General features: G+C 71.8%; 40 protein-coding genes (1 of these 40 only partly in view). 22 read left to right on the top strand and 18 right to left on the bottom strand.

Annotation, left to right across the window (positions count from 1 at the left end):
* Positions 1-28, bottom strand: partial view of a methylmalonyl-CoA epimerase gene (gene mce, locus ACFYM0_RS30760; protein WP_274549601.1) — the 5' end (the start) only. The gene continues 401 nt to the left of window position 1, outside the view; the window shows 28 of its 429 coding nt (coding positions 1-28); it begins with the start codon at positions 26-28; its stop codon lies beyond the left edge, outside the window.
* 137 nt (positions 29-165) lie between these two features.
* Between mce and ACFYM0_RS30765 the strand changes: the two genes are divergently transcribed.
* The 3 genes from ACFYM0_RS30765 to ACFYM0_RS30775 all read left to right on the top strand — a co-directional run bounded on the left by ACFYM0_RS30765 (position 166) and on the right by ACFYM0_RS30775 (position 2587).
* Positions 166-1362 carry an acetyl-CoA C-acetyltransferase gene (locus tag ACFYM0_RS30765; RefSeq protein WP_274549602.1) on the top strand — a complete coding sequence of 399 codons (1197 nt, stop codon included), beginning with the start codon at positions 166-168 and terminating at the stop codon, positions 1360-1362.
* Between the two features lie 96 nt (positions 1363-1458).
* Positions 1459-2472, top strand: a complete 1014-nt coding sequence (meaB, locus tag ACFYM0_RS30770) for a methylmalonyl Co-A mutase-associated GTPase MeaB (protein WP_388506980.1) — start codon at positions 1459-1461, stop codon at positions 2470-2472.
* A 40-nt stretch (positions 2473-2512) separates the two neighbouring features.
* On the top strand, positions 2513-2587 hold the full coding sequence (locus ACFYM0_RS30775) for a 50S ribosomal protein bL37 (protein WP_099895366.1): 75 nt from the start codon (positions 2513-2515) through the stop codon (positions 2585-2587).
* 71 nt (positions 2588-2658) lie between these two features.
* On the opposite strand, the gene ACFYM0_RS30780 is transcribed toward ACFYM0_RS30775, so the two are convergent.
* From ACFYM0_RS30780 to ACFYM0_RS30800, 5 genes are all read right to left on the bottom strand, one after another.
* Positions 2659-3228, bottom strand: coding sequence for a PepSY domain-containing protein (locus ACFYM0_RS30780; protein ID WP_388506982.1), 570 nt, complete (start codon positions 3226-3228; stop codon positions 2659-2661).
* Positions 3229-3380: 152 nt separating this feature from the next.
* The gene (locus tag ACFYM0_RS30785; RefSeq protein ID WP_388507122.1) at positions 3381-3857 is read right to left on the bottom strand and encodes a MarR family winged helix-turn-helix transcriptional regulator; all 477 of its coding nucleotides are present in this window, start codon (positions 3855-3857) and stop codon (positions 3381-3383) included.
* 69 nt (positions 3858-3926) lie between these two features.
* On the bottom strand, positions 3927-4724 hold the full coding sequence (locus ACFYM0_RS30790) for an AIM24 family protein (RefSeq protein ID WP_266912696.1): 798 nt from the start codon (positions 4722-4724) through the stop codon (positions 3927-3929).
* 11 nt (positions 4725-4735) lie between these two features.
* Entirely contained in the window at positions 4736-5386 is a 651-nt protein-coding gene (locus ACFYM0_RS30795) for an AIM24 family protein (protein WP_327254986.1), read from the bottom strand.
* A complete protein-coding gene (locus tag ACFYM0_RS30800) occupies positions 5386-6024 on the bottom strand; it encodes an AIM24 family protein (RefSeq protein ID WP_388506985.1) in 639 nt (212 codons plus the stop codon). The genes ACFYM0_RS30795 and ACFYM0_RS30800 overlap by 1 nt, the downstream gene beginning before the upstream one ends.
* A 171-nt stretch (positions 6025-6195) precedes the next feature.
* On the opposite strand from ACFYM0_RS30800, the gene ACFYM0_RS30805 reads away from it, so the two are divergent.
* The 6 genes from ACFYM0_RS30805 (at position 6196) to ACFYM0_RS30830 (ending at position 12072) form a co-directional block, all read left to right on the top strand.
* Entirely contained in the window at positions 6196-6540 is a 345-nt protein-coding gene (locus tag ACFYM0_RS30805) for a DUF3817 domain-containing protein (protein ID WP_388506987.1), read from the top strand.
* Positions 6537-6833, top strand: a complete 297-nt coding sequence (locus tag ACFYM0_RS30810) for an MTH1187 family thiamine-binding protein (protein ID WP_250744763.1) — start codon at positions 6537-6539, stop codon at positions 6831-6833. The genes ACFYM0_RS30805 and ACFYM0_RS30810 overlap by 4 nt, the downstream gene beginning before the upstream one ends.
* Positions 6834-7109: 276 nt before the next feature.
* A complete protein-coding gene (locus ACFYM0_RS30815; protein ID WP_388506989.1) occupies positions 7110-7442 on the top strand; it encodes an excalibur calcium-binding domain-containing protein in 333 nt (110 codons plus the stop codon).
* Positions 7443-7501: 59 nt separating this feature from the next.
* A complete protein-coding gene (locus ACFYM0_RS30820; protein WP_388506991.1) occupies positions 7502-8128 on the top strand; it encodes a C39 family peptidase in 627 nt (208 codons plus the stop codon).
* 170 nt (positions 8129-8298) lie between these two features.
* Complete coding sequence (locus tag ACFYM0_RS30825) at positions 8299-10062, top strand: glycosyltransferase family 2 protein (RefSeq protein WP_388506993.1); 1764 nt, start codon at positions 8299-8301, stop codon at positions 10060-10062.
* Between the two features lie 3 nt (positions 10063-10065).
* The gene (locus ACFYM0_RS30830; RefSeq protein WP_388506995.1) at positions 10066-12072 is read left to right on the top strand and encodes a galactose oxidase-like domain-containing protein; all 2007 of its coding nucleotides are present in this window, start codon (positions 10066-10068) and stop codon (positions 12070-12072) included.
* A gap of 201 nt (positions 12073-12273) precedes the next feature.
* Here ACFYM0_RS30830 and ACFYM0_RS30835 read toward each other — a convergent pair whose 3' ends face one another.
* On the bottom strand, positions 12274-13299 hold the full coding sequence (locus ACFYM0_RS30835) for a glycoside hydrolase family 6 protein (RefSeq protein WP_388506997.1): 1026 nt from the start codon (positions 13297-13299) through the stop codon (positions 12274-12276).
* Positions 13300-13417: 118 nt separating this feature from the next.
* Entirely contained in the window at positions 13418-14407 is a 990-nt protein-coding gene (locus tag ACFYM0_RS30840) for a DUF5937 family protein (protein ID WP_388506999.1), read from the bottom strand.
* 245 nt (positions 14408-14652) lie between these two features.
* On the opposite strand from ACFYM0_RS30840, the gene ACFYM0_RS30845 reads away from it, so the two are divergent.
* The 6 genes from ACFYM0_RS30845 (at position 14653) to ACFYM0_RS30870 (ending at position 20350) form a co-directional block, all read left to right on the top strand.
* Positions 14653-15897 (top strand): MFS transporter, encoded by a 1245-nt coding sequence (locus tag ACFYM0_RS30845; RefSeq protein ID WP_388507124.1) that lies wholly within the window; start codon positions 14653-14655, stop codon positions 15895-15897.
* A 21-nt stretch (positions 15898-15918) separates the two neighbouring features.
* Entirely contained in the window at positions 15919-16428 is a 510-nt protein-coding gene (locus tag ACFYM0_RS30850; RefSeq protein ID WP_388507001.1) for a MarR family winged helix-turn-helix transcriptional regulator, read from the top strand.
* Positions 16429-16533: 105 nt separating this feature from the next.
* Positions 16534-17577 (top strand): MBL fold metallo-hydrolase, encoded by a 1044-nt coding sequence (locus ACFYM0_RS30855; RefSeq protein WP_388507003.1) that lies wholly within the window; start codon positions 16534-16536, stop codon positions 17575-17577.
* A gap of 72 nt (positions 17578-17649) precedes the next feature.
* A complete protein-coding gene (locus ACFYM0_RS30860) occupies positions 17650-17979 on the top strand; it encodes a DUF3817 domain-containing protein (RefSeq protein ID WP_388507005.1) in 330 nt (109 codons plus the stop codon).
* An 84-nt stretch (positions 17980-18063) separates the two neighbouring features.
* Entirely contained in the window at positions 18064-19764 is a 1701-nt protein-coding gene (locus ACFYM0_RS30865) for a methylmalonyl-CoA mutase (RefSeq protein WP_388507007.1), read from the top strand.
* Between the two features lie 34 nt (positions 19765-19798).
* On the top strand, positions 19799-20350 hold the full coding sequence (locus ACFYM0_RS30870) for a hypothetical protein (protein WP_388507009.1): 552 nt from the start codon (positions 19799-19801) through the stop codon (positions 20348-20350).
* Here ACFYM0_RS30870 and ACFYM0_RS30875 read toward each other — a convergent pair.
* Positions 20292-20954, bottom strand: a complete 663-nt coding sequence (locus tag ACFYM0_RS30875) for a TetR/AcrR family transcriptional regulator (RefSeq protein WP_388507011.1) — start codon at positions 20952-20954, stop codon at positions 20292-20294. The genes ACFYM0_RS30870 and ACFYM0_RS30875 overlap by 59 nt on opposite strands.
* A 252-nt stretch (positions 20955-21206) precedes the next feature.
* Between ACFYM0_RS30875 and ACFYM0_RS30880 the strand changes: the two genes are divergently transcribed.
* The 4 genes from ACFYM0_RS30880 to ACFYM0_RS30895 all read left to right on the top strand — a co-directional run bounded on the left by ACFYM0_RS30880 (position 21207) and on the right by ACFYM0_RS30895 (position 25376).
* Positions 21207-22214, top strand: a complete 1008-nt coding sequence (locus ACFYM0_RS30880; RefSeq protein ID WP_388507013.1) for a tetratricopeptide repeat protein — start codon at positions 21207-21209, stop codon at positions 22212-22214.
* A 590-nt stretch (positions 22215-22804) separates the two neighbouring features.
* Positions 22805-23434, top strand: a complete 630-nt coding sequence (locus ACFYM0_RS30885) for a DUF6230 family protein (RefSeq protein WP_388507015.1) — start codon at positions 22805-22807, stop codon at positions 23432-23434.
* A gap of 126 nt (positions 23435-23560) precedes the next feature.
* Positions 23561-24145: a DUF6114 domain-containing protein gene (locus tag ACFYM0_RS30890; RefSeq protein WP_388507017.1), complete on the top strand. Its 585-nt coding sequence runs from the start codon at positions 23561-23563 to the stop codon at positions 24143-24145.
* A complete protein-coding gene (locus ACFYM0_RS30895; RefSeq protein ID WP_388507019.1) occupies positions 24135-25376 on the top strand; it encodes a hypothetical protein in 1242 nt (413 codons plus the stop codon). The genes ACFYM0_RS30890 and ACFYM0_RS30895 overlap by 11 nt, the downstream gene beginning before the upstream one ends.
* A gap of 130 nt (positions 25377-25506) precedes the next feature.
* On the opposite strand, the gene pyk is transcribed toward ACFYM0_RS30895, so the two are convergent.
* From pyk to pta, 3 genes are all read right to left on the bottom strand, one after another.
* The gene (gene pyk / locus ACFYM0_RS30900) at positions 25507-26937 is read right to left on the bottom strand and encodes a pyruvate kinase (RefSeq protein WP_388507021.1); all 1431 of its coding nucleotides are present in this window, start codon (positions 26935-26937) and stop codon (positions 25507-25509) included.
* Positions 26938-27000: 63 nt separating this feature from the next.
* Positions 27001-28215: an acetate/propionate family kinase gene (locus ACFYM0_RS30905; protein ID WP_388507023.1), complete on the bottom strand. Its 1215-nt coding sequence runs from the start codon at positions 28213-28215 to the stop codon at positions 27001-27003.
* 61 nt (positions 28216-28276) lie between these two features.
* Positions 28277-30364 carry a phosphate acetyltransferase gene (gene pta / locus ACFYM0_RS30910; protein WP_388507025.1) on the bottom strand — a complete coding sequence of 696 codons (2088 nt, stop codon included), beginning with the start codon at positions 30362-30364 and terminating at the stop codon, positions 28277-28279.
* A gap of 306 nt (positions 30365-30670) precedes the next feature.
* On the opposite strand from pta, the gene ACFYM0_RS30915 reads away from it, so the two are divergent.
* The gene (locus tag ACFYM0_RS30915; protein WP_243336280.1) at positions 30671-31696 is read left to right on the top strand and encodes an ATP-dependent 6-phosphofructokinase; all 1026 of its coding nucleotides are present in this window, start codon (positions 30671-30673) and stop codon (positions 31694-31696) included.
* 157 nt (positions 31697-31853) lie between these two features.
* Here ACFYM0_RS30915 and ACFYM0_RS30920 read toward each other — a convergent pair whose 3' ends face one another.
* The 5 genes from ACFYM0_RS30920 to ACFYM0_RS30940 all read right to left on the bottom strand — a co-directional run bounded on the left by ACFYM0_RS30920 (position 31854) and on the right by ACFYM0_RS30940 (position 40526).
* Positions 31854-32477, bottom strand: a complete 624-nt coding sequence (locus tag ACFYM0_RS30920) for a helix-turn-helix domain-containing protein (protein ID WP_388507028.1) — start codon at positions 32475-32477, stop codon at positions 31854-31856.
* Positions 32478-32883: 406 nt separating this feature from the next.
* Positions 32884-35232 (bottom strand): 1,4-alpha-glucan branching enzyme, encoded by a 2349-nt coding sequence (gene glgB / locus ACFYM0_RS30925; RefSeq protein ID WP_388507030.1) that lies wholly within the window; start codon positions 35230-35232, stop codon positions 32884-32886.
* Positions 35229-36677, bottom strand: a complete 1449-nt coding sequence (locus ACFYM0_RS30930) for a maltokinase (protein ID WP_388507032.1) — start codon at positions 36675-36677, stop codon at positions 35229-35231. Before ACFYM0_RS30930 ends, glgB begins: the two co-directional genes overlap by 4 nt.
* 163 nt (positions 36678-36840) lie before the next feature.
* Positions 36841-38535 carry a maltose alpha-D-glucosyltransferase gene (treS, locus tag ACFYM0_RS30935; protein ID WP_266904332.1) on the bottom strand — a complete coding sequence of 565 codons (1695 nt, stop codon included), beginning with the start codon at positions 38533-38535 and terminating at the stop codon, positions 36841-36843.
* Positions 38532-40526 carry a maltotransferase domain-containing protein gene (locus ACFYM0_RS30940; protein ID WP_388507035.1) on the bottom strand — a complete coding sequence of 665 codons (1995 nt, stop codon included), beginning with the start codon at positions 40524-40526 and terminating at the stop codon, positions 38532-38534. The genes treS and ACFYM0_RS30940 overlap by 4 nt, the downstream gene beginning before the upstream one ends.
* 679 nt (positions 40527-41205) lie before the next feature.
* On the opposite strand from ACFYM0_RS30940, the gene glgP reads away from it, so the two are divergent.
* Positions 41206-43848: an alpha-glucan family phosphorylase gene (gene glgP / locus ACFYM0_RS30945; RefSeq protein ID WP_388507037.1), complete on the top strand. Its 2643-nt coding sequence runs from the start codon at positions 41206-41208 to the stop codon at positions 43846-43848.
* A gap of 31 nt (positions 43849-43879) precedes the next feature.
* On the opposite strand, the gene ACFYM0_RS30950 is transcribed toward glgP, so the two are convergent.
* Positions 43880-44890, bottom strand: a complete 1011-nt coding sequence (locus tag ACFYM0_RS30950; RefSeq protein WP_388507126.1) for an Lrp/AsnC family transcriptional regulator — start codon at positions 44888-44890, stop codon at positions 43880-43882.
* A gap of 236 nt (positions 44891-45126) precedes the next feature.
* Here ACFYM0_RS30950 and ACFYM0_RS30955 point away from each other — a divergent pair, with 236 nt between their 5' ends.
* Complete coding sequence (locus ACFYM0_RS30955) at positions 45127-46665, top strand: DHA2 family efflux MFS transporter permease subunit (RefSeq protein ID WP_388507039.1); 1539 nt, start codon at positions 45127-45129, stop codon at positions 46663-46665.
* Positions 46666-46790 lie beyond the last annotated feature (125 nt).

A 46790-nucleotide genomic window follows, 5' to 3' on the forward strand; every position in this document is an offset into this window, starting at 1 on the left:
TCCCGATGTGGTCGATTCTTGTCAGCATGGACACAGTGCAGCGCTACCGGAGGCGGTTACGCAACGTGCGCGCGATCACACTGGCGGGCCGGTGACGGCACGGGTACCGCTCAGTACATTCGGGTAAACCCTCGTTCACTCCTCATCTTCAAGGGGCTGTGCTCCATGTCCGGAACGAACAACACCACGTCAGTGATCGTCGCCGGGGCCCGCACGCCCATGGGGCGACTGCTCGGCTCGCTGAAGTCCTTCTCGGGTGCCGACCTCGGCGGCTTCGCCATCAAGTCCGCGCTGGAGCGGGCCGGGATCTCGGGTGACCAGGTCCAGTACGTGATCATGGGCCAGGTTCTGCAGGCCGGTGCGGGCCAGATTCCCGCCCGCCAGGCCGCCGTCAAGGGCGGAATCCCCATGAACGTCCCCGCGCTCACCATCAACAAGGTGTGCCTGTCGGGCCTGGACGCCATCGCCCTGGCCGACCAGCTGATCCGCGCCGGGGAGTTCGACATCGTGGTCGCGGGCGGTCAGGAGTCCATGACCAACGCCCCGCACCTGCTGCCGAAGTCCCGTGAGGGCTTCAAGTACGGCGCCATCGAGATGCTCGACGCGATGGCCTACGACGGCCTCACCGACGCCTTCGAGAACATCGCGATGGGCGAGTCCACCGAGAAGCACAACACCCGCCTCGGCATCGAGCGGGCCCCGCAGGACGCGTTCGCGGCCACCTCCCACCAGCGCGCCGCCGCCGCGCAGAAGAACGGCGTCTTCGAGGCCGAGATCACCCCGGTCGAGATCCCGCAGCGCAAGGGCGAGCCGGTGGTGTTCTCGCAGGACGAGGGCATCCGGGCCGAGACCACGGTCGAGTCCCTCGGCAAGCTGCGCCCGGCCTTCGCGAAGGACGGCACCATCACCGCCGGCACCTCCTCGCAGATCAGCGACGGTGCGGCCGCCGTGGTCGTGATGAGCAAGGCCAAGGCCGAGGAGCTGGGTCTGGAGTGGCTCGCCGAGATCGGCGCCCACGGCAACGTGGCGGGCCCGGACAACTCGCTCCAGTCGCAGCCCTCCAACGCGATCCTGCACGCCCTGAAGAAGGAGGGCCTCGGCGTCGAGGACCTCGACCTCATCGAGATCAACGAGGCCTTCGCGGCGGTCGCCGTGCAGTCGATGAAGGACCTCGGCGTGACCCCTGAAAAGGTGAACGTCAACGGCGGCGCCATCGCCCTGGGTCACCCGATCGGCATGTCCGGCGCCCGCGTGGTGCTGCACCTGGCGCTGGAGCTCAAGCGCCGCGGCGGCGGCGTCGGCGCGGCCGCCCTGTGCGGTGGCGGCGGCCAGGGCGACGCCCTGATCGTCCGCGTCCCGTAGGGGAGGGGCGGCCACCCGGCCGCCCGCACCCGTAGCCGTACCCGTACGAGATCCGCGGGACCCGCGGGCCCCCGAGAAGCAAGGAGCGCAGCAAGAATGACGGCGGTGGACGTCCCCCAGCTGGTGGCCCAGGCCCGTGAGGGCAGGCCTCGAGCGGTCGCCCGGCTGATCTCGCTGGTCGAGGGGGCGTCCCCGCAGCTGCGCGAGGTGATGGCGGCGCTGGCGCCGCTCACGGGCAACGCGTACGTGGTGGGCCTCACCGGCTCCCCGGGCGTCGGCAAGTCCACGACGACCTCGGCGCTGGTCTCCGCGTACCGGCAGGCCGGCAAGCGGGTCGGCGTCCTGGCCGTCGACCCGTCCTCGCCGTTCAGCGGGGGCGCGCTGCTCGGCGACCGGGTGCGGATGTCGGACCACGCCTCCGACCCGGGGGTGTACATCCGCTCCATGGCCACCCGCGGCCACCTGGGCGGACTCGCCTGGGCCGCCCCGCAGGCGATCCGGGTGCTGGACGCGGCCGGCTGCGAGGTGATCCTGGTCGAGACCGTCGGGGTCGGGCAGTCGGAGGTGGAGATCGCGGCGCAGGCGGACACCTCGGTGGTGCTGCTGGCCCCCGGGATGGGCGACGGGATCCAGGCCGCGAAGGCGGGCATCCTGGAGATCGGCGACGTCTACGTGGTGAACAAGGCCGACCGGGACGGTGCGGACGCCACCGCCCGGGAGCTGAACCACATGCTGAGCCTGGGGGAGTCCCGGGGCAAGGGCGACTGGCGGCCGCCGATCGTCAAGACGGTCGCGGCGCGCGGCACGGGCATCGACGAGCTGGTCGAGGCGCTGGAGAAGCACCGGGCGTGGATGGACGAGCGCGGGGTGCTGGCGCAGCGGCGTACGGCCCGGGCCGCGCGCGAGGTGGAAACGATCGCGATCACCGCGCTGCGGGCCCGGCTGGCCGACGTGCACGGCGACACCCACCTGGAGACCCTGGCCGGGCGGGTGGCGGCGGGCGAGCTGGATCCGTACGCGGCCTCGGACGCGCTGCTGGCGACCCTGACGGAAGCGACGGAACCGACGGAACCGACGGAACCGGATGCGGAGCCCGCGGGCCGGTCATAGACTGGCGAACGCCCGGAATGCCCCGACGCAGGGAGGTTTCATGGCGAAGCGCGGCAACAAGAAGCGAGCCCGCAAGAAGAAGAAGGCCAACCACGGAAAGCGTCCCAATGCCTGACCGTGAGCACTGACTGACCACATACGGAAGCCGCACCCCGTCCACGGGGTGCGGCTTCCGTATGCCGGGGCCTAGCCGTTGTCGTTCTCGTCGTTGTCGTTGTCCGAGTGGGAGACGGTGGCCTTGCCGGACGTGGGGTCGACGTGGACGTTCGTCGTGCTGCCGCCGGACTTGACCTCCACGTCCCAGTAGGTCTTGTTGCTGTCGTCATCGTCGTCCCACTGAACCGACCACACCGGGCCGGGATGGGCGGCGACCGCGGCCTTCATCGCCTGCTGGGCGGTGACCTTCGCGGCGACCAGGGCGGCGTCCTCGTCCCCGTCGTCGTCGTTCTCGTCCGAGTTCTCGACGGCGACCGACCCGGTGGCCGCGGTGACGAGCAGCTCCGTGTTGCCGCCGTCCTTGCCGATCACGTTCACGTGCCAGACCGAGCCGTCCTTGTCGAGGGACTCGATGACTCCGGGGTGGCTCTTGAGGGCCGCCGCGGCGGCCCCCTCGGCATCGACCGCGGCGCGCAGGGGCGCGGAGACGCCGCCGGTGGCAGCTTCGGTCGTGGAAGCGGCGGTGGCGGCCGCCACCGGCCCCACGACCAGCAGGGCCGCGGCGGCCGCGGCTGACGATACGTACAGGGTGCGCTTCATGGCGTGACCTCCTCAGGCCGGCCATGGCGCTTACGGTTGCTCGGCGGCGGCCGGCGAGCGAGCGTTACCGCCCATTCTCCGGCCTGAGGAGGAGGATCGCCGCTCGGGCCGAGCCCGCGGCCCGGCCCGGCCCGGGGCCGTCCGGCCCGGCTTCAGGCCTTGCCGCGGCCCGCGCGCAGGTGCTCGGCGACCGGTCCGAGCGCGGCCCGCAGCGCGGCGATGGCGTCCGGGGTGAGCAGGTCGATGAAGTGCCGGCGGACGGACGCCACGTGGTGCGGGGCGACCTTGCGCATCGTCTCCATGCCCTCGGGCGTGAGGACGGCGTAGAGCCCGCGGCGATCGGACTCGCAGTTCACGCGGCGGACGAGGCCCGCCGATTCCATGCGGGTGATCTGGTGGGAGAGCCGGCTCTTGGACTGCAGCGTGGACGTCGCGAGATCGCTCATCCGCATCCGGTGCTCCTCGGATTCGGAGAGGTTCACGAGGATCTCGTAGTCGTTGTTGGTGAGCCCGAACGGCTGGAGGTCCTTTTCCAGCTGGTGCATCAGCAGTCGGCTGACGTCCAGGTGGGTGCGCCAGGCGCACTGCTCGGCGTCGTTCAGCCAGGGGGTGGCCGTCTCGGTCTCGATGGTCTCCATGAAAGAACTCTACCTAAGAAGTTGAATTGCGTACAAAAATGCGGCGGGGTGAGAGATTTCCTACAGCCCGAAGCGCCTCTGGAGATCGCCCAGCTGCCCCGGCATCCGCGGTACGCCCATCTGCCCCAGCGGACCCTGTCCGGGCACGCCCTGGGCGTTGCCCGCGGCCGCGCCGGGGCCTACGGTGCCGACCGCCTGCTCCGCCATCAGCATCTCCGAGGACTGGAGCAGCACCGTACCCGCGCCGACGAACTCGAACTGGTGCTCCTCGCCCGAGGAGCCCCCGATGCCCGTCAGCGAGCGCAGGCCGCCGATCACGCCCGACATGTACTTGTGGTCGTAATGGTGACAGGGGGAGGGGCAGTCCGCCCAGCCCACCAGCGCCTGCGGGTCCACGCGCAGCGGCGGCTCCATGAACACCACCGGCCCGTTGGAGGCCGCCACGAACTTCCCGGTCCCGATCAGGGTGAGGAAGCCCGGCACGATCGACTGCTTGAGGGCGAGCGTGGGCTGGTAGGCGAGCAGGTTGCCCGACCGGATGGTCAGGTTGCCGTTGTCCAGGTCGTACGAGTTCACGTCGAAGGCCCGGTCGGCGAGCAGCATCTTGCCCTGGCCCTCGGCCACCACCCAGTCGCTCGCGTGCAGCGGCGAGTGGAAGCTGGTGCGCAGCAGCCGGTCGAACCGGCCGTGGCCGATGCCGTTGAACTCGATGCGCCCGTAGTAGGCGATCATCTTGCCCTTCTGCAGGAACCACTGGCTCCCCTTGAGCTCCACGCAGAAGGTGTAGGCGTTGACGTTGTCGTCGGACGGCAGGGTGTACGGGTCGAAGACGGTCGGACCTCCCGGTCCACCGGTCACGGGACCAAAGTTCACAACTTCTCCTCTGAGGCCTGTACGTACACCGCGCCCTGCCCGGACAGCTCCAGCTGGAACGCCTCGCCCGAGCCGCGCCCGACCATGTCCCGCCAGCCCAGCGCCGTGGACAGCTTGTTGCGGACCTCGCCGTGGTGGGCGACGTAGGCCTGCGGGTCCACGTGGATCGGGCGGCCCGGGTGGATCGGCAGCTCGATGACCCCGCCGTGGGCCATCACGGCCACCGAGCCGTGGCCCTTGAGGGTCGTGGTGAACAGGCCCTGGCCGGTCACCTGGCCGCGGACCATGCCCATGACCCCGCCCTGCGCGCCCATGAACATCGTGCCCTGCTGGAGGGTGCCGTCGAAGGCGAGCAGCCGGTCGGCCTCCACGTAGAGCGTCTCGCCGGTGAGGCTGATCACTTGGATGTGGTGGCCGCCGTGGCCGAACATCACGGTGCCGCTGCCCTCGACCTCCATCAGCGGGGTCTGCTCGTTCGCCACCCGGCGCCCGATCATGCCCATCACGCCGCCCTGGCCGCCGGTCAGGCTCGGGGTGAAGGAGACCTCGCCGCGGTAGGCGAGCATCGCGCCGCGCTGGCTGTACATCTTCTGCCCCGGTACGACCTGGGCCTCGACCATCTTCGAGTTGATCTCGCGGAACGGCATCAGACGTCGCCCCCGATGGTGTTGCGCTCGCTGGGCTGCACGTACACCAGGCCCTCGCCCTCGAAGCGGATCTGGAAGGACTCGCCGGAGCCCTCGCCGATCAGCGTGCGGAAGTTCACACCGGACTGGAAGGACTGCTGGAGGTTGCCGGTGTGCGCGATGTACGCCCCCGGGTCGACGGAGAGCGGGTACTGGGCGCTGACGCGCAGCACCACCGCGGGGCCGTCGGACATGATCGCCGCCTGCCCGCTGCCCTCGACGGTCGTGGTGAACAGGCCGTTGCCCGTCGTCGCACCGCGCAGGCCGGTGAAGGTGGTGCCGGTGCGCAGGCCTGCGTCGGTGCACAGCAGGTTGCTGGACTCGACGTAGAGCTTCTCGCCGCGCAGATTGACCAGATTGATCTCACTCGCCCGGTCGGCGAAGAAGCAGGTGCCGTGACCCTGCACTTCCATCACGGTCATCTGCTCGCCGGTGAGCCGCCGGGTCACCATTCCGCGGAGGCCTTCGCCGCCGCCGGTCATCTTCTTGAAGGCCACCTGGCCGTCGTACGCGACCATGGAGCCGTTTTTCGCTTTCACGGCGTCCCCGGTCAGGTCGACGGCGAGCACCTTGCTGCCTTGGAGTCGGAACTGAGCCACGGGAAGACGTTATCCGCAGAGGGCGGCACCGAACAGGGCCCGTTGGCCGATATCCGTCACGGTTCGGCACGGTCCGCCCCGGTCCGCCGGGACCGCGGGCCCCGCGCCAAGATCGCCCGGGGCGGCTGAGACACTGGGTCGGACCCCCGGCATCCACCCCGAAGGTTCCACGTGGACATCAAGACCGCTTCCGCCCTGCACCGGCTGCGCCTCATCTCCGTACCGGAGGCGCTCTCGTTCCCGGCGCTGCTGATCTTCGGCTCGGTGCTGAGCCGGATCTCGGACATCGACTACCTGATGATGCCGCTCGGCATCATCCACGGGATCCTGTTCGTCATCTACGGCGTCTTCCTGCTGGACGTCTGGTTCAAGGCGAAGTGGCCCCTGAAGAAGGTCGCGCTGTTCTTCCTGCTGGCGCTGGTCCCCTTCGGCGGGCTCTACGGCGACCGCCTGCTCAAGCGCGACGAGACGGCCGGCGTGCTCGCCGCCCGCGCCCGCGAGGCGGCCCGCGCATGATGATCGCGTTCTCGGTGACCCCGCTGGGCGTCGGCGAAGAGGTCGGCGAGTACGTGGCCGACGCCGTCCGCGTCGTCCGCGCGTCGGGGCTGCCGAACCACACGGATGCCATGTTCACCACCATCGAGGGCGAGTGGGACGAGGTGATGGACGTGGTCAAGCGCGCGGTGGCCGCCGTGGAGGCGCGCGCTCCCCGGGTCTCCTTCGTCCTCAAGGCCGACATCCGCCCCGGCGTCACGGACGGCATGACGTCCAAGATGGAAACGGTGGAACGCCACCTCGCCGGGGGCTGACCGGATCGCGGGACCCGTCGGCTCACACGCCCCGTCGGCTCACACGGCGAAGACGTGCACGTCGGGTGCTTGGAGCACCGACAGGTACGCGGTGGTCTCGCGCATCGGTCGGGGCCGAAGTCCGCGCCTGCGCCACCGCGCAGTCCTTGAGCATCGCGGCCGGCACACGGACCATTGCCGGGTGGGGCCGCCACACCTGCGCCGGCACCGGTTGCAGCTTCGGCCTCTCGCCGCTCCTGTGAGAGCGCGTACGCCGACGGCACCCTGCCCGCGACCGTGGACGACTGGAAGGTCTGCTTCCAGGACCCGGCCGAGGGCAGGGAGGTCCAGGCTCCGAAGACCGTGAGCGCCCGGCTGAAGGTCGTGGCACCCGGCACGGCCTGTCCGGCCGCGGCGGGCGGCAGGCTGCATCCGGACCCCGAACCCACCCCCGAAGCGCCGGACGCCGGGGACGACTCGGGCGGCTCCTCCACCGGTGGTGGGGGCGGCAGCGTGTACTACAAGAACTGCACCGCCGTTCGCGCCGCGGGAGCCGCCCCGATCCGTCGCGGCGACCCCGGTTACGGCCGCCATCTGGACAGGGACGGTGACGGCGTGGCCTGCGAGTAGCGGGCCCGTGCCACGGTCGCCGGAGCCGGGGGACCTGGCGTAGAGCAGACTTCGGAGGCATGGCCGTCTCCACGATCAAGCACGCCGTCCCGTACTACTCCCAGTGGGAGTCCGCCGCGCTGGTGCCCGAGTTCGTCGCGGGCGCCGACGCGGCCCTGGATCCCCTGTGGGCGGGGTCGGGCGCCGACTCACCCGAGGAGTACGCCTTCTGGGCGCCCCGCATGTGCGGAGTGGCCTGCCTGCGGATGGTGCTGGGGAGCCTGGAGCTCCCGGTGCCGCCCTCGGTGGAGCTGGTGAAGGAGCTCAGCGCGGCCGGGGCGTACGTGCGGGACGGGGACGCGGTGAAGGGGCTGATCCACCGGCCGTTCGCCGAGTACGTCACCGCCCGCTGGGGCCTGGACGCCCGATCGGCGCCCGTACTGGACCACCGGACCGTCCGGGACACGCTGGCCGGGGGCGGGGTGGCGATGCTGTCGGTCCACTGGGCGATCCGTACCCTGACCCCCGTGGTGGAGGCCAGGGGCGGTCACCTGGTGCTCGCCGTCGGAGCCACCGAGGACGCCGTCCTGGTGCACAATCCCTCCGGCTTCCCCGACGGTTCCCAGCAGTACGCGCCCGTCCCCTGGGCCGACCTGGACCGCTTCTACGCCGGACGCGGCATCCTCCTCGGCGGCCGGGCCGGCTGAGGGCAGCGGCCGGGGCCCCGGCGTCCGCGCTTCCCGGTCTGGTGACCCGTTCGGCCCTGGCCGCAAGGGCACGGAACGGAACCGCCCGGGTGGGTGCATCCCGTTCGACAGGTGGAGGCATCTCCCCTTTCGTTGGGATACGTACCTCGGTTTCGAGCGCTGGAGGAACCGTGCGGCAGGAAGCCTTCGACTACGAGTCCCACAGCCGGCTGGCCGGCCCCTGTGAGGAGCCGGATCCCGCCGACGCCTACCGGGTGCGCTACCGCTCCCTCCTCGCGCGCGAGGACCTCCGGACCCGAATACGGGCCGTCGCGCTCATGACGCTCGCCCCCGTCGCCGCCACCGGGCTGCTGCTCTACCTCGTCTGGCCCACGCACCGGACCGTCCGGGAGGGCGGCGAGGGATGGCTGGTGCGGCTCGACGCCGTGATGCTCGGATCCGTCGCCCTGATCATGCTCTTCATGGTGGTCAACGTGATCTCGATCGCCCACGCCACGATGGTCGCCCGGGACCCCGTCCCGGTCCCCGCCGAACCCGGAACCCGCGTCGCCTTCCTCACCACCTACGTCCCCGGCAAGGAACCCCTCTCCATGGCGGCCGCCACCCTGCGCGGGGCCGTCGCCGTCCGCCACGACGGGCCGCTCGACGTCTGGCTCCTCGACGAGGGGGACGACCCCGGGGCCAGGGAACTGTGCGCGGCGCTCGGAGTGCGCCACTTCACCCGCAAGGGCGTCGTCGAGTGGAACACGGCCAAGGGCGCCCACCGGGCGAGGACCAAGCACGGCAACTACAACTCCTGGCTCGCCCGGCACGGCGCCGACTACGACTACTTCGCCTCCGTGGACACGGACCACGTGCCGCTCCCGCAGTACCTGGAACGGATGCTCGGCTTCTTCCGCGACCCCGACGTCGCCTTCGTCGTCGGCCCGCAGGTCTACGGCAACTACACCTCCTCGGTCACCAAGGCCGCCGAATCCCAGCAGTACCTCTTCCACGCACTGATCCAGCGCGCGGGAAACCGCTACGGCGCCCCCATGTTCGTCGGCACCAACAACGCCGTCCGGATCAGCGCGCTGCGGCAGGTCGGCGGGCTCTACGACTCCCTCACCGAGGACATGGCCACCGGCTTCGAGCTCCACCGGAGCAGGAACCCCGCGACCGGGCGGTTCTGGCGGTCCGTCTACACCCCCGACGTGCTCGCCGTCGGGGAGGGGCCGAGCACCTGGACCGACTTCTTCACGCAGCAGCTGCGCTGGTCGCGGGGGACGTACGAGACCCTCCTGCGGCAGTACTGGCGGGGCTGCTTCCGGATGCCTCCGGGCCGCTGGCTCAACTACACCCTGATGCTCGTCTACTACCCGATGACGGCCGTCAACTGGCTGCTCGGCGTCCTCAGCTGCGTGCTGTTCCTGTGGTTCGGCGCCTCCGGCACCCAGGTCTCCTCCGAGGTCTGGCTGATGCTCTACACCGACGCCGCCGCCCTCCAGGTGGGCCTCTACCTGTGGAACCGCCGCCACAACGTCTCGCCCCACGAGCCGGCGGGCTCCGGCGGGCTCGCCGGCATGGCGATGTCCGCCGTCTGCGCGCCCGTCTACCTGAAATCGCTCGGCTCCGCGGTCCTGCGCACCCGGGGCCGTTTCGTCGTCACCCCCAAGGGCGGCGTCGCCAGCCCCGACCGACCCGCGACCTTCCGCATCCACCTCTGCTGGGCCGCCGTCCTCCTGGTCTCCCTCGCCGCCTCCGTGCGCTACGAGCACACCCACGCGGCCATGCGCGTCTGGGCGGTGCTCGCCCTGGCCGTCACCCTCGCTCCGCCGGCCGTCTGGGCCGTGACGGAGCTGTGCGCCCGTACGGCCCGGGCCTCACCCGGCGGGGGACCCGAACCGGGCGAGGAGCCGGAGCAGGCCTTCGCGACGACCGCGGGAGGGAACTGAACCATGGCGTACCGCCCTTCGAAGCAGTTCAAGAAGACGGCCCTGGGCGCCGGAGCCGCCGCCCTGCTGCTCGCGCTCAACGCGCCCGCCGCGCTCTCCTTCGCCGGGGACCGCTACCACTCGTACAAGATCGGGCAGTCCAGCTACCGCGTGCAGTACGGCTCGTGGGGGCTGATCGGGCTCCCCGAGGAGCACCGGATCAACGCCATGCACGCGGCGCTGCTGCGCACCGGCAAGGTGCTGCTGATCGCCGGCTCCGGCAACGACCAGCGCAGCTTCGACAAGGGCAGCTTCTCCACCGTCCTGTGGGACCCGAAGGACGACAGCTTCAAGAAGATCCCGACACCGGAGGACTTCTTCTGCTCGGGCCACAGCCAACTCCCGGACGGACAGCTCCTGGTGGCCGGCGGGACCGCGCGCTACGAGGTGCTCGACGGGAAGGTGACCCGGGCCGGCGGCGGCATGCGCGTCAAGAACGAGAGCCCCGACAAGGCGGTCAGGCTGGCGAAGGGCACCGTCTTCCGGTCCCCGTCCGGCGTCGAGTACGTGTCGAAGTTCGCCGTCACCGTCCCCAAGGCCACCCGGCGGTTCGAGATCGCCTACGGGCGCGGCGGGCAGATGATGCCGTGGAAGACCAAGGTGGTCGCGGCCGAGGCACGGGTCTTCGTGGAGGCGGTCCGGGAGGGCGCCGCGGGGCTGACGACCCAGGCCGCCCAGTACACGGTGGCCGGGCTCACCGGCAAGGACGCAGCCGACGTCTACGGGCTCGCGGAGCGGCTCAGCGCCGACAAGCAGGATTTCCAGGGCATCAAGTCCGCCTACGAGTTCGACCCCCTGGCGGAGAAGTACGTACCGGTCGACCCGATGAAGGACGCCCGCTGGTACCCGACCCTGGTGGGGCTCCAGGACGGGCGGGTCCTCGCGGTGTCCGGACTCAACGACGTGGGCGACGTCGTACCCGGCGACAACGAGTACTACGACCCGAAGACCAAGAAGTGGTCCAAGGGCCCCTTCCGCTACTTCCCGACCTACCCCGCGCTCTTCCTCACCCAGGGCGGCAAACTGCTCTACACCGGCTCCAACGCGGGCTACGGGCCCAAGGGCAAGGGGCGCGAGCCGGGCGTGTGGGACCTGGCGACGAACCAGTACCGGAAGGTCGGCGGACTCGCCGACCCCGACCAGCTGGAGACCTCCTCGTCCGTGCTGCTCCCCCCGGCCCAGGACCAGAAGGTGATGGTGCTCGGCGGTGGCGGAGTCGGCGAGTCCCGGCTGTCCACGGACCGGACGGCGGTCGTGGACCTCAAGGCGGAGGTACCGGTCTTCCGGTCGACGGCCCGGCTGCCGCAGGGCGTGCGCTACCTCAGCAGCGTGCTGCTGCCCGACGACTCCCTCTTCACCACGGGCGGCTCCGCCGACTACCGGGGCCGGGGCGCCAGCGACATCCGCAAGGCGCAGTTCTACTACCCGCGCACCGACACCTTCGTGGCCGCCGCGGCCCCCACGGTCGGGCGCAACTACCATTCCGAGGCGCTGCTGCTGCCCGACGGGCGGGTGGCGACCTTCGGGTCCGACCCGCTCTTCGCGGACAAGGACAACACCAGGCTGGGCCGGTTCGAACACCGGCTGGAGGTGTACAGCCCGCCGTACCTCCACCGGGACCCGGCGCTGCGGCCGGTCCTGGGGGCCGGTCCCGAGGACGTCGAACCGGGCGGCTCCGCCACCTTCGGGGCGCCGCGGGCCGAGCGGATCCAGCGGGCCCGGCTGATGCGGCCGAGCGCGGTCACGCACACCACCGACGTGGAGCAGCGCTCGATCGAGCTCGGGCTGGAGAAGACGGCCGGCACGGTGACGGTCACCGTGCCGGCGGACCCGACGCTGGTGCCGCCCGGCTGGTACATGCTGTTCGTGACGGACGCGGACGGCACCCCGTCGGTGGCGAAGTGGATCCGGGTGCGGCAGGCGCCGGAGCCCCCGCCGTCACCGGCGTCGCGGGACGGCTGGCTGAGTTAGGGACGGGACGCGCCGCTCCCTTCCGCGCTAGGGCCTGTCGTCAAACTCCCGTCTGCCTCGCGACGCCTGGCACGCGCTCTCGCCGCACCGGACGGCAGCCAAGTACGTCCAGTACACGGGCTTCCGCCCGGCACGCCGAGAGCACGCACCAGACGCCGCGAGGCCGCCCTTCGGGCGACGACGGGAGTTTGACGACAGGCCCTAGTCCGTGGAGCGGCGGGCCAGGCCCAGGGCGTAGTCCGGCCACCACTTCCCGGCCGGGGGGCCGCCGCGGCAGGTGCCGTCCGATTCGCCCGGCCGCTTGACCCAGAGGTACGCGTCCACGAGCGGGTCACCCGTCCCGTCGGTCGGGGGCGTGCCCAGTGCCCTGCCCGGCGGGTTGCACCAGGCCTGGCCGCGGTCCCCCTCGAGCGGGCCGTCGCCGTTGCGGCTGGTGTCGATCACGAAGTGCTTGCCCTTGGTGGCCTTGGACAGGGCGGCGCCGTACTCCCGCCCGGCCGCGCTGGGCTGGAAGTTGGAGACGTTGAGGGAGAAGCCGTCGGCGCGGTCGAGCCCCGCCTCGTACAGGGGATCGACCAGCTTCTTCGGGTCCGGGATCCACGCCGGGTTGCCGGCGTCCAGGTAGACCTTGGTGTTCTTGTTGCGCTTGAGCCGGTCGACGGCCTCGGAGAGCAGCCGCAGCCGCTCGTCGCGGTGGCCGGCCTGGGTGCAGCCGTCCACCAGGTGCGGGACCGCGTCCGGCTCCAGGACGACCAGGGCCTTGGTGTCGGCGATGTTGTCGGCGAAAGCGCCGATCCAGCTCCGGTACGCGGCTGCGTCCCGGGCGCCGCCCGCCGAGTGCTGCCCGCAGTCCCGGTACGGGATGTTGTACGCGACGAGGACCAGCGTGCGGCCCGCCGCGCGGGCGCTCGCCCTGGCCCGGCGGATCTCGGGGCCGGGGTCGCCGGCCGGGCCCCACAGGGCCATCGGCCGGTCGGCGATGCGGCGCAGCACCTGGGCGTCGCTGTTGCGGCCCTGCGCCTCCCAGGCGGCGACCTGGCGGGCGGCGTCGCTCTGCGGGTCCACCCAGAACGGCGACTCGTCGACGAGGCCGACTCCGGCCGGGTGGTGGGGCGGGGCGGATTCCGGCTGCGCGGTGGGGGCGGGCGTGCAGGCGGCTGCCGCCGCGAGGACGAGGGCTGTGGTGAGGAGGGTGGCGGGGCGGCTGCGGGGGCGGCGGGCTGGCATCCGGCTTCCTCGGGGCGAAGGGGTGAGCGGCTGCGGGCCGGGTCATCGTGACATAACGGGCAGTTGGGGTGGGGTACGACACCGCCGAGTGCGGCCGGGTGGGGGGAGGGCGGGGGATCTACCCCGGCGAAGCCGGATTCGTCAGGGCGATGGCCAGCGGCGTGCGTTCGTAGAGGATCTGGTGGCCGTGGCGTGCGGAGATGAGGAGCCCGGCCTCCTGGAGGGTCTTCAGGTGGGCGGAGACGGTGGAGGGGGCCAGGGACAGGCGGTGGGCCAGGGCGGAGGTGGAGGCCGGCTCGGTCAGGGCGCACAGGACGTCGGCGCGGGCCCGGCCCAGCAGCCGGGCCAGGGCCTGGGGGGCCGGGCCCGCGGGCGCCGTCCACAGGGCGCCGATGCCGCGGGCCGGGTACACCAGGGTCGGCTGCCACGGCGGGTCGTAGCCGCCCACCACCTCCGGCCAGACGAAGGCGCTCGGCATCAGGAGGAGCCCCTGGCCGTCGAGGGAGCGGTCGTGGTGGCCCCGGCGGGCGATGCTGAGGGTGTTCCCCGACCAGCGCAGATCCGGGTGGAGGCCGTCGAAGAGGGCCTCCAGCCCGCCCGCGGCCAGCCGCCGGGAGTGGAACAGGATGTCCGCCTCCAGCAGGGCGCGCAGCCGGGGCCAGTGCGGGGCGACCAGCGCCCGCCAGGCCAGCTCGTAGAGGTCGGCCAGCTCCTGGACCGCCCGTTCGGGGTCGTCCAGCATCCGCCGGCCGGCCGCGCTCTCCAGGGCGCCCGGGGTGCAGACCAGGGAGCGGCGCAAGTCCTCCCGCGCCGATTCGGGATCGGCGGCCCGGACCCGCGCGAGCTCCTCCTCGAAGGTGACCGACGGGCCCGTCGGCGACGGGCTGAGGAAGTCCGGGTTGTGTCCCGTGCGCGGCATCAGCAGCCACAGGGGCCGCAGGTCCAGCCCGGCGGCCGCCGTGCGGATCCCGCGGAGCCAGGGCAGGTGGTACGCGTGGCGCCGCCGGTCCAGCAGGACCCGTACCGCCTCCTGGGTCTCCCAGCGGGGTGAGATCGAGAACCGGCAGCGCATCAGGTCGGCGGGGCCGAAGCGGTAGTGGAAGGGCACGGGTCCCTCCGGGGGTGCGACGGGACGGGCGGGCGGGTGACGCGGTGCGGGCGGGCGGGCGGCGGCCGTGGGCGGGTGCCGATGGGCGGGCCGGGCGGCGGGCCGCCGGGCCGGACTGCCAGACTGCCCGGCTGCCGGGCCGGAAGCGGGTGATTCGGGTGGGAACGAATCTCTGGAACCTCAGCCTAGGCGCCGCCAGGGTGCACCGTATGACCACCGCAGACCCCTCCGCGTCCCCCGCGGCCATGCTCCCCGGCCAGGACTCCCCTCCGGAACCCGCGGGTTACCGGGCCGTCTTCCGGGTCGGGGAGTTCCGGCCGGTCTTCGCCGCGCACCTGCTGTCCGTGCTCGGCGTCGTCGTCGCCGAGATATCCCTCACCGTCCTCGTCTACCGCGCCACCGGCTCCCCCCTGATGAGCGCGCTCACCTTCGCCCTCGGCTTCCTCCCCTACGCCCTCGGCGGCACGCTCCTCGCGCCGCTCGCCGACCGGCTCCCCGCCCGCCGGGTGCTCGTCGGCTGCGACCTCGTCTGCGCGGCCTGCGCTGTGGCCATGGCCGCGCCGGGCACCCCGGTCGCGCTGCTCCTCGTACTGCGCTGCGCGATGGCCTTCGTCGCGCCGCTGTTCCAGGGCACCCGCAGCGCCTCCCTCGCCGACATCCTCGGCACCGGCGACGCGTACGTCCTGGGCCGCTCGCTGCTGCGCATGGTGGCCCAGAGCGCCCAGCTCATCGGCTTCGGGCTCGGCGGACTGCTGCTCACCGTGCTGGCCCCGCGCGGGGCGATCCTCCTCACGGCCGCCGGCTTCCTCGGCTCCGCGGTCCTGCTGCGCCTGGGCACCCGGGCCCGGCCCGCCCGGCCCGCGGGCGCCGGCTCGCGGCTCTCGCCGCTCGCCGGGCTGCGCGCCGTGCTGGGACACCGCCGGCTGCGGGCCCTGACCCTGCTGTCCTGGCTGCCGCCGCTCTTCGTGGTCGTGCCCGAGGCACTGCTGACCCCGTACGCCACCGGCCTCGGCATCTCCACCGCCGGGCTCGGGCTGCTGATGTGCGCGATGCCCGCCGGAGCCATCGCCGGGGAGGTGTGGGCGGGCTCCGCGCTCACCGCCCGAACGCGTTCGCGGATCACGGCTCCGCTCGCGGCGCTCTCGCTGCTGCCGTTGCTCGTGTACGCCGTCCGGCCCGGCCTGCCGCTCCTGCTGGGGGTGCTGGTCCTGGCCGGGCTGGCCCACGCGTACACCCTCGGGCTCGACCAGTGGTACGTCGAGGCCGTGCCCGAGGAGCTGCGCGGCCGGGCGATGACGCTGCTCAGCACCGGGCTGATGACGCTTCAGGGCGTCGGCATGGCGCTCGCCGGGGTCGCGGCGGAGTTCCTGCCCGTCCACGTGGTGGTGGCGTCGGCCGCGGTGCTGGGCACCGGGGTCGTCCTGCTGCTGCTCGCCGAGGTGCGCCGGACGGACGGGCCGAAGCGTGAGACGGATCCCGCGGCCAAATGACCGCCCGGTAGGGTCTGATGCGTGGCCAAACCGCTCAGCCTTCCCTTCGACCCGATCGCCCGCGCCGACGAACTCTGGCAGCAACGCTGGGGTCCCGTCCCCTCGATGGCCGCGATCACCTCGATCATGCGGGCGCACCAGATCCTGCTCGGCGAGGTCGACGCGGTCGTCAAGCCGTACGGTCTGACCTTCGCGCGCTACGAGGCGCTGGTGCTGCTGACCTTCTCCAAGGCCGGGGAGCTGCCGATGTCGAAGATCGGCGAGCGGCTGATGGTGCACCCGACGTCGGTGACGAACACGGTGGACCGGCTGGTGAAGTCCGGCCTCGTCTCCCGGCGCCCGAACCCGAACGACGGGCGCGGCACCCTCGCGTCGATCACGGACAAGGGCCGTGAGGTGGTCGAGGCGGCCACGAAGGCGCTGATGGAGATCGACTTCGGGCTGGGGGCCTACGACGCCGAGGAGTGCGGGGAGATCTTCGCGCTGCTGCGCCCGCTCCGGGTGGCCGCGGCCGACTTCGACGAGAGGTGACCCTCCTCGCCCCGGCCGCCGGCCCCCCGGGCTGACGCGGGCGGCGCCTTCCCCGGTGGCGGCGTAGGCTCGGCAGGGGCGCCCGTACTGGACCGCGGAGGGCCTATGACCGCGCTCGGTGACCTGATCGAGATCGACGACCGGACCCTGCTGGTCCTCGGGCAGGGGCTGGACCTCGCCCACGGGCAGCCGGACGTCGCCAACGCACTCGTGCACCGGGTCGCAGACACCCTCGTGGTCGTCGACACCGGTGTCACCACGGCCTTCCGCACGGCGCTGCTGGAGGCGACCGGCCGCGTCGGCCCCTGGTCCCGGGCCCTGGTGCTCACCACGCACGGCCACCTCGACCACGTCGGCAACAACGACCTGGCCGACGGCCTGGGCGTACCGGCGGAGCACTGGGTCCCCGCCCCCGACCTGCCGCAGATGCGGGATCCGGGCGAGTACTGGGTCCGGGCCTTCGAGCGGGCGGCCGGGGCCGCGGCGCTGCCCGACCCGGGGCGGACCGCGGCCGGGTTGGTCGCGCTCTTCCGGCCGATGCGGCCCTTGGGCGCGAAGACCCGGACCTACGAGGAACGGCCGCTGGAGCGGATCCGGATCGGTCCGCTGCGGTTCACCGGCTGGACCTTCGCCGACGGCGCGGTCCGGGTGCTGCGCAGCCAGGGCCACTGCGCCGGGCACGTGATCGTGCACCTCCGGGACGCCGGCGTCCTGCACCTGTCCGACGAGGGCAACGGGCCCTGCGGTGCGATGGCCGATGCCGACCAGCTCAAGATCCAGACCGTGCTGGCCTCCGCGGCCCTCCTCTTCGAGCGGGGGGAAGCGGAGCTGCTCACCGACGGGCACACCTTCGCCGTGCGCCGTCGTGCCGAAGCGGCGGCCCACCTGGAAGGCGTACTGGAGCAGGCCACCGCGCTGCAGGGGGTGGCGCTGGGGCTGGCCGGTGAGGGCGCGCGGATCCGGCCGGGCGCGTTCGCGGGGGCCGTCGCGGAGCTGGGCATCGGAGGGGCCAACCCGAACGCGCTGTTCACCGGCATGGTGGCGGTCAACCTGCTCCACGAGCTCGGTCTGCGGCCGGAGTCGGGCGCCGTCGACGCACCCTGGTCCCGGCCCCCGCTGCGCAACCAGGCGCCGCCCGGCTCCGGCTGACCCGGGCGGGCGGCGGGGCACCAACCCGGCCCGCGTCAAGATCGTGCAAACCGGACGGCTAGGCTCGACGGCATGAAACGAAGCGTGCTGACCCGCTACCGCGTCATGGCCTACGTGACCGCGGTCATGCTCCTGATCCTCTGTGCCTGCATGGTGGCGAAGTACGGCTTCGACACCGGCGCCGACCTGACCTTCGCGGTCTCGCAGGCGCACGGTGTGCTGTTCATGATCTACCTGGTGTTCGCCTTCGACCTGGGCTCCAAGGCCAAGTGGCCGTTCGGCAAGCTCCTGTGGGTCCTGCTCTCCGGCACCATCCCGCTCGCCGCGTTCTTCGTGGAGCGCAAGATCCGCGCCGAGGTCGAGCCCCTCGTCGTCGGCGCTCCGGCCGCCGCCCGCGCCTGACCTCAGATGATCCACCCGCCCCCGGGGCGACTCCCCGGGGGTTGGCCATCGACATTTACTAGGACGTCCTAGTAAATTCAGAGCATGGACGCTGACGCCATTGAGGAAGGCCGCCGTCGCTGGCAGGCCCGGTACGACAAGGCCCGCAAGCGCGAGGCCGATTTCACCACGCTCTCCGGCGACCCCGTCGATCCCGTCTACGGACCCCGGCCCGGCGACGCGTACGAGGGCTTCGAGCGCATCGGCTGGCCCGGGGAGTACCCGTACACCCGGGGCCTGCACGCCACCGGCTACCGGGGGCGGACCTGGACCATCCGGCAGTTCGCCGGGTTCGGCAACGCCGAGCAGACCAACGAGCGCTACAAGATGATCCTGGCCGCCGGCGGCGGCGGGCTCTCCGTGGCCTTCGACATGCCCACCCTGATGGGGCGCGACTCCGACGACCCCCGCGCGCTCGGCGAGGTCGGCCACTGCGGGGTCGCCATCGACTCCGCCGCCGACATGGAGATCCTCTTCAAGGACATCCCGCTCGGCGACGTGACCACCTCCATGACGATCAGCGGCCCCGCCGTCCCCGCCTTCTGCATGTACCTGGTGGCCGCCGAACGCCAGGGTGTCGACCCGGCCGTCCTGAACGGGACGCTCCAGACCGACATCTTCAAGGAGTACATCGCCCAGAAGGAGTGGCTCTTCGAACCCGAGCCGCACCTGCGCCTCATCGGCGACCTCATGGAGTACTGCGCGAACGGCATCCCCGACTACAAGCCGCTCTCCGTCTCCGGCTACCACATCCGCGAGGCCGGGGCCACGGCCGCGCAGGAGCTCGCGTACACCCTCGCCGACGGTTTCGGGTACGTGGAGCTGGGCCTCTCGCGCGGGCTGGACGTGGACCACTTCGCGTCCGGGCTCTCCTTCTTCTTCGACGCGCACCTCGATTTCTTCGAGGAGATCGCCAAGTTCCGCGCCGCCCGCCGCATCTGGGCCCGCTGGATGAAGGAGGTGTACGGGGCGAAGTCCGACAAGACGATGTGGCTGCGCTTCCACACCCAGACGGCCGGCGTCTCCCTCACCGCCCAGCAGCCCTACAACAACGTCGTGCGCACCGCGGTGGAAGCCCTCGCGGCCGTACTCGGCGGCACCAACTCGCTCCACACCAACGCCCTCGACGAGACCCTCGCGCTGCCGAGCGAGCAGGCCGCCGAGATCGCGCTGCGCACGCAGCAGGTGCTGATGGAGGAGACGGGCGTGGCCAACGTGGCCGACCCGCTGGGCGGCTCCTGGTACGTCGAGCAGCTCACCGACCGCATCGAGGCCGACGCCGAGAAGATCTTCGAGCAGATCAAGGAGCGCGGGCTGCGCGCCCACCCGAACGGGCAGCACCCGGTCGGTCCGATCACCTCGGGCATCCTGCGGGGCATCGAGGACGGCTGGTTCACCGGGGAGATCGCCGAGTCGGCCTTCCAGTACCAGCGCTCGGTGGAGAAGGGCGACAAGCGCGTCGTGGGCGTCAACGTCCACCACGGCTCGGTCACCGGGGACCTGGAGATCCTGCGCGTCAGCCACGAGGTGGAGCGCGTACAGGTCCGCGAGCTCGCGGAGCGCAAGGCCGGCCGGGACGACGCGAAGGTGACGGCGGCTCTGGACGCCATGCTGGCCGCCGCCCGCGACGGGTCGAACATGATCCCGGCCATGCTGGACGCGGTGCGTGCCGAGGCCACGATGGGCGAGATCTGCAACGTGCTGCGGGACGAGTGGGGCACGTACACGGAGCCGCCGGGCTTCTGACGCCCCGTCGCCCGTGACGCCTAAGGTGGCGGCCATGACAGGCCGCCACCTCCCCGTCCCCGTACACGGGGTGACTGCCCGCGTGCTCATGCAGACCAACTGCGGGCCGTACGCGTACATCGCCGCCGACTTCGAGCCGCCGGGCCGGGACGGGCTGACGGAGGTCCTGAACGCCGTCCCGGCGGAGCGCCGGCTGCCCGAGGTGTACCTCTCCTGCGTGCGTGCGGGCATTTTGCGCGGCCTCGACGGGGTGGTGGCCTCGGTGCTGCTCACCGACGCCCGTGTCCACGAGGTGGACTCCTCGGAGTACGGCTACCGGCTCGCCGGGCTCGAAGCGGGCCGGGCGGCCCTGGTGGCCTCCGGCCTGCTGCCGCCGGAGGAGGCCGACAGCCTGCGCTGGGCCGACTGGCCGGGGCGCCCGGGGCCCTGGCCGGGCCACAATCCGCGCTCGGAGGCGCTGATCGCTTCGGCGCCGGCCTGGTGCGAGGACTTCCTGCCCCTGTCGGACGGCGGCCGGCCCGCCGTGGTCACACCGCCGGTGCGGGGCCGGAAGGGGCGGCGGCGGAACCCTGGAGGCCGTACATGAGCAGGGCCGTGAAGGTGGCCACCCACAGCTCGTCCACCGGCTCGGAGCTGACCAGCGCACGGTGGACCACCGTGCCCGCGATCACGTCGAAGATCAGGTCCGTGGTGTGGGCGGCGAGGGACTCGTCCTCCTCGTAGGGGAGTTCGCCCCGGGCCTGCGCCCGTTCGCGCCCCAGTACGACGAGACGTTTCTGCCGGTCCACGATCGCCGACCGGATCCGGTCCCGCAGGGCCTCGTCCCGGGTGGACTCGGCGACGACCGCCATCAGGGCGGTACGGGCCTCCGGGCGCCGCAGCAGCGCCGCGAACTGGAGCACCACGTACTCGATGTCGGCTTCGAGCGAGCCCCGGTCGGGGAGTTCGAGGGAGTCGAACAGCTCCGCGACGGCGTCCACGACCAGCTCGCTCTTGCCCGACCAGCGCCGGTAGAGGGTGGTCTTCGCGACCCCGGCCCGCGCCGAGACGTCCCCCATCGTCAGCTTCGACCAGCCCAGCTCCACGAGCGCGTCCCGGGTCGCGGCGAGGATCGCGGCGTCCGCCGCGGCGCTGCGCGGGCGGCCGGTGCGGCCGGGCGGGCAGGAGGTGTCCGAGCTGGGGTTGCGCATGGCCGAGACCATACCCGCCGGTAGCAGAGGCGACCGGCCCCCCGGGCGTGTGGTTCAGATCACGGGGCGCGGGCGGGCCGGGGGAGTTACGCTACGACTCGTAGCGTAAGAGCGACAACCACGCGAAGAGCTACCGGCGCCAGGTGGGGACCCGGCGCCACAGCACGACGGTCACAGCACGACAGGTACCGCGATCGGTTCGTTTCGGCCGATCTTTTTCGTCGGCGCGCGCACTCGGGGGAGGATGTACGCATGCAGCCCAGAAACATGTCCATGAGCGGCGTCGTCGACCTCGCCGCTGTGAAGGCGGCCGGCGAGGCCAAGGCCAAGGCGGAGCAGGCCCGCGCCGACGCGGCCCGGAAGGCCGCTCAGGGCGGTGCGCCCGCGTCCGCCGGGGCCGTTCCGCCGTCCGCGCTCGTCTTCGACACCGACGAGACCCGCTTCGAGAGCCACGTGGTACCGCTCTCGGGCGAGGTCCCGGTCATCCTCGACTTCCGCGCCGAGGGCTTCGAGCAGGGGCAGGAGCTGAGCCTGCTGCTGGAGCGGCTCACCATCGAGGCGAACGGCCGCCTCGCGCTGGCGGCCCTCGACGTCGCGGCCAACCAGAACCTGATCCGCGAGTTCCGCATCCAGGCCCTCCCGGCGGTCTTCGCCGTGGTCGCGGGCCAGGCGATGCCGCTGTTCCAGGACTTCGCGTCGGAGGGCGAGGTCCGCGGGGTCCTGGCCCAGCTGGTCCAGATCGCCGAGGAGCGCTTCGGGGTCGTCGGCGTCGAGGTGGACCCCGGCGCCGAGGGCGCCGCCGCCCCGGGGCCGGGCGCCGTGGAGGCCGAGGAGCAGGCCGGTCCGTACGACGCGCTGCTCGACGAGGCGATCGAGGCGCTGGACGCGGACGACCTGGACGGCGCGGTGCGCGCGTACAAGAACGTCCTCGCGGCCGATCCCTCCAACACGGACGCCAAGCTGGGCCTGGCCCAGACGGAGCTGTTCGTCCGGGTCAAGGACATGAACCCGCAGGCGGTGCGCGCCGCGGCGGCCGAGAACCCGCGCGATCCGGCGGCGCAGATCGCCGCGGCCGACCTGGATCTGGCCGGCGGTCACGTGGCGGACGCCTTCGGGCGGCTGGTGGACACCGTGAAGGTGACGTTCGGTGACGACCGGGACGCGGTGCGCGTGCGGCTGCTGGAGATGTTCGAAGTGGTCGGTCCGGACAGCCCGCTTGTCACCTCGGCGCGTACGGCGCTCGCGAGGGTGCTGTTCTAGACCGGCACAGGACCGACACAGCACCGGCACATGCCGGTGATTTGTTGACACGGAGATAAACAGCGGCCGCACTTTGCCAAAACTTGGCAATCGCGGCCGCTGTTACTCGCAGTAAATCGAACCCCGTGAACTGTCCGGTGTGTTCACTCTTCCCCCGATCTGTCGTGGCCCTTGGTGACACCCTGTGTTGCTGCCCGACAGGGGCAGGACTCCCTCAGGTTATCTGGCCGTTACCCGCCAGTAACGAACCCCCTTGTGCCCCGGCCGTGAATGGACCACGATCGGCGACGCTCGGTCCTTCCCGCAGAGCCGCTCATCCGGAGCCGCGGTGGAGGGTCCCCACCGGGCCGGCCGGTGGCAGTGGCACCGGCCGTGGGACAGGGGGGTCTCCGTCACACGGCGGGGCCTGTCCTCCAGGTTGCGCGAACGCGTGGCCAAGTGGTTGTCGCTCGGGGGTGAACGCCGGTGTACGGACGCGGCATTGCCGCGGCTCGGCCGCTCGCGCTCCTTCCCGAGGACGTAGCACTTCTCCCATCCCAGGACGGGCACCGCCCGGACCGGAGATGTACGTCCGAGAAGGAGGAACGAACATGATTTCCCAGATTCGTGGCGGGACCAGATGGAAGCGCTTCGCGCTCGTCATGGTGCCGAGCATCGCTGCCACGGCGGCGGTCGGAGTGGGTCTGGCGCAGGGTGCCCTCGCGGCGTCCTTCAGCGTCTCGGGCCAGGACTTCAAGGTTTCTGCCGACAAGCTCGACGGCAAGGACCTGATCCAGTACGGCGGCGTCGCCGAGGGGCACAACCTCGACGGCACGGCGGCTCACCACCCGGTCACCATCTCCGGGTTCAGCCACGCCGAGATCACCAACATGTGCCAGTCGCTGGTCACCCCGACGCCGCTCGGCAACATCACGCTGAAGCTGACGACGGGCACCAAGGCGGGCAAGCCCGCGGTGGCCGACAACATCTACCTGGATGTTGCGGAGCTCGACACCGACGCCGAGTTCACCAACCTGGACATCGGTGTCGCGGTCGGCGACGCGTCCCACAAGACCAAGCCGCAGGCCGGCACGGTCGCCAACAAGTACGCGTTCTCGCAGCGTGCGGACCGCGCGATCCTGTCGAACGTGCGCCAGAAGGCGTGGGCGACGACGGCGGGCACCTTCAAGCTGCCCGACCTCAAGCTGCGCCTCCTCGGTGGCGACCAGCCCTGCTACTAGGACGAGAAGTAGTCGTTCCCGGTGCATAACCGGACGGGCGGGCGGTGACGGCAGTAGTCGCCGTCGCCCGCCCGTCCGGGCTCCACATAGTTCTCAGTACCACCCGTTTCCAGGGAGCTGTTGTCCATGAACCCCCAGGCCCCGGTTTACGTGCGCGCCGAAGACGACGCCTGGCTTACCGCGGTGTACTACCGCTTCCACGCGTGGAGCGGTCACCGCCCCTTCTGGGCGGGTCTGTTCACGCTCCTCAGCGGTGCTCCGATCCTCTACTTCCCCTACGGGGACGTCCGTCTCGGCAATGTCACCCTCGCGATGGCGACGACGACCGGTGCCGGTTCGCTGATCATCGGTGTGCTCCTGGTGACGCTGGGGCTGACGCTCTGGTTCCAGCAGGGTGTACGGATCTTCGCGGGCGTCGCCTCGATCCTGCTGGGACTGGTGTCCATCCCGGTGTCGAACCTCGGCGGTTTCGGTCTGGGCATCATCCTCGCCCTGACCGGCGGAGGCCTCGCGCTGGCGTGGGTGCCGGGCAAGCCGGCGGACGAGACCGGCCCGGGGGACACCAGGGATCCGGCCCACGCCGTGAACCTGGGCAAGGCCGAGGCGATGGCGGCCCCCCACGGGGTCCCGGGACAGCGCGAAACGGAAACGGCCGCATACGCGAGCGAGACGACTGCCCACGCCGATGGCGGGAGGAACAGTGCGGGGTGACGAAACGCAACGGGGCGAGGCTCCGGGTGCTGAGTCCCGTGAGAGGAAGGGCCCGCGCCACGCGGCGCCCAGGAAGTCGCTGCTGACCAAGATCCAGATACCCGTCGGCAAGACGATGGCGCTGGCCGCCATGCCGACCGCGGTCTTCGTCGGCATGAGCATGGCGCCGAAGCTGGCCGTGGCCGACGACAAGGACATCCCCTTCGCGCCCGGTCCGTGCGTGACGCGGTCCGACGAGCCCGCGGAGTCGCCCTCCCCGTCGGCATCGAAGAAGCCTTCCAAGACCCCGTCCAAGACTCCGCGGACGACGCCCTCACCGGGCAAGTCGCCCACGGCGGTGCCTTCGCCGAGCGCGAGCCCGTCGGCCTCGAAGGGCGTCGAGAAGCCCGGCGTCAAGCCGGCGGCGGTGCCCCCGGCCAAGGTGGCGAACCCGCTGGACCCGCTCGGCGTCGGCGAAGCGGTCAAGGGCCTGTTCGACGAGCTCGGCAAGCCCCTCGCGGGTACCGCGGCAGCCCCGACCCCGACCGCCACCGCGACCAAGGCGTCCGCGCCCGCCGCGGACCCGACCGCGGCCGCGATCCGTGACGCCGCGAAGACGGCCGGCGCCACGGTCTCGGAGCTCTCCGAGGAGGTCAAGGGCACCAAGGCCACCCCGAAGGACGAGACGGGCAAGACGAAGCCGAAGCCGAAGCCGAAGCCGGAAACGGCCACGGAGGGCCCGAAGGGCAAGAACGGGAAGGAACCCTTCCCCTGCCCGACCTACGACGCCAAGGCCCTGGCCGACGCCGAAGTGGAGCAGGGCATCCCGCTGCTCCCGGACGAGCCCTGGTACCTGGACAGCTCGCTGCTGACCCTCTATGGCCTCGACTACGAGGGCATCGTCGAGGTGAAGACGGCGGGCGGCAAGACCAAGACCGTCCTGAAGTTCACCGCGGACTCGCTGGACATCAAGGACCTCTACCAGACGGTCGGCAAGGGCAAGAACGTCGCCCACCTGAAGTCCCGTCCGGGGTCCACCTCGAAGATCCGCGGGGCCAAGGTGACGATGTACACCGAGAGCCTCAAGGGCAACCTCTTCGGGATCATCCCGATCGAGTTCAGCCCGAAGAGCCCGCCGCCCCTGAACGTCCCGTTCGCGTTCTTCACGAACGCCAAGGTCGTCCAGGCCGGCCAGTTCGGCGGCACCCTGACCGTCCCGGGCCTCAAGAACTACATCGGCCCGGAGGAGTAGACGCGTACGGCCTCGCGCGGCCGCACGCACCGAGGGCGGCACCCGGATCCTCATCGGATCGGGGTGCCGCCCTCGGTCTCTGTGCGGCAGAGGCTGTACGGGTGGAGCGAGTGGAGCGGTGCGGGCGAGGTCAGTCGCGGGCGCCGCTGCCCAGGTGGTGGACCCGGACCATGTTGGTCGTGCCGGGGACGCCGGGGGGCGAGCCGGCGGTGATGATCATGGTGTCGCCCTTGTTGTACCGCTTGAGCTTGAGCATCTCCACGTCCACCAGGTCGACCATGGAGTCGGTGTTGTCCACGTGCGGGACGACGTAGGACTCGACGCCCCAGCTCAGCGTGAGCTGGTTGCGGGTGCCGGCGTCGGTGGTGAAGGCCAGGATCGGCTGGTTCGCGCGGTAGCGCGACAGGCGGCGTGCGGTGTCACCGGAGTGGGTGAAGGCGACCAGGGCCTTGCCGTCCAGGAAGTCCGCGATCTCGCAGGCCGCGCGGGCGACGGAGCCGCCCTGGGTGCGGGGCTTCTTGCCCGGGACCAGCGGCTGCAGGCCCTTGGACAGGAGCTCCTCCTCGGCCGCCTCGACGATCTTCGACATCGTCTTGACGGTCTCGATCGGGTAGGCGCCGACCGAGGACTCGGCGGACAGCATGACCGCGTCCGCGCCGTCGAGGATGGCGTTGGCGACGTCGGAGGCCTCCGCGCGCGTCGGGCGCGAGTTGGTGATCATCGACTCCATCATCTGGGTCGCGACGATCACCGGCTTGGCATTGCGGCGGCACATCTCCACGAGGCGCTTCTGCACCATCGGGACCTTCTCGAGCGGGTACTCGACGGCGAGGTCGCCACGGGCGACCATGACCGCGTCGAAGGCCGCGACGACGCTCTCCATGTTGGCGACGGCCTGGGGCTTCTCGACCTTGGCGATGACGGGGACCCGGCGGCCCTCCTCGTCCATGACCTTGTGGACGTCCTTGACGTCGTTGGCGTCACGCACGAAGGACAGGGCGACCATGTCGCAGCCCATCCGCAGGGCGAAGCGGAGGTCGTCGACGTCCTTCTCCGACAGGGCGGGGACGTTGACGGCGGCACCCGGCAGGTTGATGCCCTTGTGGTCCGAGATGACACCGCCCTCGATGACGATGGTCTTGACCCGGGGGCCCTCGACCTCGGTCACCCGGAGCTCGACGTTGCCGTCGTTGATCAGGACCTGGTCGCCCTTGGAGACGTCGCCCGGCAGACCCTTGTAGGTCGTGCCGCAGATGGACTTGTCGCCCGGGACGTCCTCGGTGGTGATGGTGAACTCGTCACCGCGGACGAGCTCGACGGGACCCTCGGCGAAGGTCTCCAGGCGGATCTTCGGGCCCTGGAGGTCGGCGAGGACGCCGACGGCACGCCCGGTGTCCTCGGACACCTTCCGGACGCGGTCGTACCGCTCCTGGTGTTCTGCCTGGGAGCCGTGGCTGAAGTTGAATCGGGCCACGTTCATACCGGCCTCTACGAGAGCTTTCAGCTGCTCGTAAGAGTCGACGGCGGGGCCCAGCGTGCAGACGATTTTGGAACGGCGCATGGAGCGGATCCTATCGGTTTGTTTCGTAGCGGAATATTCCGTCTGGCGGAAAGTCCAAAGTGACTACCCGGTAACCAGCGCGTACGTCTGGCTGGCGATCTCCAGTTCCTCGTCCGTCGGGACCACGGCCACGGCCACCCGTGCGTATTCCGCGGACACCAGGCGCGGCTCGGGGGACCGTACCGAGTTCGCCTCCAGGTCGAGCGCCAGGCCCAGTTCGGCCAGACCGGCCAGGGCCATCTCCCGGATATCGGAGGAGTTCTCGCCCACGCCCGCCGTGAAGGCCACCGCGTCCACCCGGCCCAGGACCGCCGAGTAGGCGCCGATGTACTTCTTCAGGCGGTGGATGTACGAGGCCAGCGCCAAGCGGGCGGAGGCGTCGCCCTCCGCCGCCCGCCGCTGCACCTCGCGCATGTCGTTGTCGCCGCACAGACCCAGCAGACCGCTCTTCTTGTTGAGCAGCGAGTCGATCTCGTCGATGGACATGCCCCCGACGCGCGCCAGGTGGAAGACGACGGCCGGGTCCAGATCGCCCGAACGGGTACCCATGACCAGGCCCTCCAGCGGGGTCAGCCCCATGGAGGTCTCCACGCAGACCCCGCCGTGCACGGCCGAGGCCGAGGCGCCGTTGCCCAGGTGGAGGACGATCACGTTCACGTCCTCCTCGGCCTTGCCGAGCAGCTTCGCCGTGGCCCGGGCGACGTAGGCGTGCGAGGTGCCGTGGAACCCGTACCGCCGGATGGAGTACTTGTCGGCCGTCGCGGCGTCGATCGCGTACCGCGCCACGTGCTCCGGCATGGTCGAGTGGAAGGCCGTGTCGAAGACGGCGACCTGCGGCAGGTCGGGGCGCAGCTCCCGCGCCACCTCGATGCCGGTCACGTTCGCCGGGTTGTGCAGCGGGGCGAGCGGGATCAGGGCGCGGATCTCGGCCAGGACCGCGTCGTCGATGAGCGTCGGGTGGGTGAACTTGGTCCCGCCGTGCACCACCCGGTGGCCCACGGCGGCCAGCTCGGGGGAGTCCAGGCCCAGCCCGTCGGCGGCGAGCTCCGCCGCGACGGCCCGCAGCGCCGCCCCGTGGTCGGCGATCGGACCGGTCGTCACGCGCTTGCCGCCCGCGGCGCCCGGACCGGTCAACGGCTCGTGCACGAGCCGGGAGGTCTCCTCGCCGATGCGCTCCACCAGGCCGACCGCGAGGCGGGAGGAGTCCGCCATGTCGAGCAGCTGGTACTTCACCGACGAGGAGCCGGAGTTGAGGACGAGTACGCGCGATGCGGTCACGATGAGGGTCTTTCCTTTGCGGTGGGGTCTCGGGTGGGGGAAGGCTCAGCCGGCCGCGGGCTCAGCCGGCCGCGGGCCGGGGCTGGGACTGCGCCTGGATCGCGGTGATGGCCACGGTGGTGACGATGTCCTGGACCAGGGCCCCGCGCGAGAGGTCGTTGACCGGCTTGCGCAGGCCCTGCAGGACGGGGCCGACCGCCACGGCGCCGGCCGAGCGCTGCACGGCCTTGTACGTGTTGTTGCCGGTGTTGAGGTCCGGGAAGATCAGCACCGTCGCGCGGCCGGCCACCTCGGACTCGGGCAGCTTGGTCGCGGCGACCGAGGGCTCGACGGCGGCGTCGTACTGGATCGGACCCTCGATCAGCAGATCGGGGCGCTGCTCGCGGACGAGCTCGGTGGCCTTGCGGACCTTGTCCACGTCCGCGCCCGAGCCGGACGTGCCGGTGGAGTACGAGAGCATCGCGATCCGCGGCTCCAGGCCGAAGGCGGCGGCGGTGGTGGCCGACTGGACGGCGATGTCGGCGAGCTGCTCGGCGTTGGGGTCCGGGTTCACGGCGCAGTCGCCGTAGGCGAGGACCTTGTCGGCCAGGCACATGAAGAAGACCGAGGAGACGATGGACGCGTCGGGCTTGGTCTTGATGATCTCGAAGGCCGGGCGGATGGTGGCGGCGGTGGAGTGCACCGAGCCGGAGACCATGCCGTCGGCGAGGCCTTCCTGGACCATCAGGGTGCCGAAGTAGTTGACGTCGGTGACCACGTCGTGGGCCAGCTCGACCGTCATGCCCTTGTGGGCGCGGGCCTTGGCGTAGTACTCGGCGAACCGTTCCCGCAGCGGGGAGGTGGCCGGATCGATGAGCTGGGCGGCCGAGATGTCGATGCCCAGGTCGGCGGCCTTCTTCAGGATCGCCTGCTCCTCGCCCAGCAGGGTGAGGTCGCAGACCCCGCGGCGCAGCACCACGTCCGCGGCGCGCAGCACGCGCTCCTCGGTGCCCTCGGGGAGGACCACGCGGCGGCGCTCGGCCCGGGCCTGCTCCAGCAGCTGGTTCTCGAACATCATCGGCGTGACCCGCTCGGAGCGGGCCACCGAGAGCACCTCGCGCAGCTCGGCGGTGTCCACGTGGCGTTCGAACAGGCCGAGCGCGGTCTCCAGCTTGCGCGGGGTCGCGGAGTTCAGCCGGCTCTGCAGCGCGAAGAGTTCGGCGGCCGTCGGGAAGCTGTTGCCCGCCACCGAGACCACCGGGGTGCCCGGAGCCAGCTTGGAGGCCAGCGTCAGGATGTCCTTGCCCGGACGTTCGTTCAGCGTCAGGAGCACGCCGGCGATCGGCGGGGTGCCGGAGGTGTGCGCGGCGAGCGCGCCGATGACCAGGTCGGAGCGGTCCCCGGGGGTGACGACCAGGCAGCCGGGGGTCAGGGCGTTGAGGAAGTTCGGCAGCATGGCCCCGCCGAAGACGAAGTCCAGGGCGTCGCGGGCCAGTCCGGCCTCGTCGCCGAGGAGCACCTCGCCGCCGAGCGCCCGGGTGATCTGGGCGACCGTCGGGGCGGACAGGTGCTTGTCGTCCGGCAGGACGTAGCAGGGCACCGGCAGTCTGGCGGCCAGGCGCTCGGCTATCACCTCGCGGTCCTCGGCGGCCACCCGGTTGACGACCATCGCGCCCACGTGGCAGCCCAGGGCCTCGTACGCGCGGTAGGCGTTGCGGGCCTCGGCGCGCACGGCCTCGGCCGGGTGCTTGGTGCCGCCCACGACGGGGATGACCAGCGCGCCCAGCTCGTTGGCGAGGCGGGCGTTGAGCGCCAGCTCGTCCGGGAGGTTGGTGTCGGCGTAGTCGGTGCCGAGGACCAGCATGACCTCGTAGTCGCGCGCCACCTTCTGGTAGCGGCCGACGAGCTGGGAGACCAGTTCGTCGGTGCCCTTCTCGGCCAGGATGGCCGAGGCCTCGTGGTACTCCATGCCGTAGGCCGTCGAGGCGTCCTGGTCGATCCGGTACCGGGCCTTGAGCAGGTCGAAGAGCCGGTCGGGCCCGTCGTGCAGGAGGGGGCGGTACACGCCCACCCGGCCGGTCTGGCGGGTCAGGAGCTCCATGATGCCCAGCTCGACGACCTGGCGGCCGTCCCCCCGCTCGATACCCGTCACGTACACGCTGCGCGTCACGCGTGCTCTCCGTCCCAATTCGAGTCGGTTGTCCCAGTAAATATGGGCTTGACCTCTTGACAATACCCCTGCGATTCCTTAGGGCGCCCGCCGGGAGAAGGGCCTGCCGGAGGGGGCCGAAAGGCCCTGTGGGCCTCCCGGGGGCGGCACGCCACAGAGCGCGCGTCACCCTGAGCCCGTGGAACAATCGGACAGGCTTCATCAATACCCCCTCACACGGCACCCCATATGGCACCTCATATGTCCCCTGGCCGGGAGCCCGCACGCGAACGGCCAGGTACGACCAGGAGCAGGAGACACAGCACGATGCGTATCGGAGTTCTCACCGCAGGCGGCGACTGCCCGGGCCTGAACGCTGTCATCCGGTCGGTCGTACACCGTGCCGTGGTCGGGCACGGGGACGAGGTCATCGGCTTCGAGGACGGCTTCAAGGGCCTCCTCGACGGCAACTTCCGCCCTCTCGACATCAACGCGGTCAGCGGCATCCTCGCCCGCGGCGGCACGATCCTCGGGTCGGCCCGCATGGAGCGCGCCCGCCTCCACGAGGCGGCCGAGAACGCGGTCGAACTGGCCAAGCGCTACGGCATCGACGCCCTGATCCCGATCGGCGGCGAGGGCACCCTGACGGCCGCCCGGATGCTGTCGGACGCCGGCATGCCGGTCGTCGGCGTGCCGAAGACCATCGACAACGACATCTCCTCCACCGACCGCACCTTCGGCTTCGACACCGCCGTCATGGTCGCCACGGAGGCCATCGACCGCCTCAAGACCACCGCCGAATCGCACCAGCGCGTGATGGTCGTCGAGGTCATGGGCCGGCACGCGGGCTGGATCGCCCTGGAGTCCGGCATGGCCGGCGGCGCCCACGGCATCTGCCTGCCGGAGCGCCCCTTCGAGGTGGACGCCCTGGTCAAGATGGTGGAGGAACGATTCGCCCGCGGTAAGAAGTTCGCCGTCATCTGCGTGGCCGAAGGCGCGCACCCGGGTGAGGGCTCCATGCCCTACGAGAAGGGCGCGATCGACCAGTACGGCCACGAGCGCTTCGCCGGCATCGGCAACCGCCTCGCCGTCGAGCTGGAGCGGCGCCTGGGCAAGGAAGCCCGCCCGGTCATCCTCGGTCACGTCCAGCGCGGCGGCACCCCCACCGCCTACGACCGCGTCCTCGCGACCCGCTTCGGCTGGCACGCGGTCGAGGGCGTCCACCGCGGCGACTTCGGCAACATGACCGCCCTGCGCGGCACCGACATCGTCATGGCCCCGCTGGCCGACGCCGTCACCGAGCTGAAGACCGTCCCCGAGGACCGCATGTACGAGGCCGAGTCCGTCTTCTGACCTTCCCGGCGGGGACTTCCGTCACCGATGCGAGCCGCCGACCGCCCCCCGGGACGGGACCCCCGCCCCCACTTCGAACGCCGAAAGGCCCCGATCGCGTCCTCGTCCGGACGCGGTCGGGGCCTTTCCCGTAGGGACCCCGCGGGCGGAATGTGTCCTACGACGCACCCCCCGCGAGGTACCAGAACCGCTCCACGATCTCGCCCAGGTACTCACGTCCCGAGTTGCCGCTGCCGGCCTCGCCCTGCCCGCCGCCCCAGCTCAGGGTCGCCACCATCCGGGACTGGTACTCGGCGTGCAGCTGCTCGAGCACCCGCTCGAGGTGCACCTTCGGCACCGGAAGCAGCTTGGTCAGCGGCTTCACGTACGCCTGCCAGCGCGTGGTGACCGCGCTGCGCAGCAGCTCGGCCAGCTCCTCGTGCTTGCCGGTCGCCGTCACGAACTGGGCCAGCGTCAGCCCCAGGGCCGTCGCCAGCGCGGCGGACTGGCGCTCGTTGCCCTTCCAGCGGCCGGTGTCCTCCATCTTCTGGTACGCACCCGCCTCCACACCGACCCGGCGGGCCAGGTCGTCGGCGGCCAGGCCCCGGGCGATGCGGTGTTCCCGCAGGGTGACGGGCTCCGCGAGCAGCTCGCCGGGGGAACACCAGAGCACGCCGGCGAGGGCCGTGAGTTCGGGGGAGGTGGGCGAAATCTCGCCACGTTCCCACGCCATCACGGTCTCGGGAGTGACGAGCAGTCCGTACTGGGCGCGCAGGCCATAGGCGACATGACCGGGAGCCATGCCCAGGGCAGCGCGGAGACGACGCGCGGCGGGGGCATTGAAAGGGGGGCTGGAGTGCACATGGCACACCGTAGGAGTGGCCGAGGCGCGGCGACTACAGACCAATCAAACAAGCCCATACCTCGTAGGAACGTCCTATGGAGTAAAGGGCTTTGGGCGGTTTTCCCTGCGACTGTCCGGTAATCGGATCGATTCGGGACGCGCACGTGATCCACTTCTTAGCGTACGTTTCCGGCCGCCCGTGGCGATAGCCCCGTGCGTGATCCCCCTCACATGATCGCAACGACCCGAACCGGCCACCGCGCCACCCCGTGCTCCATGAGGTGGAGGCCCTCGCTCACGGGGGTGGCGAGGGCCTCCGGCTTCACGTCGGGAACGGGAACGGAAGGAGAAGGGGCGCTTGCGGCTACCGCCGCGGCAGGGGCCGGAGCCAGACCGTCGCCAGCGGCGGGAGGGTCAGGCGCAGGCTGGCCGGGCGGCCTTGTGCGGGTACCGGTTCGGGGCGCAGCGGCTGGGTGTGGTGGACGCCGCTGCCGCCGTAGGACTCCAGGTCGGTGTTGAGCACCTCCCGCCACAGCGGCACCTCCTCCGGGACGCCGATCCGGTACCCGTGTCGGACCACCGGCGAGAAGTTCGAGACGCACAGGAGCTGCGAGCCGTCCTGCGCGAAGCGGAGGAAGGCGAAGACGTTGTCCTCCGCCGCGTCGGCCTCCACCCACGCGAACCCCTCGGGCACCGTGTCCCGCTCCCACAGGGCGGGCGCCGCCCGGTAGGTGCGGTTCAGGTCGCCCACGAGGCTGCGGACGCCCCGGTGGTCACCGGCCGCCGCGTACGAGGAGTCCAGCAGCCACCAGTCCGGCCCGTAGGTCTCGGACCACTCGGAGCCCTGCGCGAACTCCTGCCCCATGAAGAGCAGCTGCTTGCCCGGGTGGGCCCACATGAAGCCCAGGTACGCCCGGTGCGCCGCCCGCTGCTGCCACCAGTCGCCGGGCATCTTCGACACGAGCGAGCCCTTGCCGTGCACCACTTCGTCGTGGGAGATCGGCAGCACGTAGTTCTCGCTGAACGCGTAGACCATCCCGAAGGTCATGTCGTGGTGGTGGTACTTGCGGTGCACCGACTCCTTGGAGGCGTAGCGCAGCGTGTCGTGCATCCAGCCCATGTTCCACTTCAGGCCGAAGCCGAGCCCGCCCCCGTCGGTGGGCTGGGTGACGCCCGGCCACGCCGTGGACTCCTCGGCGATCGTCACCACGCCCGGGCAGCGCCGGTAGACGGTCGCGTTCATCTCCTGGAGCATCGCGACCGCGTCCAGGTTCTCCCGCCCGCCGTGCTCGTTCGGGGTCCACTCGCCGTCCTTGCGCGAGTAGTCCAGGTAGAGCATCGAGGCCACCGCGTCCACCCGCAGCCCGTCCACGTGGAACTCCTGGCACCAGTACACGGCATTGGCCACCAGGAAGTTCCGCACCTCCCGGCGCCCGTAGTCGAACTCCAGCGTTCCCCAGTCCGGGTGCGCGGCCCGCTGCGGGTCGTGGTGCTCGTACAGCGGCCGCCCGTCGAACTCGGCGAGCGCCCAGTCGTCGCGCGGGAAGTGCGCCGGTACCCAGTCGACGATCACCCCGATGCCGGCCCGGTGCAGTGCGTCCACAAGGAAGCGGAAGTCGTCCGGCGTGCCCATCCGGGAGGTCGGGGCGTAGAAGCCGGTGACCTGGTAGCCCCAGGAACCGCCGAAGGGGTGTTCGGCGACCGGCATCAGCTCCACGTGCGTGAAGCCGAGCTCCGTCACGTACGCGGGCAGCTGCTCGGCCAGCTGCCGGTAGGAGAGACCGGGCCGCCAGGACGCCAGGTGCAGCTCGTACACCGAGAAGGGGGCCTGGTGCGGCGGGCGCTCCCCGCGCGAGGCCATCCACTCGGCGTCCTGCCAGACGTAGGAGGAGGCCGTCACCACCGAGGCGTTGGCCGGCGGGACCTCGGCGTGCTTCGCCATCGGGTCGGCGCGCAGGGTGTGCGAGCCGTCCGGGCGGGTGATGTCGTACTTGTACAGGGCGCCCTCGCCGACGCCGGGCAGGAACAGCTCCCACACGCCGGTCGCCCCGAGCGAGCGCATCGGGTAGGCGACCGAGTCCCAGTACGAGAAGTCTCCGCTGACCCGCACGCCCTGCGCGTTCGGCGCCCACACCGTGAACCGGGTGCCCGCCACGCCCTGGTGCTCCATCGGCTCCGCGCCGAGCGCCGTCCACAGCTCCTCGTGCCGGCCCTCACCGATCAGGTGCAGGTCGAGCTCGCCGAGCGCGGGCAGGAACCGGTAGGGGTCGTGGACCTCCACCTCGTCGCTGTCGTACGTCACCAGCAGCCGGTAGTCCGGCACCCCGGTCAGCGGCAGCAGCCCGGAGAACAGCCCGTCGCCCTCGTCCAGGAGCTCGGCCCGCAGCCCCTTGGCGACGACGGTGACCGCCTTCGCGTACGGACGCAGCACCCGGAAGGACACCCCGCCCCGCTGGGTACGGGCCCCGAGCACCCCGTGCGGATCGTGGTGGCGGCCCTCCAGCAGCCGGGCCCGCTCCTCCGCGCCGAGCGCCGGCACCGGCCGGACCCCGCGCGGCGGGGCCTCCCGCCGCGCCCTGGGAGCCCGGGCCTTCTTCACGGGTTCGTGAACGGGGCCGGGGGCGGCGCCGGTGGCAGGGGCTGCGACAGCGCCGGTGGCAGGGGCTGTGGCTTCCTCGCGGACGGTCGGTGACGGCTGTCGTGCGGCGCTCACGCGAGCGGCCTCCTCGGGGGCTTCGGGTGGTGGGGGGTGGTGGATCCGGGGGCGGGGGGATGCGTGCGGTGGGAGGGGGGACGCTGCGGCTCCGACAGCCGCCGGATGGCCGCCATCGGCACGTGCAGCCAGTCGGGCCGGTGCCGGGACTCGTAGCGGGCCTCGTACACCGCCTTGTCGGTCTCGTAGGCGCGCAGGAGTACGGGGTCCTCGCGCGGGTCCCGGCCGGTGGTGCGGGCGTACCCCTCGCAGAAGGCGGCCCGGCAGTCGTCCGCCCAGGCGGGGGCGAACGGCCGGTGCGAGCGGGCCGCGTAGTCGAAGGAGCGCAGTATCCCGGCGATGTCCCGGACGGCCGGTTCGGGGCGGCGCCGGTCGGCGAGCGGCCGGGCCGGCTCGCCCTCGAAGTCGATCAGTGCCCAGCTGCCGTCGGCGGTGCGCAGGGTCTGGCCCAGGTGCAGGTCCCCGTGGATCCGCTGGGCGGGCACCCCGGCCCCGCGGGAGGCGGCCAGCGCGTCGAAGGCCCCGCGCAGCCCCGCCTCGTAGGGGCGCAGGGCCGGTACCTCGCGGGCGGTGGCGGCGAGCCGGGCCGTCATCCCGGCGGCCAGCCGGGCCGTCTGCTCCGGGCCCAGCGCGATGGTGGGCAGGGCCCCGGCCAGTGCGCTGTGCACCTCGGCGGTGGCCCGGCCCAGCGCGTGCGCCTCGGCGGTGAAGTCGGCGCCGGTGCGCAGCCGGTGCAGCGCGAGCTGCCAGCCGTCGTCGGAGCCGCGCAGGTACGGCTGGAGCACGCCGAGGGTCAGCGGTTCGGACCCGGGCAGCTCGGCCTCGTACCAGGCGACCGGCGCGGGCACCCGGGCGCAGCCGGCCGCGGCCAGGGCCCGGGGCAGTTCCAGGTCGGGGTTGACTCCGGGGCCGACCCGTCTGAAGACCTTCAGGATGTACGAATCCCCGTAGATCAGGGAGGAGTTGGTCTGTTCACCGGACAGCGGCCGGGGGGTGGGGGCCTCGGGGATCACGGCGGCCGGATCCCGGTCGAAGCGCAGCGGGCCCAGCGTGCCGGGGGAGCGCAGCCGCTCCAGCAGCAGCGAGGCGAGCCGCGGATCGCCCAGGCCCTCGTAGACCGACTGGCCGGCGTACGGGCCCTGCTCGGCGCGGCCGATCAGCGCGGGCGCGAGGGCCGGCGGCAGCGGGCTCGGGCGGATGCCGAGCAGGAGCTGGTAGCAGTCCCCGTCCACGTCCAGCAGCAGGTGCAGGAGCCCGGGGGCCGACCCGGGCGGGAGCAGTTCGGCCGCCGAGATGGCCCTGAGCCGTCCGATGGCACGGCCCTTGCCCGCGAACCAGCGCTGCGCGGGCAGCCAGGCCCGCAGCATCGGCTCCAGTGGACCGAGCCCGAGCGCGGTGGCCCGGTCGGCGGTGAGCCGATCCCGGGCGGATGCAGCCTCCGACATGGCGTCGCGTCCTTTCCCCGGGCCGTCAAAGAATGCGCAGAGTGTCCCGGATCGCGGTGTTTGCTGCTCCGGTGTGAGCGAGTGTCGGGTCAGAAAGGTCCGTACAGGGGCGGGCGATTGACCCATTCGCCCGCCCTCGTGCGTCGTCACTCCGAGCGGGACTTCACTCCGAGCGCAGGCGGAACCAGTAGAAGCCGTGGCCCGCCAGGGTCAGCAGGTACGGCCATTCGCCGATCGGCGGGAAACGGACGTCGCCGGTGAGTTCCACCGGGACCCGCCCGTTGAACGACCTCAGGTCCAGCTCGGTGGGCTGCGCGAAGCGCGAGAAGTTGTGCACGCACAGCACCAGGTCGTCCCCGTACTCACGGAGGAAGGCCAGCACCGCCGGGTTCGTCGAAGGCAGTTCGGTGTACGAGCCGAGCCCGAAGGCCGGGTTGGCCTTGCGGACCTCGATCATCCGGCGGGTCCAGTGCAGCAGCGAAGAGGGTGAGGCCATCGCCGCTTCGACATTGGTCACCTGGTACCCGTGGACCGGGTCCATGATGACCGGCAGGTTCAGCCTGCCCGGATCGCACGAGGAGAAACCGGCGTTGCGGTCCGGCGTCCACTGCATCGGCGTGCGGACGCCGTCGCGGTCGCCGAGCCAGATGTTGTCGCCCATGCCGATCTCGTCGCCGTAGTACAGCACCGGCGAACCGGGCAGCGACAGCAGCAGGGCGGTGAACAGCTCCATCTGGTTGCGGTCGTTGTCCAGCAGGGGGGCGAGCCGGCGCCGGATGCCGATGTTGGCCCGCATCCGCGGGTCCTTGGCGTACTCGGCGTACATGTAGTCGCGCTCTTCGTCGGTGACCATCTCGAGGGTGAGCTCGTCGTGGTTGCGCAGGAAGATGCCCCACTGGCAGCGGTCGGGGATCGCCGGGGTCTTCGCCAGGATTTCGGAGACCGGATAGCGCGACTCTCTTCGGACCGCCATGAAGATGCGCGGCATGACGGGGAAGTGGAAGGCCATGTGGCACTCGTCCCCGCCCTTTTGGAAGTCCCCGAAGTAGTCGACGACGTCCTCGGGCCACTGGTTGGCCTCGGCGAGCAGCACGGTGTCCGGGTAGTGCGCGTCGATCTCGGCGCGGACCGCCTTCAGGAGGGTGTGCGTGCGCGGCAGGTTCTCGCAGTTGGTGCCCTCCTCCGCGTACAGGTAGGGCACGGCGTCGAGGCGGAAGCCGTCGATCCCCAGGTCCAGCCAGAAGCGCAGCGCGGAGACGATCTCCTCGACCACGGCCGGGTTCTCGTAGTTGAGGTCCGGCTGGTGGGAGAAGAACCGGTGCCAGTAGTACTGCTTGCGGACCGGGTCGTACGTCCAGTTCGAGGTCTCGGTGTCGACGAAGATGATGCGGGCGTCCTGGAACTGCTTGTCGTTGTCGGCCCACATGTAGTAGTCGCCGTAGGGCCCGTCCGGGTCCTTGCGGGACTGCTGGAACCACTCGTGCTGATCGCTCGTGTGGTTCATCACGAAGTCGATGATCACCCGCATGCCGCGGGTGTGCGCCGCGTCCACGAACTCCACGAAGTCGGCGAGGTCGCCGAATTCGGGCAGCACCGAGGTGTAGTCGGCGACGTCGTAGCCCCCGTCGCGCAGGGGTGAGGCGAAGAACGGCGGGAGCCACAGGCAGTCGACGCCGAGCCACTGGAGGTAGTCCAGCTTGGCGGTGAGCCCCTTGAGGTCACCCACGCCGTCGCCGTTGCTGTCGTGGAAGGACCGTACGAGGACCTCGTAGAACACCGCCCGCTTGAACCAGTCGGGGTCTCGGTCCTTGGCGGGGGTGTCCTCGAAGGTGTCGGGGACGGGATCGTTGATCATCATGAGATGGGTGACCCTCCGGTGGGCGGGGACGGTCGCAGAGCCGCCAGTACGTGCGCGGGCGTGCGGCCCGGTTCCAGGCGCACGTAGTTGGCCCTGCCCCAGTGATAGGTCTCGCCGGTGAGCTCGTCGCGCACCGCGAGGGACCCGTGCCAGTCGAGGCCGAGTACCGGCATGTCCAACGAGACCGTCGCCTCCTGGGTGTGGTGCGGATCGAGGTTGACGACCACCAGTACGGAATTGCTCCCCGCGTGCTTCGAATAGGCGATCACCTGTTCGTTGTCGGTCGGGTGGAAATGGATGTCGCGGAGCTGCTGGAGTGCCGGGTTGCGCCGGCGCAGCCGGTTCAGGGAGGTGATCAGCGGGGCGATCGTGCGGCCCTCGCGGTCGGCGGCGGCCCAGTCGCGCGGGCGCAGCTCGTACTTCTCGGAGTTCAGGTACTCCTCGCTGCCCTCCTTGACCGGGGTGTTCTCGCAGAGCTCGTAACCGGCGTAGACCCCCCAGGTCGGGGAGAGCGTGGCGGCGAGGACCGCGCGGATCTCGAAGGCGGGGCGGCCGCCGTGCTGAAGGTATGCGTGCAGGATGTCGGGGGTGTTGACGAAGAAATTCGGCCGCATGACGGAGGCGGACCGGGTGTCGGCGAGCTCGGTCACGTACTCGGTCAGCTCGGCCTTGGTGTTGCGCCAGGTGAAGTACGTGTAGGACTGCTGGAAGCCGACGGCGGCGAGCGCCCGCATCATCGCGGGGCGGGTGAAGGCCTCGGCGAGGAAGATCACGTCGGGGTCGGACTTGTTGATCTCCCCGATCACCTTCTGCCAGAAGACCACCGGCTTGGTGTGCGGGTTGTCGACCCGGAAGATCCGGACCCCGTGCTCCATCCAGTGCCGCAGGATCCGCACCGTCTCCTCGACGATGCCGGCCATGTCGGAGTCGAAGTGGATGGGGACGATGTCCTGGTACTTCTTCGGCGGGTTCTCCGCGTACGCGATCGTCCCGTCGGCGCGGTGGCGGAACCACTCCGGATGCTTCTCCACCCACGGGTGGTCCGGGGAGCACTGCAGGGCGAAGTCGAGCGCCACCTCGATGCGCAGCTCGCGGGCCTTGGCGACGAAGGCGTCGAAGTCCTCCAGGGTGCCGAGCTCGGGGTGGACCGCGTCGTGGCCGCCTTCGGTGGAGCCGATGGCCCAGGGCACGCCCGGATCCCAACTCCCGGCGGACAGCGTGTTGTTCGGGCCCTTGCGGCAGGTGCTCCCGATCGGGTGGATGGGTGGCAGGTACACCACGTCGAAGCCCATCGCCGCGATGGCCGGCAGCCGCTCGGCGGCGGTCGTGAAGTTCCCGCTGACGGGAGCCTCTCCGGGCTCCAGCACCGCCCCCTCCGACCGGGGGAACAGCTCGTACCAGGACCCGAAGAGGGCCCGCTTGCGCTCGATCAGCAGCGGCAGCGGCTTGGAGGCCGTCACCAGCTCCCGGAGCGGGCGCTTCGCGAGCAGCGCGTCGATCCGGGGGCCGAGGGCGGCCGCGTACCGTTCGGCGACGGGCCGGTCCTCGTCGCGCATCACGTCCGCGGCGGCCAGCACGTGCTCGCGGCCGTCGCGCTTGGGGATCTTGGCGGCGGCCCGCTCGTAGAGCTCGGCGCCCTCCAGGAGGGTGAGCCCGGTGTCGATCCCGGCCGGGATCTTCACCGCCGCGTGGGCCCGCCAGGTGCCCACCGGGTCGCTCCACGCCTCGACGGTGTAAGTCCACCTCCCCTCGACCTCGGCGGACACTCGGGCCCCCCACCGGTCGGTGCCGGGAGCGAGCTCGGACAGGGACACCGGCGGCCGCAGCCGCCCGCTCGGATCTCGGAGCACGACATGGGCCGCCACGGCGTCGTGCCCCTCGCGGAACACGGTGGCGGAAATCTCGAAGACCTCGTCCACGACCGCCTTGGCGGGTCTGACGCCGCAGTCGACGGCGGGGCGGACGTCCAGCACGGGAATGCGACCGATCATGATGGGATCACCTGGGGGCAGTTCGCAGGGCTCGGTGACAACAGGCCAGCCGGCAAGGCAGCTGGTAGTGCACGCTCTGTTCGCTCTGTTTCTAGCCGCTCGGAAGACGGCTGGGCTGCGGGCATGGCCGCTCCTGTCCGCGTTCACTCGGGTGGCGGGGAGGCGGTTCCGGGGTGCGCCGTGCGCTGTACCCGAGGAGCCCTTCCCACTCCAGCCCGGACCAACCCGGGTGTTCGGTTAACTACTCGTACGTAGTGGAACGCCTGCCCGCGCACCACGGCTCGACACCTGCCGATGCTCCGTCAACTCGGATAGGACTAACGGATGTCCGCGCCTCCCCTGGTCCGATGCGCGGGGCCGCCCGGACTCGCCGCGAACGTGCGGGGCGGACCACTCGGGCGGCCCGTACGTGCCGCGGCGGACCCCGGCGGCGGCCTCGGAGACCCGCACACGCGGGGTGGACGCCTCGGGCGTGCTGAGGATCGCCCCGCGCCGCAGCGAACACGTCGCGTGCGAACGGCTGTGGCCGCGCGCGCAGTCGGTGGGGCGCCGCCTGGAGGCCGGCTGGAGGCGGCATGGCCGGGGGAAGGGCGGACCGCTAGCCTTCCGAGGGTGACGCTCGCGGTGCACAGCGTGGTGCGGCCGCTCCGATCCGTAATCCCCTGCGAAGGTGGAACGCGTGAAGGCTATCCGTCGATTCACCGTGCGCCCCGTCCTCCCCGAGACCCTCTCGCCGCTCGCCGACCTCGCGCGCAACCTGCGCTGGTCCTGGCACGCCGAGACCCGTGAACTCTTCCAATCCGTCGATCCCGAGGGCTGGCAAGCCGCCGGCGGGGATCCCGTCCGGCTGCTCGGCGCCGTGTCCGCCGTGCGGATCGCCGAGCTCGCCGGGGACCGGCGGTTCCTGAGGCGGCTCGCCGTCGCCGCCGCCGACCTCGATGACTACGTCCACGGCGGGAGGTGGTACCAGAGTCACGAGGCCGCCGCGGAGCTGCCCGCCGGCATCGCCTACTTCTCGCCCGAATTCGGGATCACCGCCGCCCTGCCCCAGTACTCCGGCGGGCTCGGGATCCTCGCCGGGGACCACCTCAAGGCCGCCAGCGACCTCGGCGTCCCCCTCATCGGCGTCGGACTCCTCTACCGGCACGGGTACTTCCGCCAGTCCCTCTCCCGGGACGGCTGGCAGCAGGAGCACTATCCGGTGCTCGACCCCAACGAACTGCCCGTCGCGCTGGTCCGCGAGGAGGACGGGACGCCCGCGCGGGTGTCCCTGAGCCTCCCCGGCGGCCGTTCCCTGCACGCCCACGTCTGGCAGGCCCGCGTCGGCCGCGTGCCGCTGCTGCTCCTCGACTCCGACGTCGAGGAGAACGACGCCGTCGCCCGCGAGGTGACCGACCGGCTGTACGGGGGAGGGAGCGACCACCGGCTGCTGCAGGAGATGCTCCTCGGCATCGGCGGGGTCAGGGCGGTGCGCGCCTACTGCCGGATCACCGGACACCCCGACCCCGAGGTCTTCCACACCAACGAGGGTCACGCCGGGTTCCTGGGACTCGAGCGCATAAGGGAACTGGAGGGACAGCAGGGACTCGGCTTCGACGCCGCCGTCGAAGCCGTCCGGGCCGGCACCGTGTTCACCACGCACACCCCCGTCCCCGCCGGCATCGACCGCTTCGAGCGGGCCCTGGTCGCCCGCCACTTCGGCGAGGGCGGCGAACTGGCCGGCGTACCCGTCGACCGGATCCTGGCCCTCGGCGCCGAGACCTACCCCGGCGGCGACCCCGGGGTGTTCAACATGGCGGTGATGGGCCTGCGCCTCGCCCAGCGGGCCAACGGGGTCTCCACCCTGCACGGCGCCGTCAGCCGCGGGATGTTCGCCGGGCTGTGGCCGGGCTTCGACCCCGCCGACGTGCCCATCACCTCGGTGACCAACGGCGTCCACGCCCCGACCTGGGTGGCGCCCGAGGTCGTGAAGCTCGGCGCGAAGCAGATCGGGGCCGGCCGCACCGAGGACGCGCTCTCCGTCGGCGGCTCGCAGCGCTGGGACGCCGTCGCGGACATCCCCGACCAGGACGTCTGGGACCTGCGCCGGGTGCTCCGGGAGCAGCTCGTCCAAGAGGTACGGGACCGCCTGCGCGCCTCCTGGCGCCAGCGCGGGGCCGCCGACGCCGAGCTGGGCTGGGTGGACTCCGTCCTCGACCCGGACGTGCTGACCATCGGGTTCGCCCGCCGGGTGCCGTCCTACAAGCGGCTCACCCTGATGCTGCGCGACCCCGACCGGCTGCGCCGCCTGCTGCTGGACCCGGACCGGCCCGTGCAGATCGTGGTCGCGGGCAAGGCGCACCCGGCCGACGACGGCGGGAAGCGGCTCGTCCAGGAACTGGTGAGGTTCGCGGACGATCCCCGCGTGCGCCACCGGATCGTGTTCCTGCCCGACTACGGCATGGCCATGGCCCAGAAGCTCTACCCGGGCTGCGACGTCTGGCTGAACAACCCGCTGCGCCCGCTGGAGGCCTGCGGCACCAGCGGGATGAAGGCGGCGCTCAACGGCTGCCTCAACCTGTCCGTCCTGGACGGCTGGTGGGACGAGTGGTTCGAGCCGGACTTCGGCTGGGCCATCCCGACCGCCGACGGCCTCGGTGCCGACGAGGACCGCCGCGACGACCTGGAGGCCAACGCCCTCTACGACCTGATCGAGGGCCGGGTCGCACCCCGGTTCTACGACCGGGCCGGACAGGCCGGACTCCCGGTGCGGTGGATCGAGATGGTCCGCCGCACCCTCGTCTCCTTGGGGCCCAAGGTGCTCGCGGGGCGCATGGTGCGGGAGTACGTGGAGCGGCTCTACGCTCCGGCCGCGCTCTCCCACCGCGCCCTGACCCCGGACGCGGCGCGGGACCTCGCCTGGTGGAAGGGCCGGGTCCGGGCGGCCTGGCCGCAGCTCACCGTCGAGCACGTGGAGGCCCTGACCGCGGGCCCGGTCGGCGGCACCGCCGAACTCGGGGCCACCCTCACCCTGCGCGTGCAGGTCTCCCTCGACGCCCTGGCCCCCGAGGACGTGGAGGTACAGGCCGTCGCGGGCCGGGTCGACGCGCAGGACGTGATCCAGGGCGGGCGGGCCTTCCCCCTCAAGCCCGCCGGCGGACCCGACCTGGAGGGCCGCTGGCTGTACGAGGGCCCGCTCGCCCTCGACCGTACGGGACCCTTCGGCTACACCGTACGGATCATGCCGGCGCACCCGCTGCTGGCGACCCCGGCCGAACTGGGCCTGGTCGCGGGCCCTGTGGACACGGACGCGGACGCGGGAGGCGGTGTCGTCCTGCGGTAGCCGCCCCGGCGGCAGGAGCGGCCCCGGCCGTTCAGGGGGCGGGCGGCGGATCCACCAGCCGCCCGTCCTCCACCAGCATCCCGGCCCGCTTGACGCTGCGCAGGGCCGGGATCACCTCCACCTGCCCCACACCGTCCACCGCGCCGATCCGCTCGGTCAGGTACGTGTACAGCGCGTCCGTGTCCCGGCACACCACCACCGCCATCAGCGAGGCGGCACCGGTCACGGCCGCCGCGAAGGCCACCTCGCGGTGGCCCGCCAGCGCCGCCCCCACCTGCGCCAGCCGGGCGGGCGGGACGGTCAGCACGATGGTCGCCTCCGCCTCGTAGCCGAAGAGCGCCGGAACGAACTCCACGTCGAAGAAGACCGCCCCCACCTCGCGCAGCCGCTCCAGCCTGCGCCGCGCAGTGGACTCCGACAGACCGCCGGCACGCGCCAGTTCCGGGTACCCGGCGCGGCCGTCCCGGCCCAGCACCGAGAGCAGGGCCAGCTCCGCCTCGTCGAGCGCGTACCGCTGCGGACCCGGCTCGGCCGCGGGCCGTTCCAGGGCCGCGGTCTGGTCGGGGCGCAGAACGTCCAGGCCTACCCAGGCGTCGGGCCCTCCGAAGAACTTCCGCAGGATGGTGTGGGCGCTCACACCGGTCACCCGGCGGGTCCGCGGCAGCTTTTCCAGCAGCAGGGCGTCCCGGTCCTGGCGGGTACGGGCCCGGGTCATGCAGTGGATCTCGGTACCGCCCGAGCCCAGGGTCACCCACGCGATGTCCGGGCGGCGGGCGAGCGCCTCGGCCACCGGGAGCGCGGCGTCGGGGGCGCACTGCACCCGCAGCCACGACTCGAACAGTCCGACGCGGCTGCCCAGCGGCAGTCCGACGACCCGGATCAGGCCGGTGGTCCGCAGCCGCCGGTAGCGCCGTACGACGGTCTGGTCGGAGACCCCCAGCACCTCGGCCAGCCGGCTGAAGGGGGCCCGGCCGTCGATCGTGAGGGCCTGGACCAGGGACCGGTCGAGGAGGTCCAGCTCCGCATCGTTCACGGTTTCCATCATCGCAGGCCGCTCGGTGGGTGAAATCCGCCGGCGGTGGGCCACTGGGTGGGGAGCGGCGGCGGCGGGCTGGCACCTTGTGGGAGGCGGAAGCCGAGCCCCTCCGGACCCCGGCGGGCCGCCCCGACCCCCGGTTTCCTGCCCCCCGTCCCACCCCTGCCCTACCGCTGCCCCACCCACTTCCGGTTCCCTGTCACCGTCCCACCCCTGCCTCCGGACATCCCCAGGAGTTCCCCATGCGCAAATGGCTGCCGTTGACGGCGGTGTGTCTCGGAGCCTTCATGCTCCTGGTGGACGTCACGATCGTGACCGTCGCCCTGCCCGACATGGCCGCCGACATGCGGACCGGCTTCTCCGGACTCCAGTGGGTGATGGACGTCTACGCCCTCGCCCTGGCCGCCCTGCTGCTCGGCGCGGGATCGCTCGCCGACCGGATCGGCCGCCGCCGCATATACCTCGGCGGGCTCGGACTCTTCGCCGCCGCCTCGCTCGCCTGCGGCCTGGCCCAGGGCCCGGCCGCGCTCATCGCCTTCCGCGCGGTCCAGGGCGTCGGTGGCGCCGCGATGTTCGCCACCACCATGGCCCTGCTCAGCTCCACCTACCAGGGCCGCGACCGGGGCGTCGCCTTCGGCGTCTGGGGCGCGGTCAACGGCGCGGCCGCCGCGGCCGGTCCGATCATCGGCGGGCTGCTCACCGAGCAGTTCGGCTGGCGCTGGATCTTCTTCATCAACCTCCCGGTCTGCGCCCTCGCCGTGTACGTCACCCTCAAGGCCGTCACCGAGTCCCGCGACCCGCAGGCCAAGGGCCTGGACCTGCCCGGCATGGCCACCTTCACCGCCGGCGCCGCGGCCGTCACCTACGCCCTGATCCGAGGCGGCGAGAACGGCTGGACCTCCGCCGGCACCCTCGGCCTGTTCGCCCTGGGCGCGGCCTCCTTCGGTGCCTTCGTCCTCGTCGAACTGCGCGGCTCGCGGCCGATGCTGGACCCCGCGCTCTTCCGCAGTCCGGTCTTCGTCGCCGTGATGACGGCCTCGCTGCTGATGTCCGGCGCCGCCTTCGGTTACCTGATGTACGTCTCCCTGTGGCTGCAGACCGCCGAGGGCATGGGGCCGGTCGGCGCCGGACTGGTCCTGGCGCCGATGAGCCTGGCCGCCTTCCCCGTCTCCGCGGCCTCCGGCAAGCTCCTGCACGGGGCCTCGCCCCGGATCACCATCGGCGGCGGGCTGTTCCTCATCGCCGCCGGGGCGCTGCTGCAGGGCTGGATGCTCGATGCGGGCGACGGCTGGACGGCGCTGGTGCCGGGCCTGGTCGTCACCGGAGCGGGCGTCGGGCTGGTCTCCCCGGCCCTGGCCGCCGCCGCGATGGGGGCCGTGCCCCCGGCCCGTGCGGGGATGGCCGGCGGCGCGCTGAACACCGCACGACAGCTGGGCATGGCCCTGGGCATCGCGGTGCTCGGCGCGGTCTTCCACGCCGGGCTGGCCGACGGCCTCGCCGGCTCCGGGCAGCCGCACGGTACGGCCACGGCGCTGGCCGGCGGCGGGGCGTCGCGGCTGCTGGAGACCGTTCCGGGGGCCGCGTCCTGGGTGGAGGCGGCCTTCGCGAGCGGGCTGCGCGACACCTTCTGGGTCTCGGGGGCGATGGGCCTGGCGGGGGCGCTGATCCTGGTGGTGCTGGTCCGCCGGCCCGCCGCCGCGCCCGGCGGCGGGGCCCCGGCCCCGGTGCCGGGTCAGGGTTCCGCGCCGGCGGACCGGGCCGCCGGCCGCGCCGCCGCCTGAGCCGCCCGGGGCGGGGGGGGGGGCCCCCCCGGGGGCCCCCCCCCCCGGCCCCGGGTCTCCCCCGGCCGCCTCGGCCGCCCCGAATACCGTTCGGTTGCCGGGGGGTGGGGGCGATAGGGGCCGGG

The sequence above is a fragment of the Streptomyces sp. NPDC006487 genome (assembly GCF_042870555.1).
Lineage (GTDB): Bacteria > Actinomycetota > Actinomycetes > Streptomycetales > Streptomycetaceae > Streptomyces.

Bases quoted from the DNA above. Each gene is read 5' to 3' on its own strand.
- ACFYM0_RS30845 (WP_388507124.1), top strand. From the start codon at position 14,653: ATGCTCCCCGGCCAGGACTCCCCTCCGGAACCCGCGGGTTACCGGGCC.
- ACFYM0_RS30855 (WP_388507003.1), top strand. From the start codon at position 16,534: ATGACCGCGCTCGGTGACCTGATCGAGATCGACGACCGGACCCTGCTG.
- ACFYM0_RS30940 (WP_388507035.1), bottom strand. From the start codon at position 40,526: ATGATCGGTCGCATTCCCGTGCTGGACGTCCGCCCCGCCGTCGACTGC.
- ACFYM0_RS30955 (WP_388507039.1), top strand. From the start codon at position 45,127: ATGCGCAAATGGCTGCCGTTGACGGCGGTGTGTCTCGGAGCCTTCATG.
- pyk (WP_388507021.1), bottom strand. From the start codon at position 26,937: ATGCGCCGTTCCAAAATCGTCTGCACGCTGGGCCCCGCCGTCGACTCT.
- ACFYM0_RS30920 (WP_388507028.1), bottom strand. From the start codon at position 32,477: ATGGCTCCCGGTCATGTCGCCTATGGCCTGCGCGCCCAGTACGGACTG.
- ACFYM0_RS30860 (WP_388507005.1), top strand. From the start codon at position 17,650: ATGAAACGAAGCGTGCTGACCCGCTACCGCGTCATGGCCTACGTGACC.
- meaB (WP_388506980.1), top strand. From the start codon at position 1,459: ATGACGGCGGTGGACGTCCCCCAGCTGGTGGCCCAGGCCCGTGAGGGC.
- ACFYM0_RS30820 (WP_388506991.1), top strand. From the start codon at position 7,502: ATGGCCGTCTCCACGATCAAGCACGCCGTCCCGTACTACTCCCAGTGG.
- ACFYM0_RS30830 (WP_388506995.1), top strand. From the start codon at position 10,066: ATGGCGTACCGCCCTTCGAAGCAGTTCAAGAAGACGGCCCTGGGCGCC.
- ACFYM0_RS30885 (WP_388507015.1), top strand. From the start codon at position 22,805: ATGATTTCCCAGATTCGTGGCGGGACCAGATGGAAGCGCTTCGCGCTC.
- ACFYM0_RS30915 (WP_243336280.1), top strand. From the start codon at position 30,671: ATGCGTATCGGAGTTCTCACCGCAGGCGGCGACTGCCCGGGCCTGAAC.
- ACFYM0_RS30765 (WP_274549602.1), top strand. From the start codon at position 166: ATGTCCGGAACGAACAACACCACGTCAGTGATCGTCGCCGGGGCCCGC.
- ACFYM0_RS30795 (WP_327254986.1), bottom strand. From the start codon at position 5,386: ATGCCGTTCCGCGAGATCAACTCGAAGATGGTCGAGGCCCAGGTCGTA.
- ACFYM0_RS30875 (WP_388507011.1), bottom strand. From the start codon at position 20,954: ATGCGCAACCCCAGCTCGGACACCTCCTGCCCGCCCGGCCGCACCGGC.
- ACFYM0_RS30865 (WP_388507007.1), top strand. From the start codon at position 18,064: ATGGACGCTGACGCCATTGAGGAAGGCCGCCGTCGCTGGCAGGCCCGG.
- ACFYM0_RS30870 (WP_388507009.1), top strand. From the start codon at position 19,799: ATGACAGGCCGCCACCTCCCCGTCCCCGTACACGGGGTGACTGCCCGC.
- ACFYM0_RS30950 (WP_388507126.1), bottom strand. From the start codon at position 44,890: ATGGAAACCGTGAACGATGCGGAGCTGGACCTCCTCGACCGGTCCCTG.
- ACFYM0_RS30930 (WP_388507032.1), bottom strand. From the start codon at position 36,677: ATGTCGGAGGCTGCATCCGCCCGGGATCGGCTCACCGCCGACCGGGCC.
- treS (WP_266904332.1), bottom strand. From the start codon at position 38,535: ATGATGATCAACGATCCCGTCCCCGACACCTTCGAGGACACCCCCGCC.
- ACFYM0_RS30890 (WP_388507017.1), top strand. From the start codon at position 23,561: ATGAACCCCCAGGCCCCGGTTTACGTGCGCGCCGAAGACGACGCCTGG.
- ACFYM0_RS30835 (WP_388506997.1), bottom strand. From the start codon at position 13,299: ATGCCAGCCCGCCGCCCCCGCAGCCGCCCCGCCACCCTCCTCACCACA.
- ACFYM0_RS30810 (WP_250744763.1), top strand. From the start codon at position 6,537: ATGATGATCGCGTTCTCGGTGACCCCGCTGGGCGTCGGCGAAGAGGTC.
- ACFYM0_RS30880 (WP_388507013.1), top strand. From the start codon at position 21,207: ATGCAGCCCAGAAACATGTCCATGAGCGGCGTCGTCGACCTCGCCGCT.
- ACFYM0_RS30780 (WP_388506982.1), bottom strand. From the start codon at position 3,228: ATGAAGCGCACCCTGTACGTATCGTCAGCCGCGGCCGCCGCGGCCCTG.